47 protein-coding genes, 1 tRNA gene and 4 pseudogenes (1 of these 52 running past the window's edge) are annotated in these 57,671 nt (G+C 32.4%); 31 read left to right on the top strand and 21 right to left on the bottom strand.

Features of this window, described 5'->3' with window-relative positions:
- Positions 1–554: 554 nt before the first annotated feature.
- A pseudogene (locus tag BT156_RS22585) lies at positions 555–656 on the top strand (type II toxin-antitoxin system YafQ family toxin); the annotation flags it as partial.
- Between the two features lie 27 nt (positions 657–683).
- Here BT156_RS22585 and BT156_RS04870 read toward each other — a convergent pair.
- From BT156_RS04870 to BT156_RS04860, 3 genes are read right to left on the bottom strand one after another with little or no spacing between them, the layout of a single operon-like run.
- Entirely contained in the window at positions 684–1,445 is a 762-nt protein-coding gene (locus tag BT156_RS04870; protein ID WP_072407720.1) for a hypothetical protein, read from the bottom strand.
- Between the two features lie 41 nt (positions 1,446–1,486).
- Positions 1,487–2,362 carry a bile acid:sodium symporter family protein gene (locus BT156_RS04865; RefSeq protein WP_072407718.1) on the bottom strand — a complete coding sequence of 292 codons (876 nt, stop codon included), beginning with the start codon at positions 2,360–2,362 and terminating at the stop codon, positions 1,487–1,489.
- Positions 2,363–2,422: 60 nt separating this feature from the next.
- Positions 2,423–2,860, bottom strand: a complete 438-nt coding sequence (locus tag BT156_RS04860) for a hypothetical protein (RefSeq protein ID WP_139255409.1) — start codon at positions 2,858–2,860, stop codon at positions 2,423–2,425.
- A gap of 119 nt (positions 2,861–2,979) precedes the next feature.
- On the opposite strand from BT156_RS04860, the gene BT156_RS04855 reads away from it, so the two are divergent.
- Complete coding sequence (locus tag BT156_RS04855; RefSeq protein WP_072407713.1) at positions 2,980–3,360, top strand: helix-turn-helix domain-containing protein; 381 nt, start codon at positions 2,980–2,982, stop codon at positions 3,358–3,360.
- Positions 3,361–4,493: 1,133 nt separating this feature from the next.
- On the opposite strand, the gene BT156_RS22015 is transcribed toward BT156_RS04855, so the two are convergent.
- The 5 genes from BT156_RS22015 to BT156_RS04830 all read right to left on the bottom strand — a co-directional run bounded on the left by BT156_RS22015 (position 4,494) and on the right by BT156_RS04830 (position 11,522).
- On the bottom strand, positions 4,494–5,015 hold the full coding sequence (locus BT156_RS22015) for a CHAP domain-containing protein (RefSeq protein WP_170857268.1): 522 nt from the start codon (positions 5,013–5,015) through the stop codon (positions 4,494–4,496).
- A gap of 813 nt (positions 5,016–5,828) precedes the next feature.
- Positions 5,829–6,587: a LytR/AlgR family response regulator transcription factor gene (locus BT156_RS04845; RefSeq protein WP_072407709.1), complete on the bottom strand. Its 759-nt coding sequence runs from the start codon at positions 6,585–6,587 to the stop codon at positions 5,829–5,831.
- A complete protein-coding gene (locus tag BT156_RS04840; protein WP_170857267.1) occupies positions 6,587–8,512 on the bottom strand; it encodes an ATP-binding protein in 1,926 nt (641 codons plus the stop codon). The genes BT156_RS04845 and BT156_RS04840 overlap by 1 nt, the downstream gene beginning before the upstream one ends.
- A gap of 180 nt (positions 8,513–8,692) precedes the next feature.
- Entirely contained in the window at positions 8,693–9,544 is an 852-nt protein-coding gene (locus tag BT156_RS04835; protein WP_072407705.1) for a hypothetical protein, read from the bottom strand.
- Positions 9,545–9,611: 67 nt separating this feature from the next.
- Entirely contained in the window at positions 9,612–11,522 is a 1,911-nt protein-coding gene (locus BT156_RS04830) for a type IV secretory system conjugative DNA transfer family protein (protein ID WP_072407703.1), read from the bottom strand.
- A gap of 1,012 nt (positions 11,523–12,534) precedes the next feature.
- Here BT156_RS04830 and BT156_RS04820 point away from each other — a divergent pair.
- The 18 genes and pseudogenes from BT156_RS04820 (at position 12,535) to BT156_RS04740 (ending at position 27,814) form a co-directional block, all read left to right on the top strand.
- The gene (locus tag BT156_RS04820) at positions 12,535–13,143 is read left to right on the top strand and encodes a hypothetical protein (protein ID WP_072407699.1); all 609 of its coding nucleotides are present in this window, start codon (positions 12,535–12,537) and stop codon (positions 13,141–13,143) included.
- A 43-nt stretch (positions 13,144–13,186) separates the two neighbouring features.
- Positions 13,187–13,771, top strand: coding sequence for a hypothetical protein (locus BT156_RS04815; RefSeq protein ID WP_139255408.1), 585 nt, complete (start codon positions 13,187–13,189; stop codon positions 13,769–13,771).
- Positions 13,772–13,801: 30 nt separating this feature from the next.
- Entirely contained in the window at positions 13,802–14,236 is a 435-nt protein-coding gene (locus BT156_RS04810) for a hypothetical protein (RefSeq protein ID WP_072407695.1), read from the top strand.
- A 38-nt stretch (positions 14,237–14,274) separates the two neighbouring features.
- Entirely contained in the window at positions 14,275–14,529 is a 255-nt protein-coding gene (locus tag BT156_RS04805; protein WP_072407692.1) for a hypothetical protein, read from the top strand.
- A 30-nt stretch (positions 14,530–14,559) separates the two neighbouring features.
- A complete protein-coding gene (locus tag BT156_RS04800; protein ID WP_072407690.1) occupies positions 14,560–14,772 on the top strand; it encodes a hypothetical protein in 213 nt (70 codons plus the stop codon).
- Between the two features lie 275 nt (positions 14,773–15,047).
- Positions 15,048–15,647, top strand: coding sequence for a hypothetical protein (locus BT156_RS04790; RefSeq protein ID WP_072407686.1), 600 nt, complete (start codon positions 15,048–15,050; stop codon positions 15,645–15,647).
- Positions 15,648–15,972: 325 nt separating this feature from the next.
- Positions 15,973–16,209 carry a DNA adenine methylase gene (locus BT156_RS21855; RefSeq protein ID WP_139255407.1) on the top strand — a complete coding sequence of 79 codons (237 nt, stop codon included), beginning with the start codon at positions 15,973–15,975 and terminating at the stop codon, positions 16,207–16,209.
- Between the two features lie 63 nt (positions 16,210–16,272).
- Positions 16,273–16,422: pseudogene (locus BT156_RS21750) on the top strand (DNA adenine methylase); the annotation flags it as partial.
- 556 nt (positions 16,423–16,978) lie between these two features.
- Positions 16,979–17,746: pseudogene (locus tag BT156_RS22340) on the top strand (DNA cytosine methyltransferase); the annotation flags it as partial.
- A 24-nt stretch (positions 17,747–17,770) separates the two neighbouring features.
- Positions 17,771–17,923: pseudogene (locus BT156_RS21850) on the top strand (DNA cytosine methyltransferase); the annotation flags it as partial.
- A 656-nt stretch (positions 17,924–18,579) separates the two neighbouring features.
- Entirely contained in the window at positions 18,580–18,750 is a 171-nt protein-coding gene (locus tag BT156_RS22010; protein WP_170857265.1) for a hypothetical protein, read from the top strand.
- A gap of 75 nt (positions 18,751–18,825) precedes the next feature.
- On the top strand, positions 18,826–19,077 hold the full coding sequence (locus BT156_RS04770) for a hypothetical protein (RefSeq protein ID WP_162088006.1): 252 nt from the start codon (positions 18,826–18,828) through the stop codon (positions 19,075–19,077).
- Positions 19,078–19,803: 726 nt separating this feature from the next.
- Positions 19,804–20,271: a replication initiation protein gene (locus BT156_RS22580; RefSeq protein ID WP_072407680.1), complete on the top strand. Its 468-nt coding sequence runs from the start codon at positions 19,804–19,806 to the stop codon at positions 20,269–20,271.
- Complete coding sequence (locus BT156_RS22575) at positions 20,272–20,700, top strand: replication initiation protein (protein ID WP_083582285.1); 429 nt, start codon at positions 20,272–20,274, stop codon at positions 20,698–20,700.
- A gap of 1,008 nt (positions 20,701–21,708) precedes the next feature.
- A complete protein-coding gene (locus BT156_RS04755; protein WP_072407676.1) occupies positions 21,709–23,478 on the top strand; it encodes an amidohydrolase family protein in 1,770 nt (589 codons plus the stop codon).
- 26 nt (positions 23,479–23,504) lie between these two features.
- Positions 23,505–24,290 (top strand): hypothetical protein, encoded by a 786-nt coding sequence (locus BT156_RS04750; RefSeq protein ID WP_072407674.1) that lies wholly within the window; start codon positions 23,505–23,507, stop codon positions 24,288–24,290.
- A gap of 10 nt (positions 24,291–24,300) precedes the next feature.
- The gene (locus BT156_RS04745) at positions 24,301–26,760 is read left to right on the top strand and encodes a hypothetical protein (RefSeq protein WP_072407672.1); all 2,460 of its coding nucleotides are present in this window, start codon (positions 24,301–24,303) and stop codon (positions 26,758–26,760) included.
- 1 nt (position 26,761) lies between these two features.
- Positions 26,762–27,814: an MBL fold metallo-hydrolase gene (locus BT156_RS04740; RefSeq protein ID WP_170857264.1), complete on the top strand. Its 1,053-nt coding sequence runs from the start codon at positions 26,762–26,764 to the stop codon at positions 27,812–27,814.
- A gap of 163 nt (positions 27,815–27,977) precedes the next feature.
- Here the strand turns inward: BT156_RS04740 and BT156_RS22570 are convergent, their stop codons facing one another.
- The 5 genes from BT156_RS22570 to BT156_RS04715 all read right to left on the bottom strand — a co-directional run bounded on the left by BT156_RS22570 (position 27,978) and on the right by BT156_RS04715 (position 32,336).
- Positions 27,978–28,274, bottom strand: coding sequence for a helix-turn-helix domain-containing protein (locus tag BT156_RS22570; protein ID WP_083582284.1), 297 nt, complete (start codon positions 28,272–28,274; stop codon positions 27,978–27,980).
- Positions 28,275–28,349: 75 nt separating this feature from the next.
- The gene (locus tag BT156_RS04730) at positions 28,350–28,952 is read right to left on the bottom strand and encodes a hypothetical protein (RefSeq protein ID WP_072407668.1); all 603 of its coding nucleotides are present in this window, start codon (positions 28,950–28,952) and stop codon (positions 28,350–28,352) included.
- 80 nt (positions 28,953–29,032) lie between these two features.
- On the bottom strand, positions 29,033–29,851 hold the full coding sequence (locus BT156_RS04725) for a hypothetical protein (protein WP_072407667.1): 819 nt from the start codon (positions 29,849–29,851) through the stop codon (positions 29,033–29,035).
- 17 nt (positions 29,852–29,868) lie between these two features.
- The gene (locus tag BT156_RS04720) at positions 29,869–31,698 is read right to left on the bottom strand and encodes a hypothetical protein (RefSeq protein ID WP_072407665.1); all 1,830 of its coding nucleotides are present in this window, start codon (positions 31,696–31,698) and stop codon (positions 29,869–29,871) included.
- Positions 31,699–31,724: 26 nt separating this feature from the next.
- Positions 31,725–32,336 carry a hypothetical protein gene (locus BT156_RS04715; protein WP_139255405.1) on the bottom strand — a complete coding sequence of 204 codons (612 nt, stop codon included), beginning with the start codon at positions 32,334–32,336 and terminating at the stop codon, positions 31,725–31,727.
- A gap of 28 nt (positions 32,337–32,364) precedes the next feature.
- Here BT156_RS04715 and BT156_RS22465 point away from each other — a divergent pair, with 28 nt between their 5' ends.
- Positions 32,365–32,496, top strand: a complete 132-nt coding sequence (locus BT156_RS22465) for a hypothetical protein (RefSeq protein ID WP_262484297.1) — start codon at positions 32,365–32,367, stop codon at positions 32,494–32,496.
- Between the two features lie 140 nt (positions 32,497–32,636).
- Here BT156_RS22465 and BT156_RS04710 read toward each other — a convergent pair whose 3' ends face one another.
- Entirely contained in the window at positions 32,637–33,023 is a 387-nt protein-coding gene (locus tag BT156_RS04710; RefSeq protein ID WP_072407661.1) for a hypothetical protein, read from the bottom strand.
- Between the two features lie 146 nt (positions 33,024–33,169).
- On the bottom strand, positions 33,170–33,940 hold the full coding sequence (locus tag BT156_RS04705) for a SprT-like domain-containing protein (RefSeq protein ID WP_072407659.1): 771 nt from the start codon (positions 33,938–33,940) through the stop codon (positions 33,170–33,172).
- 361 nt (positions 33,941–34,301) lie between these two features.
- Between BT156_RS04705 and BT156_RS04700 the strand changes: the two genes are divergently transcribed.
- From BT156_RS04700 to BT156_RS04680, 5 genes are all read left to right on the top strand, one after another.
- A complete protein-coding gene (locus tag BT156_RS04700) occupies positions 34,302–34,559 on the top strand; it encodes a hypothetical protein (protein ID WP_139255404.1) in 258 nt (85 codons plus the stop codon).
- Positions 34,560–34,829: 270 nt separating this feature from the next.
- On the top strand, positions 34,830–35,339 hold the full coding sequence (locus BT156_RS04695; protein WP_139255403.1) for a hypothetical protein: 510 nt from the start codon (positions 34,830–34,832) through the stop codon (positions 35,337–35,339).
- A 237-nt stretch (positions 35,340–35,576) separates the two neighbouring features.
- Positions 35,577–38,969, top strand: a complete 3,393-nt coding sequence (locus BT156_RS04690; RefSeq protein ID WP_072407654.1) for a P-loop NTPase — start codon at positions 35,577–35,579, stop codon at positions 38,967–38,969.
- Positions 38,970–39,089: 120 nt separating this feature from the next.
- A complete protein-coding gene (locus tag BT156_RS04685; RefSeq protein ID WP_072407652.1) occupies positions 39,090–39,452 on the top strand; it encodes a hypothetical protein in 363 nt (120 codons plus the stop codon).
- A 497-nt stretch (positions 39,453–39,949) separates the two neighbouring features.
- A complete protein-coding gene (locus tag BT156_RS04680) occupies positions 39,950–43,861 on the top strand; it encodes a hypothetical protein (RefSeq protein WP_072407650.1) in 3,912 nt (1,303 codons plus the stop codon).
- 42 nt (positions 43,862–43,903) lie between these two features.
- Here BT156_RS04680 and BT156_RS21845 read toward each other — a convergent pair whose 3' ends face one another.
- The gene (locus BT156_RS21845; RefSeq protein WP_139255402.1) at positions 43,904–44,083 is read right to left on the bottom strand and encodes a hypothetical protein; all 180 of its coding nucleotides are present in this window, start codon (positions 44,081–44,083) and stop codon (positions 43,904–43,906) included.
- A 138-nt stretch (positions 44,084–44,221) separates the two neighbouring features.
- Between BT156_RS21845 and BT156_RS04675 the strand changes: the two genes are divergently transcribed.
- The 5 genes from BT156_RS04675 to BT156_RS04655 all read left to right on the top strand — a co-directional run bounded on the left by BT156_RS04675 (position 44,222) and on the right by BT156_RS04655 (position 52,648).
- Positions 44,222–46,363 carry an ATP-dependent endonuclease gene (locus BT156_RS04675; RefSeq protein ID WP_072407648.1) on the top strand — a complete coding sequence of 714 codons (2,142 nt, stop codon included), beginning with the start codon at positions 44,222–44,224 and terminating at the stop codon, positions 46,361–46,363.
- Positions 46,364–46,373: 10 nt separating this feature from the next.
- Positions 46,374–48,257, top strand: coding sequence for a UvrD-helicase domain-containing protein (locus tag BT156_RS04670; RefSeq protein ID WP_072407646.1), 1,884 nt, complete (start codon positions 46,374–46,376; stop codon positions 48,255–48,257).
- Positions 48,258–48,354: 97 nt separating this feature from the next.
- Positions 48,355–49,077: a GNAT family N-acetyltransferase gene (locus BT156_RS04665; RefSeq protein WP_072407644.1), complete on the top strand. Its 723-nt coding sequence runs from the start codon at positions 48,355–48,357 to the stop codon at positions 49,075–49,077.
- A 167-nt stretch (positions 49,078–49,244) separates the two neighbouring features.
- Positions 49,245–51,455, top strand: coding sequence for an ATP-binding protein (locus BT156_RS04660; protein WP_072407642.1), 2,211 nt, complete (start codon positions 49,245–49,247; stop codon positions 51,453–51,455).
- 2 nt (positions 51,456–51,457) lie between these two features.
- Positions 51,458–52,648, top strand: a complete 1,191-nt coding sequence (locus BT156_RS04655; RefSeq protein WP_072407640.1) for an HNH endonuclease — start codon at positions 51,458–51,460, stop codon at positions 52,646–52,648.
- 335 nt (positions 52,649–52,983) lie between these two features.
- Here BT156_RS04655 and BT156_RS04650 read toward each other — a convergent pair whose 3' ends face one another.
- The 5 genes from BT156_RS04650 to BT156_RS04630 form a co-directional block, all read right to left on the bottom strand.
- Entirely contained in the window at positions 52,984–53,988 is a 1,005-nt protein-coding gene (locus BT156_RS04650; RefSeq protein ID WP_072407638.1) for an NUMOD4 domain-containing protein, read from the bottom strand.
- A gap of 308 nt (positions 53,989–54,296) precedes the next feature.
- Positions 54,297–54,370: transfer RNA gene (locus BT156_RS04645), tRNA-Met, on the bottom strand.
- Between the two features lie 44 nt (positions 54,371–54,414).
- Positions 54,415–55,701, bottom strand: a complete 1,287-nt coding sequence (locus BT156_RS04640) for a TlpA family protein disulfide reductase (RefSeq protein WP_072407636.1) — start codon at positions 55,699–55,701, stop codon at positions 54,415–54,417.
- 60 nt (positions 55,702–55,761) lie between these two features.
- The gene (locus BT156_RS04635) at positions 55,762–55,974 is read right to left on the bottom strand and encodes a signal peptidase (RefSeq protein ID WP_072407634.1); all 213 of its coding nucleotides are present in this window, start codon (positions 55,972–55,974) and stop codon (positions 55,762–55,764) included.
- Between the two features lie 5 nt (positions 55,975–55,979).
- Positions 55,980–57,671, bottom strand: the 3' portion of a protein-coding gene (locus BT156_RS04630) for a T9SS type A sorting domain-containing protein (protein ID WP_083582283.1). Its footprint extends 279 nt past the window's final position; only the last 1,692 of its 1,971 coding nucleotides appear in the window; its start codon lies beyond the right edge, outside the window; the stop codon is at positions 55,980–55,982.

The following is a 57,671-nucleotide window of genomic DNA, read 5'->3' as shown; positions in this document are numbered from 1 at the left end:
CAGTATTGCCCCTTATTTACTGACAAACTAAGATGTTGAAAACAATTTCAACCGGTATCTTATTGGGTTAAAAAACCTTGCAATCCATCAAAATTTGATTATAAATACCATCATTATTTATCCTTTACAAATTACAAATGCTCGCAGACCAAATGATTTCGGTAAGTGATTTAAGATATAAAACCAAATCGGTTATTGATTCTCTACATACATGAGCCAAATATGTCCTGCTCAATAACAAACTTGAGGCGGTAATTCTTACCCCGACAGAATATGAATATTTTAAGCAATTGCAAAAAGCAGAAGAATGGCACTTGGATGTTGAAGAAGCTAAGAAAAACAGTCCTGTATTTGATAATGCAGAAGATTTATTGTCCGAACTTTTAGCCTAAATGAAATTTCAAAGGACTTCCAAATTCAAGAGACAGTTTAAAATGTATCAAACACAGCCAAAGGTTTTGGAAAAATTTTCAGAATGTATCTCACAATTATTGTCTTGAAACCTTTCTCCTAAACGAAAGAACCACAAGCTTCAATGAGCTTTTAAAAATTTTCGAGAACTTCATCTTTCTCCGGATATCCTATTAATCTATTATATAGAAGGTGATATTTGCTTTTTATCACAAATTGGGAGTCACTCTGATTTGTTTGGATAGCATCATGAGCTTATTTAATTCAAGTTTTCACTCAAAATAGGTAATCTTCCTTATGCTTTCCGAATATTTTTCTCCATTTTTGAATATAATTTTCCGTATCCAGTTTCCTGATGAATCATAGATGTATTCATAAGTAAATTCCTGATGTGATTTCTTTAGTCCATTCGGAAAAAATTCGATGGTGGTGTTTTCGTTAAGATCTGTTTGTGTCAGTACACTTCCGTTTTCATCATAGTTATATGTAAATTCATACTTACTGCTTTGTTCTCCGTTTTTATAATTGGTCTGCGTAAGCACATTGCTATGATCATCATATACAAAATCGGTTACCCTGCTTTCTCCTTTCTTTTCTCCGAAATATTTTACAAGAAGATCATCTTTCAGAATAGCTGTAAAAGATTTATTGGATTTTTTACTATTATCAGTAATGTCCGTACTTACAAAAACTGAATCGTTCCTGTATCTAAATGTCATTATGCTTTCGGTAACGAGTTCATTTTTATCAAAATTCCGAAACCATACTTTTTCCTGTTTGTTCTGTGAATCGTACGAAAAAATAGTGCTGGATTTTCTGTCTTTACTAATTTCTTCTTTCTTCAAAATTTTTCCTTTCGGGCTGAACTTCAAGGTAGTGGTTTCTCTATTTTTTTTCTTTTTGGCAACATAGTTTTCCTCAACGAATTTCACCTTTCCTTGCAAAACAAAGTCTTTCCAAGTTTGCGGCTGATTGAGTTGGGCGTGGAAATAAGTTATTGGAATGAGTAAAGTAAGAATGAGAAATGACTTCATAGATGTTGGTGTTTTTTAATTGTAAGAATTGCTGATGTTATTCAAGACCGTGTGGTATTCTGTTGCAGTTTTGAAATGATGAAACAAAATAGCAAGGCTGTCCAGAATGAAAACATGGCATATACAAGTGACACTTTTCCGAACTGTTCGTTGTGAAGTAAAGTTCCCGAAATCAGAAAAGCCATGGTGGTATTGTGAACCGCACTCTCTACGGAAAGACTAATTTCATTTTTAACTCCGAGTCTGAACAATTTTGCCATTAAAAAACCCGTTGAGAAGCAAACGATATTTAAAAGTAATGCGGACGGAAGTATTTCGATAATCTCACCATGGGTTATTCCTGCTTTGCCTTGTCCACCGAAAAACTTGAGTAGAAAAACAAATCCTAAAAGAATGATAAGAACAGGTTTGGCATATTTCCCAATTTTTTCGGCTAGATTCTGATTTTTTGTTCGTAACAGAATTCCTAAAGAAGCAGGAATTGCAGTCAATACAAAGATTTCAATCATGGTATCTTTAAAGGGAAGATGAAATTCTGTGGTACTTCCGTAATAGAGTTTCAGTGCAAAATTGACAAGTACAGGAATCGTAAAAATGGTAAGGATAGCATTTATAGTGGTAAGAATGATGGAAAGTGCCGTATTGCCTTTGAACAGGTAAGTAATAAAACCGGCTGTTGTACCTCCCGGACTTGCTGCCAAAATTACAATTCCAACTTTGATATAATTAGGAACATCAATAATACTACACAATGCAAAAGCTATTGCAGGCAACAAAATCATCTGTGATATTAATGCAACAATTAAAGGTTTTGGTGATGACAGTACGTTTGACGTGTCTTTCCAGTTTAGAGAAACACCAATACCAAACATAATCAGGAATAATACCGATGCGACCAAAATATCTATTAATTCCATAGTAAATAATGATTAAAAAAAGGATTGAACATTGTCCAACCCTTATTTGTGTCTTGAAAATTAGAATGAGCAATCTCTCGAACATCCGGATTTGAATCCTCCACTATCATTGGTTTTCAACCATTCTTTGGCACCATTAGAATTAATAATGAGTTTGCCTTGAATCCAATAATGAGTTCCTGTTAATGAGCCATACCATCCGACCACCATGGGTACTGTAAAAGCACCCGTGGTGGTATTCTGTCTTACATCCGAATAATCCACTTGGGAATACACATTTTTACCACCCCAAGTTGAGCAACAATTCATCAATCTGTTGGCTACAGTAAGTCCTACATCGTCAATATCTTTTTTAAGCTGAACTTCTTTGTTGAGATTTACAACAGAGCCTTCGCCACCGCCACCTCCTCCTGAAGCTCCGGGAAGTCTGGTTTGTGAATACAATGACATTGAGGTCAGTAAAAAGAATACCAATAGATTTTTTGTTTTGAACATCATATATAGTTTTTAAAGTTAGTTTGAAAAATTATAAGTACAAAAATGGCTACATCATTTTGATTTTGTAAGTTTGTATAGTTTTAATATATAACCTGCCATGTTATAATTTATAACCTGCTATGATTGGAAACAAAATAAAAAACATAAGAGAACTTAAAAATCTAACACAAGAATATGTGGCAGAGAAGCTTGATATCAGCCAAGCTGCCTATTCCAAAATAGAAAAAAGTTCAAAGTTACCAGATGAAAAATTACAGCAGATTGCTGAAGTTTTGGAAGTGAAACCTGAAGATATTAAAGAGTTTGACAGCCAGAAATATTTTAATAGTGTAGGCGATGTAGAAGGGAATTATAGCGGAAGTATTATTGTGGGATTAGGAAGAGAAGATGTGGATTTGATAAAAAAACTTTATGAAGATAAGATAGTACTGTTGGAAGAACTATTAAACCAACAGAAAAAGATAGTACAGAAATACGAATCAAAATACGGAGAGCTATAACAGCTCTCTTTTTGCTTTTTTATTCTTCGGAAGCTTCAGTATCTTAAAATTATTGCTTACTTAACCAGTATTTTTGAGTGACTTTAGTGACGCATTGATACATTTGGTTACATAGATCTTATTAAGCTTGTGAAATTAAATTGCTTCCTTTACGAATTAAGTAGGATGGTAAACAAGCAACCTGCCTGAGCAAATATTTGTCTTTTTGAAAGAAATATTAACCGCAAAATTTGACGGGCTATATTTTACATAAATGTCTTGAAAATGATCACATAATAGATATTATATCGTTCCTCTATTATATAGTCTTTTATTTATAATTGTAAACAATGAACACAAAGATTTATTATTATCTTATTGGGGGATTGGTATTGGGAATTATTTGACTGCTGTTATTTCAAAACAACATTTGAAATCTGAAAGATACTGTTGTCTTAACTACTAAAACTTGAGCTATAATAGCACCATGAGCTATTGTTGATATTTGAAATATTATATCCTCATGATCAGTAGATACATGAAACCAAAGTAGTCCTCTTGTTTATGTAAATAAAGAATATGGATTTCAACTTACATTACCGAAAGGTTGGGAAAAGTATAAAGTATTTGTTTATCCTGCTAGTAAAGAATTACAAGAGGCTTATAGCGGATTTATGTGAAGTATAAAGATAGCTATTCCAACTAGTGCATCTGGGCGATATGGAATTGAAGACCCTAATAAACCAATAAATAGTAATCCTAATACTTACATTAAATGATATGCTCAGCTGTTTAATATAGGCATTTGGACTCCAGAATGATACAAGAAAGAATACACAAGGTGTACTCCATACCCAGATCCTTCTTGTGATATTGAAATGTTATGATCAAATACTAAATATAATTTTACTTATTCTTGACCATGAGACATGCCTACTGATTTATACCCTATTCGATGAAGCAGTGATTATTTTCTCAAAATATTATCTACATTCAAATCCTTATAATGGGAAAAGGGAGTGTCCGAAAAGTCGGTAACACCTTCTGAGATTCGGATATTTATATACTGCTCCTGTATAGGGGTACGAATAAAATCAGCAAAAATTGAGGCTGTCCAAACTTTTCGGACAGCCTCTTATTTTTAAATATTAAGTTTACAATCTTAATAATCCTTCAACAGTATATCCATTAGGAGGTGTGATTATTTTAGTAGAAGAGTTGTACAATAAACCTCCACCTATGGCATGCTGCCAATGTGTGTCATAATTAGATGCATTAACTGATGGAATACCCGCATTTTGTTGGGCGACTTTTATCAAAGAAGTTCCAACCTCTATAATGATAGCAACGTGCCCATTGCCACCACCACCTTCCATACAAAGAATATCTCCAACTCGTGGTGTATTTCCTATAGGAATTTTTTGTAATCCTTTTACAGATGCAGTGTTATACCAATCTTTAGCATGACCTCCATTAGTTGTGTTAGGATTGATAATGTTTTTTCCATAGACTTGAGCATAATAACGACAACAAAACTCTGTACATTGTACATCCAGATCATATTTATTCAGTAAATTCGGATTAGATGCCTTTACAATAGTTCCATTGACCGTACCTAATGTTTCTCGTATTGTATAAGAAGTCTTGATGTTATACATTGGTATGGTATAAATCATGATAGGTTCAGAAAAATAACGCGTTCCTCCAGAACTTGATACAACAACAGGATAAAAGTGTACAACTCCTCGTGAGAATGTTGCGTTTACTGTAATTTCAATTGAACTTGGTCCACTAGAATAACTTACTTGTCCTGCAATACTTCCACATACTGATCCTACTTTTACATAGGCGATTCCACCAACACCAAATGTAGTGTTGTTCTGTTTTCTAATCTCGATTACAAATGTTGAACCCGTTTGAGATTTTATTCTTGCTTTTATTACTCCGCCACTAAAACTACTACACCCACTTGTTCCAGTGAGTGTTGTGCTAATAGAACTATTGGGTGTATAACTCCCAACAGTTGGTGATGAATAATAAGTAGTTGTTGTCGATGCTAAGGCAGATACTTTTGCCGAAGATAGTGCAGTGTCAGAAATTGAGTTAATGATCTCATCATCTTGATTACACGATGAAAATAGGATAAAAAGTAGACTTACTACTATGAAATTCAGGATTCTCATTTTTATTAATTTTTTTGGTTGATATTTTTGTTTATTCCTCCCATTTCTTTATCCACCGACAAAGTTTCTGGTGACATAGGATGAGTTTCCTACGCAATACATTGTTTTTCGAAAACAATCATTGATAGAATATATTATAGTGTATCCATTGGCATTGCATTTTCAAGAGATTTGTAATATTTCAAATCTACAAGAAAAAACCTGCGAAAAGCAGGTGTTAGAAGGCGTTTCCGATGAAAAAATGACGAAAAGTATAAAAAAATGAATCTATGTATATATAATAAGGACAAACGATATAAAAAACAATTACAGCAAATGGTTTTTTACCCTTTCAAGGTACTTTAAACCAATCGGAAGATATACCGATTGAGAGCCCTGCTCTTCTGATTTTCTGTTTTTAGGCGATGTAATACCATCAGAAGGAATGTAATTTTTGAGTCTTATTTCTTTTTTTGTGGTGGATATTTCGGCAATAAATTTCACATTCACAATATAAGATTCATGTATTTTTAAAAAATCCCCGTTTAAAAGTTTTTCCATTTCGCCTATATTTTTAGCATAGATATGCTTGGCTTTTGCTCCTGTTATATATAGTTCAGTGTAATTTTTGGAGGCTTCCAGATAGACCAAAGTATCAAATTCTATCAGCTCACGACCATAATTTGTTTTGATTGAAAGTCTCTTTCTCTTACTATTAAACTGCTTTTCAAATTCAGCCAACGCAATACTCATCTCACTCAAATCAATTGGTTTAGAAATAAAATATAATGCTTTTTTATTTAGGCTAAACTTGGCATATTCATCATGTCCACTGATTACGATAACAGGAGGGGTTTGTATATAATGAAGCCGTAAAGCATCCAAAAGATCAATTCCGCTTTTTTCCCCTTCCAGCTTCATATCCAAAAAAATAAGATCAGGTTTTTTCTCCAAAATTAAAGCAAGCCCCTGTTGGTAATCTACTGCACTTCCTATTTTTTTATACTTTTTATAGTTTCCTAAAATAGTAGTTATAAATTCTTCAACATCGGTTTCATTTTCAATAATAATATAATGGTATTTCATCAGTTGATTGTGTATTGGTAGTTTTTCGGAATTTTTACTTTTATGATTGTTCCTGTTTGCGGTATTTTATCTATAATTTCTAAAGACGCTTTCAGTGTATTTTTTTTGTTAAGTACAAAAAACAGCTTTTCATACGAACTTAATCCCAAACCTTTTTGCAACGGCTGGCTTATGTCTCTTCCTTTACCAGTATCTTCCACTGTAAAATAATGATAATCCGAATCCTCCTTTACATTGACAGTAATATTTCCCCCGTGAGGTTGGTTTTTTCGTATTCCATGATTGATGGCGTTGTTTACAAGGTTTACGAGCAATAATTTAGGGACTGCAATCTCAGTATTTTGGATTTGGTTTTGGATGGAATAGTCAAAAGGAATATTTATTTTTGACTGCTCAAATGATAATAAATTTTCAATTTGCTCAAGCTGGAGTTGAAAGTTTTCCGTAAGGGTGGTTGTTAGAGACGGCCTTATTATACGATGTAGCTTTGTCATGGTCTGATAAGCCTCTGACGATTCCGAATAAATTTCTAATCCTACTCTCTGTAAAATTCCTGCAATTTCATGAGGATTCAATTGGTTATTAATATTGGAAAGTTCTAGCTTTGAAATATCATATTCAAACTCCTCTATTTGTTTTTCCATTAGGTGTTGCTTCTGCTTCTGCCTTGCTCTAATCCATGCATAGCCTCCCACAGAAAGTAATGACATCAAGGCAATACCCATGAGTGCCATATTGGTATTATTCTTTTGCTTTTCTATTTGAAGTTGCTGTGTTTTGATTTGTGATTCTTTTTTGGAGGTCTCAAATTTTAAGTTTAATGCATTGGTGCTTTTTTGTATCGCCTCTGAGTTGATTGAATCAGAAATTCTCAGAAACTCGCCGAAATAACGAGTGCCATTTGGATTATTATTTTTAAGTAATTCCAGCCCAATGAGGTTTTCCAAAAGCAATTTTTTGCTATTTTTATCCTCAAACTGATTGAGTAATTGATATGATTTATTGAAATAAAAATCGGCTTGTTTCAAATTGCCGGTTTCTTTATACAAACTACCTATTGACAGGTAGTCACTTCCCAAAGAAGCTTTGTTATCAAGTCTCTCGTCAATACGAATAACCGTGTTTATATGATCAATAGCTTTCGAATAATTTTTATTTCTCTTCTCAATTTCACTTAAAACATTGAAGACAAAACTGGAGTCTATTGATGTTAGTTTTTTGAAGTCCAACCTGTTAATGTACTTTTCAGCCTCTTTACTTTTTTTTTGCTCAATCAGAAGAAGGGCAAGATTACAAGATAATTGAGCCTTATTGGCATCATCAGAATTCTGAACACTTAATTGATAATAATACTCTGCTTTATCAAACTGCTTAAGATTGTAGTAGCAAACCCCGATACTATTATACACAGGGAACCGCACTTTAAATTCTTTAACCTCAAGGATTTCAAACAGAATTCCCAATGCTTTTTCATAATTCCCAATCCTTATCAGTGAATTAGCATAAAAATTAAAAGAATTTAAAAAATACTTTTTTTCCAATTTATTTGTGTTAATGATTTGAATACTTTTTTCAAACTCATCTTTTGCACTATTTTGAGTCCCGTTGGATGATGCTATTACACCTCTAAAAAAATGGATATGAATAGCAGTAATAGGTAGTTTAGCGTATGAAATATTCTTTTCATAATAGGATAACTTTTTATCGGCATTTTCCATATCTCCTGTTATCAGACAGAGATATACTTCATTAAGCTTGAAGTAAATTACATAGTCCTGATTGTCTTTAAATCTGGTTTTTGCAAATTCTATTTCTTTTTTAGCTTCAGGTATATTAGATGCATTAATATAATGGTTGATAATTTCACGCTGTAAGAAAAAATAATCGGGTCTTTTTTTTAACTCGGTTTTTAAACTATCCAACATATTTTGTTTTTGAGAGAAAACAACTATGTTGAATAATAAGAATATAAATAAAAAATAAATTTTAATCATCTGTGAAAAATGGAAATTAGGATTTAAGACACTATAATTTCCAAAATTAGTACACTTTTAAACAAAATAACGAGTATTCTATTATATTGTTAGTGAATTTAATAATTTTTCTTAAAATAATCCTACTTTCTCCCCATCAAACAACCACCAATCCTCAAAAGCATTTTGCCCAATCTCCTCTAAGGATTTGAATAAAAAGTGGAATTTTGCTTCCGCAAAGCTATTATCTTCAAACAATCTCTTCATCGCCATTTGTTTATACACTTCCAGTTCGAAGATACAGAGAATACGGCTTCCATAATCCAACCCAAACATTCTGCTCGGTTGCCCTACTGACAATGCCCTCAAATGATGAAACAACGATTTGTGAACACGACTTGTATCGTCTCCGTTACACATTTCAATGGCATACAACTCTTTTCTGTTCGGTGTTTGAAGCATACAAAGTGCATCGGCAATCAAATAATCATTTTCAGAGACTTGGATGGAAGATTCCGCTCTATACCCTTTCTTCTTTCCCGTAGAAACCTTATCGAAATACGTTAAGAATAGGAGCATTTCACAACCCTCATTTTTGGAAATTCCTTCGTGCAAAGCGATTTGAACATTAATAGTGTTCATTCTATGGAAGTAATCCTTTTGATAAAATTGACCTTCATTTTTCGGAAACCTGACAACATCTTCTCTCAAATAATCTTTAACAATTTCAGCACCATGAGCCTTGAGAAAATGTACATTTTCGAGTTTCCCTATTGCAGGATGAACTCCGAATGCAATAGAACCCACCAACGGATCTTTCCGAAGTCTGAGTTCTGCAATTTGCTTGTTGAGATTCGCTCTGTCCGACATAATTCCGAGACCGAGCAATTGCCCTGCTGTAAGGTATTTGTAACGAGCCAAAGCTAAAAGAATTTTTTCCTGTGAAGGAGAAAGTGTTTGAAAGAATAATCTTTTGGTAACCATTTTTTTGAGTTTTTTAAAAATTAAAATACAGCATAAAAATGCCTTGTATTCTTATAAGAACTTGTGTTTACAGATGAAACTTAGGTTTAATACTTCCGCTGGACTCTGTGGAATTTTGAGGTACGGTTTCAGAATTTTCTGTTGCTGGCCGAATTGTAGCCTCGGAATCTGATGCAGGATTTATAGTTTCATGAGTGGTATTTTCTAAAGTCGATTTGGTTTTTGAAGAAATCAAAGTTGGCGAATGAACCGGATTTGGTGTAGATTCGTTCGATTGATTTTGACTTTTATTTTGAAACTGCATTTGTGTTGGAATAGTATTGACATTGATAATGTCTCTGTAAATTCCCGATTCGGACAACAAATAGGCTTTTAGTTTTTTCAGTTCTTCCTTGTTGCAAAAATATCTTTTCGGCTGTTTGATCAGAAAATCGGGGCTTTTAATTTTTACCGCAGAAAAATGATCATGTTTTAAATAGAATTCATAAGGTAACAGACTCTGCATCGCAGCATAAGAAACTCCAAAATCACCAGCCAATTCTTTAAGCGCAGGCAAACCGTTGATTCCCGCCAATTTAACAGCCGAGTTATTCAAAACTGAATTCTTTAATGATAATGGGATCTGACCGACACTTTGTGTTCCAACGATCAAACGCAGTTTGTACTTCCTGGCCTCAGAAAATATCGTTTGGATACTTCCGCTTTCTGTCGTGAAATTATGGAATTCATCAATTAAAAGATAACATGGCTTTCTTGAATGTTCGGATTCGAACGCCCTCTGAAATACGATGCTCAGAATGGTTGCCGAAACAAATCTTCCGAGTGCTCTGCTCGCATCTTCTCCCAATTTTCCTTTAGATAGGTTGAACAACATCACCTTTCCTTCTTGCATTCCTTTCTTTAGGTCGATATTGCTTTTTCCATTCATCATGTGGTAGAACATCATATTGTTTTGGAGATGTTGCAATCTCGTGTATATGGCCAGTTTGGTAGGAGCATACTTCTTACTGAGGAATGCCGTTTCAAAAAATTGACGGTAGACCTGAAACGAAGATTTCTTTCCCAATTCCACCCATTTTGCATTTTGGGTATCATCCATAAAGACCTGTAGGTCGGATAATCCGCATCCTCCTCTTTCAAGCAAAACAGAAAGGCAAGGTTTAAGCAAAGCCTCCATTTGGAGAGACATTCCTGCTTCGGGAATTAATTCTGAAAATGCTTTGGCAAATTGTTGGGACATTACGTCAATTAAGAAGGGTTCCGCGACACGCTGCCAAAATGGATTGATGCAGGGAATTTTTCTATTTTCCAACTGAGGATCAATATACCACACACGTTCAGGTTTCTGAAGATTGAGGCGGAATGCTAATAGGCTTTCAGATAGATCTCCATGAGGATCCAAAAGAATTATTGAGTGTTGCTGTTTCAATTGGGATTGATGCTGAATTTGGTAAGCAATTGCTTTCATAAATTCCGTTTTTCCTGAGCCTGTCCTACCACTAAGGAAACAATGCCTGTCTAAAGCGGAAACGGGAAATGGGACAGGCTTTGGAGCAAAAAATAATGGGTGTAGCGAAGGAAGACAAAATGAAAGAAGTTTCTGATAGTCGTGTTCATCATCGCCGGTAAAAAAAGATAAAAATTTCGGGTGTTTTAATAAAAGATTCCAATATTCCAAAGCAGGCGAAACGGATACTGTTCTTTCCAATTTTTCTTTGTTTACCGTTTTCTTGGTTCTCATTTCTTCAAATTCCTTGAAGGTCAGAAATCTTTTTTGAAGTTCTTTACGGTAATGAATCGAGCTTTTATCCAGTCGGGAGAGATTTTTATCGATTGCTTTTATTCGTTCTGAAAGCAAAGCATCCCGACCCGAAGGATGTCCGGCAAGTAAATAACTTCCTGCTAAAATATAAGGTTCTTGGGTTCTAATTTTCCACAGAAAAGAAGTTTTGTTCCAGAATTGAATGGTTGAATTCATGATAAAATAATTTTTGGGGTTGAGTTTCGGTTTGAATTTTCAGATTAAATTTTTAAAGAATTCAGGTATGAATTTTAAAAAATTAAGTTGTATCGCTTAACAAATTGCCTGATCCGGAAGAAGAAATAAAACAGAATACGGATGCATTTGTTTTTTTGGAATTAAAACTTGGCTTAAAAAAGCATGGTTTTGTAAAGGAAATAAAGAGCAGGATTCTTGGCTTTTGATTGAATTTCCTGGAATGGATTGTTAAAATATATCGGAACTGTTTCTCATAAAAGTGATGGTGCTACTTATGGATTTTTTATGCGAAGTCAAGTTCTTTCGATTAAGGTGTGTCGAGTGTCGATAAAATGTCAATATACTTTAGAATACCTTATTGAGAACCTTTTAGACTACCTTTTTGGCAACCTCCAAAGAAAAGCAGAAATCGCCCTGTTTATCGAGCTTTTAACTGCAATTTCTATGCCATAATATCTCCCTTTTTCCACTTTCCCTAATTACCATCTTCCTATCTATAAAAAGTAAAAATGTAAAGTCAAACTACATCAACTTCTCTTGCAAGTCAACCAAAAATCCATACAAGCACCATCGCCGGCAAAACATACCAAATCAATTAAAACAAAAATGTAAAGACTAAAGAAAACAAAATCTAAAACAAAAAAAATGTAACACCTATCAATCTACCAAAAAAATCAAAATCCTAAAACAAAACGAAAAACAAACAACCGAAAATCTAAAACAATGTAAAACAAACTATCAATTCAAAATTTATCAAAATCTATCAAAACACAAAAAATTAACAAAACCTATTCAAAATCAAAACTCAAAAACAGTCAACTGAAAAAAATTCTTAACACAAAAAATCTCTAAAACAAAATGAAACAATCCAAATCAACAAACTAACCATCAACAAATTAAAACCCCTTATAACAAAGAATGAAAAAATCAACAACGTAACAATCAACTAGTGACACAAAAATTAACAACAATCAAGAAAAACAAAAACAAAATGGGAACAAGAAACCTAACCGTGGTGGTTCACAATCAAGAAGTGAAAGTAGCCTGTTATGGACAATTCGATGGCTATCCGGATTCACTCGGTCTCAAGCTGTTACAATTCTTTAGCAATCCTGAGAACACCGAAAATCTGAAAGAAATCCTACCCAAAGTACGTCTTTGGAATAAAAAAGACCAAAAACGACAAGACGAATTTCTGGAATCTATCAGCTGTACCAACGGAATTCTCAACGAAAAGCAGAAGGATGCGTTCAAAAAACGCTACCCTTTCCGCTACCGTGAACGCTACGGAAAACTAATCGAAGGACAAATCTTGGAAGTATTGTTGGAGTTTCGTCATCTTGACGAAATCGCAACTACTGATGCTTACGATTTTGCCTCCGACAGTTTATTCTGCGAATGGGCTTATGTGATTGATTATGATAAAAATACTTTTGAAGTTTACAAAGGTCTCAACACTTCCTGTATTTCAGAAGAAGATCGTTTCTACAGTATTTATGACGGAGAAAACGATTATTATCCTGTCAAAATCATTGCCTCATTTCCTTTGGATGATCTTCCTGATGAAAACGAATTTCTTTTTCAATGCTCAACGCAATAAGCAGTAAGTATTATGGTCTAACCTCTAAAATCTATTAAAAACAATGAACAAAAACGAAAACCGCCTCTTGGTACAATGCTTTATGAAAATGCTCCAGCAAAGAATCGAAGGAGATCGTGTGGAAAACATCAGTTCCGTATTCGGCAGTATCTTAAGTAAAGATGAACTTCAAAAAATCTTTAAGTGGATGTACCCAGATAGAGCACCTGAATCGTATGATTTTGAAACGATGGACAAACAAGATTTGCTTGAAGCCATCGCTGATGATATTCATATTCTGTCTTACTTCATCGAAAGATGGAACAAAGAACCGGAAGAGAAAATCACTCCACAGAAAGTCTATGAAGTACTTTGTCAGTTGCAGATCGAAACACATTATTTAATGACCAAGATTTTGGCGGACTGGGATGAGTACGACCACAGCAACTTTAAGGCATTGTGCCGAAAGGCGGGAACTCCTCAACCCTTGTATGCCGTATTTGAATCTTCTGTAAAGGAAGAAGATAAATACATCACGCTTCCGCTTTCCCAATATTACCCAACCCATTGGGAAGCTCAGGAGAAAATAGCACTACTGATGAGTGAAGAAGATTTTCCCGAAACTCAGCTCCAAATCCTAAGCCTGTAACTTTTTATCCAATTATTTTATAAAACAAAAATGAAACAATCAATATTAGAATCTTATGATAATCTGGATAAAGCCAGAGACAGGGCGTTATGGCTGGAATTTGAGCATAGGAATGTTAATAAGCAATTTGTGGTGTTTGATGGACCGGAGGAAGGCAACTATGCCGTTGCAGACAAGCAAACCGCCGAAGAAATGGAAATCACACATCAGTACTATTCACTTCCCGAAAATTACCAACATTGGACGTTTGGCGATCTGAAAGGAATTGTAGGTGACCCGGAAATCTTGTCCCATTGGGAGGAGATCATTGGTAAATTTCAAGTGATGGAGGGCGAACTGCTCAAATTCATTCTGAAATATCAGATTCCATTGGAAAAAATCATCCGTCACGAACTTGGTTGCAGAGGATTTGACGACAATAATTGGGTTGGATTTCAGGAATCCGAAAAATACTGGATGAAGTAGAAACTTTTATCAATTGTCATTCATTATTAATCAATCTTATGAAAATAGACCCTGAAAAAGTTCCGGTGATGAAAAATTATTGCAAAACCTGTCCATTTAAACCAAATAAAAAGGGAGAATGGCAGGATGTAAAATTAGCCAATGATGTCATTGCAAGAACTTTACTTCAAGCCCATCAAATCTGCCACGGAACGGAAGGTGAAGACAGAAAGCCAACCCACCGTTGCAAAGGAGCTTTCGAGCATAATCTCGAAATCTACAAAAGAATGGGACTTGATGATTTAGTAGAATAAAAATCTAAAAAAAACATTACCTAAAACAAAATGGAAAACAAAAAAACAGTAAAGCAAATCATGATTATTAATGCTGAAATGCATCAAAACTATCTTGAATCTTTTCCAGAAGAACCTATGGAATTTGTAGACTTTTTGAATTTCGGGCTTGGAACACTCTTTAATGAAGATAAAAAAATTGAACAAATCATTCCGAATGAAAATACCACTCAGTTTGTCATCATTTATACGATAACAATATGAACAGGCAGGATCATAGTGTATTTGTTCTTACCGTTTTTATCATCGTACACAAAACAAGTTGTATAGATATCGTTCATTTTCAGCCGAAATCCTTTTATCAAAGTTACCGAAAGGCTGATCAAGTGAGACAATCTCTTATCCAAAGCGGAAAGCTATCTGAAGACGGTTCTTCCGTTGAAGGAGAGCGCTTTATGGTGCTACATATGAATTAAAAAGAAACAAGACTCTAAAACAAAATCTTTAAACAAAATGTCTAACAATTAAAATCCAATAGTATGAACGAAAACAAAACGGCACTCTTGAAAATATTCTCAGCAGTGCTAAAGGACAGAGTAAAATCTGAACCTCAGTATCAATCGATCAGTACGGAAATGGTCAAACATTTTTCCCGAAAAGAATTGATCGAAATTATTACCCACAACTTCGAGGGCGAAGTTCCATCGGAATTCAACCTCGTGGAAATGGAGAATAATGAACTTTTACAGCTTATCGGAGATGATTTCAAAATTATCTCGTATGTGATGAGCCGATGGAGCAAGGAAGTGTCACAACTTCCAACCTTGCAAGAGTGGATGCATTCCAAAGTCCATCCTGCTCTTGAAAAGGAAACAGAAGAAAACTTGGAATCAAACTCAGAAGTGATCCTATCAGAAAATCCGGAGCATACTCCAACGACTGAATTTGTTTCTGAAAAACAAGATTCTGCTTCTGAAAATTCCGACAAACCAATTTCGGAATCTACGAAACCTTCGGATGTATCATCTGAAGGTAAGAAATTGGAAGAAAAACAGAATTTCAAGTCTGATTCTAAACCTGCTTCAGAAAAACCGCATTTCGGTAAGAAGCAGGAAGATAAGAGACCTGAAAAAAAGTAAGTAAAACCTTTGGTATTCAAAGGTTGGGAATGGTTTCCGTTCCAAAAATGAACTCATGGAAATAGCCCAAGTTTTTTACTCGGGCTATTTTATTTTCTTAAGCAACACTCCCCTGCAATAGATACATTTACTTTATTTACAAAAAGTGAAAATGAACAATTTCTCTGAAAATAAAATAACAATAAAAAATAAAACTCCCCTGCTTAAAGCAAAAATGAAAACCCCGATTACGTATTACGGTGGGAAACAGAATTTAGTCAAAAAACTTCTTTGATTGACGCCTCCCCATAGAATCTATGTAGAACCTTATTTTTGAGGCGGCGCACTGTTTCGGGCTAAAGAGCCTTCTCCTTCGGAAATTATCAATGACACCAATATGAATGTCGTTAATTTCTACGAAGTTTTGAAGAAAAACTACAAAGCATTACACGAAAAAATCGAAGCTACCCTTCACAGTAGAGAAACCTATAAAAAAGCACTTTTCATTTATGAAACTCCCCGGCTTTTTGCAGACAGTCCCGTCATAAGAGCACGAGCATTTTACGTCTCATGCAATCAATGATTTTGCAGTCGTATAGGTAGCTTTTGATATTCGAAGGACAACAAATGCCCTACAACATTTCAGAATAAAATACAAAATTTTAAAGAAGAAATGAGTAACCGTCTTTCTTACACGCAAATTGAACAGAATCAGGCGGATAAGGTCATCCAGTCGAGAGATCATGAAGATACCTTCTTTTACTGCGACCCTCCTTATATCGGAACGAACCAATGACATTACGGAGGTTATCACGAAGATGATTTTATCAGAGATCTGACGGTATTATCTCAAATCAAATGAAAATTTTTACTAAGTAATTTTCCATCTAAAATACTCGACAGGTTTGTAAAGGAGCATCAATGGTATGTAAAAAACTTTGACCAACCTTTGTCAGCTTCTCACAATAGCAAAAAAGCTCTGAACAAAAGGAAAACGGAAGTGTTGGTGGCGAATTATCCGATATAAAATGTAACAATATATCAATGTAACAGTTTAACAATATAGCGAATGTATTAATTATCTAATCACTAAATCTCTTAATTTCTAAATCTTTTAGTTGCTTAAAACAAAAATGAAATGAACATCTGAAAACCAAAATACAACCATCAAAGAAAAAATGTCGTGATGCGCAAAATCAAACCAAGAATGAAACAAAGGGTCTTCAAAAATGAAGAAATTCCCATTCACAAAATCAGAAAAGATTACGAAAAATTTAAAATATGACCGAAACTTAAAATATGATTACCCACCAGTTCATAATCTGAAAGTATTCTGAACTTTTGTAGGCGGTGGCGGTTCTACGATGGGATATAAGCTCGCAGGTTTTCAACATTTGGGCGGTGTAGAAATAGATGGGAGAATGGCCAAGATCTACCAAGCCAATCACTCCCCCAAATATTACTACCACGAAGACATCAGGGATTTTAATCTACGTTCTAATCTTCCCAAAGAATTGTTTAATTTGGATATTCTGGATGGTTCTCCACCTTGCAGTACCTTTTCGATGTCCTGAAAACGTGAGGAATATCGGGGAAAGGAAAAAGTATTTAAAGAGTGACAGAAAAAACAGATTTTGGATGAACTTGTGTTTATATTCTGTGATACGGTAGAAAAATTGAATCCCAAAGTTGTTGTAATGGAAAATGTTCCGGGACTCGTTGCCGGAAGAGCCAAAAAATATGCGATTGAAGTCTTTGAAAGATTAGAAAATTTAGGATATCAAATACAGGTTTTCAGACTCAATTCAGCAACGATGGGTGTTCCGCAAGCTCGTGAACGTATTTTCTTTATTGCAAGAAGGAAAAGTTTAGAACTCCCGGACTTAGTTTTAAATTTTAACGAGCCACCTGTTTATTTCGGAGAAATTGTTGATAGAAACTCAACTTCTCATCCCCATCTCCGACCTTCCATTGTCGAAAGACGGCAGTATGTAGAGTTTGGAGACCAAAATCTGAAATTTGCGGATGCCAAATACAGGAACCTCAACACTTACAATGCTTTTTTCAGCACTTATATATTATATGATAACATTGTTGCTCCTACTTTAACTTCGAGTTGAACTGCCGTTTATTACAATGAAGTTCGCAATCTCAATGATACAGAATACATCCGTATGAGCAGTTTTCCAAGTGATTTTGATTTCTGTGGAACTTCCGTCCGCTATGTTTGTGGGATGAGTGTTCCGCCTCTGATGACCGCAAAGATTGCTCTTGAGATTAAAAAGCAATGGTTTTAATAATATAACACAGCTTTCAGCAATGTAACAATATATCAATTTACCAATGCATCAATTAAAAACACGCTATATTTATAACATAATCAAAGCATTGTTAAACTGTTTCATTATTAGATTATTACATCAATTCAGACTCCTCCGCTCTGCTTTAATAAGGTTTTATGAAGGTTCGTACATCCTTTGTAAATGCTTAATTCATCAAGAGAACCAGTTGATTCCTCGTCTTTGCAAAATGCTGTACAATGTGTTGATAAGGGTTTACACACTCCTCTGCCCTGCTTTTACAATGCCTTGGCAAAGCAAAACTCAAGTTTGTTAAAACATGAACAAACCTTATACAATGAATGTCAAGGGATTGTTAAGGTAAAGACCTTGAAAAAGTGTTTTCAATGCTTATAAATCCGTAAGGGTTTTAAAAACGTCTTTAAAACCTTTGACAATCCATCTTCCAACGTTTTATAAAGTTTTGCAAATCCTGTAACAAAGGCTTTACAAGCATTGATGCCGTTGTAATAAAGCATTAGAAAAGCAAGTATTGCACTGACTTTAGACTGCGTGATAACCAAAAGTTATCGGTCAATTATCAATACAAAATCATTTATCATTAATAACATCTTATGGAAATTTCAAAAGCAGAGGCAGAGAGAATGTTGGGTGTGAGTTCAACTACATTGTACAACCGGGCAAACAAGTTGAATATCAAATTCATTAACAAAGTAGATTCCAAAGGAAAGAGCAGTTATCTGAACCGGGACGATCTGAAAAAAATGGCAGATGCAATGGGTAAACCTTTAGAATCTACCACCGAATCGGTAACGAACGACTGACAACCAACGACTGACAACCATCAACCAAACAGAGCAGAGGAGTGAGTGGCAACGGAAATCAAACAGGAAAATTTTATGTTGCAGCTCAAAGTTAAGGAGCAGGAAGAAGTAATCAAATCAAACTATGAAGTCATCAATATCTACAAAGAAAACAATCTCCAGCTGCAAAACAATCAACAGGAAGCTAAAAATCAGATCCAGGAAATGTATGGTCAATTATTGGGTGTCTCCAACAAAGCAACGACTTACTTTATTATTGCCATTGCGGTAACTATTATTTTAGTTTTGTTTGTGGTTCTTGTTGCAACAGGAAATCTGAAATTTTAGAGCAGAGGAGTCTACCACCCTGAAAATGTAGCCCCCCGAAATTATAAATTTTAGATTTTAAATGGAAAAACTTTAGTTACCCTAAAAATGTAGCTATTCGTGAAATTTAAAACTAAAGATTATCAATAGACTTTAGACACTGAATCTCTTTATCAAAGCCAATTCAAACACCGAAAAAAACCTTTGTTAAACCTGAAACAATCTTTTGAATATACCCTGAAAATGTAGCTTATTTTACAGATTAAAAATAAGAAATGATTCAATAAATTGTATTTAAACTCTTGCTTTCAGCCGTTATTGATAAAAAAATCTAAAAATTAACAACAACTAAGCTTTTATTTTATCTCTGTTTAAGATGTTATATCACTTACGTTCTTATATTGTTTATAGGCTTTGAGATTGGCTACTGCAAAGGCTTTACGAAGCATTGGGTATCAGATTTAGGGCAAAGGATACCAAAAACAGGGCGGAATATAACAAATTCAGGGTAAAAAGTACCGGAATTAAGGCACTACAGCTGCATAAACAAGGTGGAATGGCTACTTATTCAAGGATTCTGTGAAGTATAACAAATTTAGGGTTTAACGGAAAAATATATTGAAATATAACATTTAAAAATTACAGTAGCTTGTAAAGGTAGCTTTTAAATAATGTACGAATAATAAATCAAAAACTAATTGTAAAATACATTCTACATACTACATTTTACTTTGTACAATCAAAGAAATGACCCAACTTACCGTAAAAAAATCCCATGAGCTCGTCACTGCAAGATATTCTTTTAATCTGATGGAAATGAGGCTATTTACCTTGATCATCAGTATGATCCAGGACAAGGACGAAGATTTTAAAACCTACAATATTCCGATTAAAAATATTATCCAAACTTTCGGGATCAAAAACAAGAATATTTATGCGGAGATTAATTCGCTGACCACTTCAATGCTCAAAAAGATTATTACCATTCCTGTAAAAGAGGAAGGTAAAGACAAAGAAATTAAAACGGCTCTGGTTTCGTCATTTAAATATTCCGTTGACGGCAGAGGAGTCTTGGAAGCGAGTTTTCATCCGGTTCTTAAACCTTATCTTCTGCAATTGAAATCGAAATTTCTCTTGTACGACCTAAAAAATATTCTGAAAATTTCTTCCGGTCACAGCATCCGTTTTTATGAGCTTTTAAAGAGCTACGAATGAATCGGAAAAAGAATTTTTGAAGTTCAGGAACTGAAAGAAATTCTTTGTGTAGAAGATAAATATGCAAAGTATGCCAACTTCAAAAAGAGGGTTTTGCTTAAGGCTCAGGAAGATATTGAAAAACATACCGACATCCGTTTTACTTTTGAGGAGATCTCTGAATTTTCCAGAAGTGTGGAAAAATTGGTTTTCACGATACACAAAAATAAAAAGACGGTCATTGAAAGTGATAATACCAATAATGACACGGAAAATGAGAATGAAAGCGGTAAGGAAAATAAATGGCACGATGAAATCAAGTCTTTCGGCGTGTCTCAATCGGTTTTGGAAAATCAAATTTTAGCCGAATTTGAAGAAGAGTTTGTCAAACAAACTTTGAAATTCTGCAAAGATTATTTTAAAACCACATCCGTAAAACAAAAAAGTTGATTTTTTCTAAAGGCTCTGCAAAACGGATATTACAAACAAGAAATTGAAAGTCTCTCGGAAAAAAAGCAAAAGAAAAAAAATGTTGGACAGCTAGAATCTAAACAAACCGAACTGGAAAAACAAAAAAATCTTGCGAAAAAGCAGAGAGTAGAGGAGTTAAGAGCTCAGTTTTTAACACCCGAACTGATTGAAGAAATTATACAGGAACAGAAAGAAACCAATCTTTTCATGTACAATGTTATCAATAAATCTTATCAGCAGGGGATTGTAAATCCTTTTCTGGAAGGGTTGATTGATAAAAAATTGTTGAAGGAGTTTGGGGAGGGGTAGGTTTTGAACAAATGGCGGTTTATGATGGTTTATCTTGGTTTATTACGGGACTCCTATATCGACACAAACTCCCCCAAATAAGCCATTGTACGATATTTAGAACCAATATTCATAGGACTTAAAACCTTTATCCACAAGGATGTACGGGCTCAAGTTCCGTCTATTTTACTATATGACAATCAATGACTTAGCTCTCTTTTTAAGAGGACTTTTTTATGCCCGGAAATCTTGGGTACAACATTTCTCGGTTTTAAATGGTTTAAAATGATATAACTTAGTGTTATCGGAATAATCGAAAATATTATAATCTATAGAAATAAGCAGAATCATAATGCTGATTTCAGAAATTTTATAAACGGACTTTTGATAGACTTCTTTTTCAATTTCATCTATAAGAATTTTTTGAGGGTAATTCTTTTTAAATGGCTTTGTGTAATTTATTTGTTTTTACAATAATTTATAAGAGAAGATTTTCATTAGAATTTTTTTTCATAAGTTTTGTTGGGGTTCATATAATTTAGTGGGTGAAAATATACTTTTATTCTGAAAAAATTGTACATTAGCTATAAACTAAAAACCATTTTATTATGAAATCCACCTCTACCTACTTGCTTCTTTCAAAGCAAATTATTTACCGTTCCGTTACTTATTGTTCATCATCTGTAAAAATATACGGTAATGGAAAAGAAATCTTCTGACAAAAAGCCGCCCATCATTAATTGCCATGCGCACATTTTCACTTCTGATTATGTTCCTCCTTATTTAGCCAAAACTTTTCTTCCTGAACCATTTTACAGACTTCTCAACATAAGTAAAATGGTAGTTTTGGTAAAGTGGTGGTTCAACAATGAAAATAGTCCTTACAAATGGCCATATCAACGCTGGTATATTATATTAAAGCAGACTCTTTATAAAATCAGAATTGCATTGGTAAGATATACTATATTGGCAATTCTAAAATTTTTCATCGGGCTTTTTATTTTCTCGCTGATGTTTTATGAATTGTACCGCTATTTCATTAAAGACTGGATGATATCCAACGATTTGTCAACAAAATATGCCGATACCGCAACAAGTTGGATTCAGGAGTCTTTTTTAGGAGTAATAGCAGAAAACTGGTGGCTTAAAAGCCTATTGCTTATTGTCCTATTCATATTTTTTCCTTCTGGAAGAAATCTACTTTTATTTATCTTGAGAAAATTCTCCAAACTCATGGGAATGTTGCCAGGGAAGCAAACCAAAGAGCTGGCAAAACGATATATGAATATTGTTCACTTTGCACGATATCAAGATCAGTTCAGAATCTTCTCAAGATTACGCAGACAATATCCCGATAATTCAGCAATCATTGTATTACCTATGGACATGGAATTTATGGGAGCAGGGAAGCCTTTGAAAAGCTATGCAGAGCAAATGAAAGAATTGCTTAAAATAAAACAATGTCATCCTGAAAAAATTTATCCGTTTGTTTTTGTTGATCCCCGTCGTACAAAGGTTGGATCACAAAATTTATTTGATTACAGCATCCTGAAAGATAAAGTGATTCTAGAACCCTGCTTTATTAAAACTTACATAGAAGAACATAAATTTAGTGGTTTTAAAATTTATCCCGCCTTAGGATATTATCCCTTTGATGAAAGATTATTACCATTATGGAAGTATGCTGCTGATAATGACATCCCTATAATGACACATTGCATTATAGGGTCAATCTTTTATAGGGGAAGCAAAGAGAAAAGCTGGGATGAACATCCTGTTTTTGAACAATATGAAGGCAATCAGGATGATGATCCGAAAAATGAAAAATATTTTAAACCCTTACTTTTACCACAGATAAATGCACAAGATGTTCAGGAAATCTTTACTCATCCCATGAATTATGCCTGCCTACTGAAAAAAGAATGGCTTGCAAAATTAGTTGGAAAATCAAAAGATAAAAATATTCGTGAACTTTTTGGATACAACGAAGATAAAGAAACTATTGAGAACGACCTGAGTCATTTAAAAATATGCTTCGCTCATTTCGGAGGAGATGAAGAATGGGTGAAATTTATGGAAAAAGACCGGGACAATTGGGCACATCAGATTAATGTTTATCCTGACAGAGGTATAGATTTTCTCAGTGCAAACGGTAAAGCATCCCGAATAAAAGTAGAACAGCTATGGAAATACACCGACTGGTATTCCCTGATCTGCAGTATGATGTTACAGCATGATAATGTCTATGCAGATATCAGCTATATTTTACACAGTGATGCAAATATACTGCCTCTTCTACGTCAAACCCTCAAAAACCCTAAGCTAAAAGAGCGGGTACTTTTTGGCACAGACTTTTATATGGTACGAAAGCATAAAACCGATAAGCAGATGCTTGCCGATATGATGGGAGGTCTATCAACAGAAGAATTTGATCAGATTGCACGCATTAATCCACTTAATTTTTTATAAAATATTAACCTTAAAATCACAAAATTATGGCTATTCAATTTTTTTCCGACGACATTCTTTACAGAAGTCCTCTTGTTGAAACACCTCCTTCTTCTGTTTTAGGAGATATAGATCATTCATCCTCCGTAAGCGGAGTGGAACTAAGATTACTTCCCCCTTACATTAAAGATAACAAAACGGAGCCTTTTCTTTTCTTCCCCGGCAGAGCAAGCCTTTATTGCCTTGTTATTGTAGTGGGAGACGCAGGAAATCAAATGATCGGAGGCATAGACCTTCAGGGGTTTCCGCGAATAGGCGATCATGAATATTTACCAATCAATAAAACTATTTATTATTGGCAATCTTCTGCTACCTCATCGAAATCACCAAATCAGATCCATGTATTCTGCTCTGTGGTAAAATCTAAAAAAGGACTTCGTGAAGCTGGAGAAATCATGTCACAGATTAAAGATGATTCAGATTATAAATCTATTGCCGGACAAATAGCTTCCATGGCTTCAAAAGCTACTCCTGTAACAGCAGCTTTAGACCTTATCACCAGCATTGCCAAAGTAGCAGGTAAATACCTTAAAAATGTGGAAGACAAGCCAATCGGAAGTATTATTAACAGCTATACCACATTGCATGGAGATTTTGACAAATTGGGAATCAACAAACACAAATATACTACTACCAATGTTGATTTTGAATTTGAACTTACCGTAAGAGATAAAAAGAGAGAGCAGGAAATTAAATCTTCTGTACTTGGATCTTCTGTACCAAAAAATCAGGCTTCTGAAGTAGTTGATGTTGAAATGACACCTATAAAATGAATGTAAAGTCATGGATAATGAAAATACAAAACTTCCCAAGGCTAAAAATATTACATGGGAGTGGCCTGTAAAATTATACATAAGCAATAGTTTAGACCTGGAATTTCAAAATTCTAGGTCATTAAAAACTTTAAGTTATTATGATATTGTCAAACCTGAAAAAAGCCATCTGCAAAATTTTTTTTTCTCTAACATTCTGCTTTTTAAAGGGTATAAAGAAGCTTTAATTTTTTTTGAAGGTTCTCCTCAAACTCAAATTACCAATACAGATATTATCATTATCATTGAGGAAAAAAATTTTCTGGGTAAAAATAAAGAGCTAATTCCATTGAGCCAATTTGCAAAATTATGGACCAAGAGAACGGAAGCCGGAGGTCTTTATTTTATTCATTCTGACCTTAAAATCCCGGAATGGTATGATGGGTTTATGACAGAGCTTTCTCAGAATAAAGGAGTTGTAGAAGCTATTGAAGCCTCTGATGCAGAGATTCTGCAATCCTATATATCTCCTAATCTTAATACCAAAACAAAACTTTCCGATTATCTTACAAAAATAGGAAAACGGACTGGCTCACCTTCATTTCCGCGCAATGAGAAATTCAAAATTAATATTCCCGGATTTGGATCAAAAACAATGCATTCCCGAGAGCTTTCTGCTTTCATAAAAAAAAACAGTAGTAATTTTTCTTATGATCTTGAGGGGGAATTGGCTAATTCTATTACGGATATTTCCTATTCTGTTAACAACGTCAATGCAGAGCTTGAATCCGCTAAACTTATAGAAGTTGTACCCGAAGATAAAGGAGAGTATCAAACAAAACCAAGTGGACCAAGATATCTAAGAGCTTCCGTATATAACAAGAAAGATAAATCATTTGCAAATAAGTATTTATTACCGCAAACTTCTTATCAACTGTGGGTAAATATTGGATATAAGGATATCTCTCATGGTTGGACAATTGCAGATCAGAAAATTGAAGTTGAGAAAATATTTGAGGATAAAAAATTAAAAAAAATCAATATTGATCTTGTTATTTCTTTCAAAAATAGTAAAGAATTACATCGTAAGAGCATTACCTTACCCCGTGAAGGAGAAAGCTCAATTGCTAAAATAGATTTTACAACAAGTACAAAAAAAGCAATATTAGAGGCTAAAATAGGAGCCTACTATAAGGGCAAAAAAATTCATGAAGTCCTATACCGCATTCCAGTTGGACAATCAAATAATTCCAGCTTTCAAAATGGACCTGAGTTAAAGACATCAGTAATTTTAAAGAATTTAGACAACCTTTCCCAACAAAGTCTGTTCAGTGCAAGTATTACCATAGAAAAAAATGGCAAAAAAAATTCCTTAACCACTTTTCAAAAGCGAAAATCTGAAAACCTTACCTATACCAATAGCCTGAAAGTAATAATAGATAGAATTAAAGAGCTTATTGAAAGAGGAGCTTTAATGAATAACCCAGCTGCTCTGGAAGACCCTGATAACATTACATTATTCATTCAGCTTGCCAATAATGGGTATTTGCTATATCAGCAATTTTTAAAAGAAATTAAATTAGACGGCCCTTTACAATTACTGAGCAATAGAGAAGAATACATACCTATTGATTTTGCTTATACTTTAAAACCTCCTACACGTGACGCATCTCTATGTACCCATGCAAAAGAAGCATTGGAAAAAGGCAAATGTTGCGGATGCTTAAAAACACAGGATGAGGAATATAATACGATTTGTCCGTTTGGTTTTTGGGGATTGAGTCAGGTTATAGAAAGACACCAGTTTCCTAAAGATCTGAACAAAGAAGGCTCAGATTTCATTCTCCGTTTTGAACCCGATGATTCAAGACCCTCCATTGATATTTTAAAAAAAATGATGTATGCAAGTACAGAACGGGTTGATGCCGCAGTTCCAGGCAGTTATGATAAAATGAAAAATACATTGAATCATAAGGCTCATGAAACTCCTGTCGAAATTAAAAGCTGGATAGACTGGGAAAATACAATTCCGGTAACAGATCCCGACACCTTAATTCTGATAGTGCACGTTGAAAATGATGATATTGCTGCGGTAGATGCTCTGGAAATTGCAAGCGGAGATTTTTTACCCATGACCCATTTTGACGAAAGGTATCTTAATACAAATAATTACAAATCCCAACCTCCATTTGTTATCCTTATAGGATGTGAAACTGTAAATACCAATGCCTATTTATTTGATACCGTAAGTTTTATCATTAGAAAAGGAGCTGCCATGGTACTATCAAACTTTACAAAAATAACAGGTGAAGCAGCAACAGTAATAGTCAGTGAACTTGTTGAAATCCTGCGAAGTGAAGCCGGAAAAAGTAAACGATTCGGAGAAATTGTACTTCGTCTCAGACAAAGGCTTCTTGCAAAAGGAATGATGATGGCTCTTACTCTGCTCGCACATGGTGACGCAGACTGGAAAATTAAAATCGCTAAATAATATGTATAATATTCATTTACTTCCCGCATTATTCGGTGATGCTATCCTGATAGAATATGGTACACCGAAAGAACCTCATTATATCCTCATTGACGGAGGTCCGTACTACGGATATGAAAAAATGATTGCAGGCTTAAAGAAGGTTGCTCCCAAAATGAAAGAAATTGAATTGCTAATAATCACTCACATTGATATTGATCATATTGACGGAATCGTAACTTTCCTTAATAGTTCACCACTCCCCTATAAGGTAAAAGAAGTATGGTTTAACGGCTTTGAGCAGCTTAATAAAAAAGATATTATGGAAAGTCTTCTTGGAGTTTTACAAGGAGAATATTTAAGCCATCTTATTATTAAGAATAAACTGTCTCACAACAGTGTCTTTTCAGGAAATGCAATAGCTGTGAGAGATACTGCGCAGCTCCCTCAAATTACACTTGCAGGAGGTTTTGAAATAACTTTATTAGCTCCTTCTGTAAAAGCGTTAAGGGAGTTGTGCCTTGATTGGAAAAAAGAGCTCAAAAAAATCAATGAAAAAGGAACTATTGAAAAACAACTGAAAAACGATACCAGATATGATGAACCGGTATCTCTCCCTGCAAATATACTCGGAGGCGGAGCTGATAAAAGTGTAGCCAATAACAGCTCTATAGCTTTTATCGGAAAATATAAAGACAAATCATGCCTTTTTGCAGGAGATTCTCCTTCAGCAGCACTGTTGTCAGGAATAAAACTTCTGAAATCTCAATCGGATAAGCTGAAACTGGATGCCTGGAAACTGGCTCATCACGGAAGCAAGCGAAGTACTGATAAAAGTATCATTAATGAAATTAAAGCAAAACATATTTTGGTTTCAACCAATGGAGACAGATATCATTTACCGCATGAGGAATGCATAAGATCCGTCATTGAAGGGAATGCTCCATGCAATATTTACTTCAATTATACGTCAGAATATAATTCGTTGTGGAGAACTGAAGAAATTCAGGAAGAAATGAAATTCAAATCGCACTATCCAACAACAACCGATAGCGGAATTTCAGTAGAATTATAACCCTAAGTGTAAGTATTTAAACATTACATAAGCACAATTTTATTCGAGATGCTTTGAAAGAAAATTTTGGGCTCAACAAAATAAAAGATACTGTGGCTTTATAAAATTTGATTATTGAATTGTAATCGTTAGCATCTCCAAAATTTGGTATAGTAAAGGGACTTTAAAACGTATCCTCCGCATTTGACTTTAGATATTCCATAATAGAATCATAATCGTACAATATTTTTTTACTTGTGAGATTGCAATAACGTAACTTGCCCTCGTTCTTTAGCTTCAGAATAGTAGTCGAAGATTTAATTCCCAGCAAGGTTTTAGCTTCCTTAAGAGTAAGCCACTTTTTGGGAGTTGTTTTTTCTGACAATAAGGGCTTGAGTTGTTTTATGATTTCAAAAAGACTTAGAGTATCAATTTGAATAATCTGGATAGGCTTATTAGGGTCGTTAAAATTAAAATTCATCGCTTTGTTTTTTAAGGTAATTGATACTGCTTTTTTATTAATCGGTATTTTCTAATTAAATATTTACAGAATGATTTATTTAGCAATCTGCTTTCTAAATATTGCATCAGCTGGATTTTTCAAAAAGTCTATTATGAATTGGCGTTGATCTACAACATATTCCTTGTTATGGGCTCGGTGATAGAGATTTAAACCTACGATATCTGTCATAATCAATTGTTTTTCCAGCAACCAGTCTGATGGAATAAGAGAGGCTTGGACTAAAGCCGTAAAAGACTCTCCAGCGAAATCAAAGCCTGCTTTTTGGGTTATATGAACATAGTCGTGGAAACAACGATATAAAACATTGACTGCTTCATTTCCGAACATCGAATTATCTGACGATCCGGTCCAAATTCTGATAACCCGTTCCTTCTCAAAACGTTCTATGTATCGATTTAAAGTACCTTTAATATCTTTCGGATTGAAATCGTCTTCAGTAACGAATTCAAAGTGTACATGATCCTTCTGATCATTATACCACGAGACAAGCCAGTCATTGAGCCTTTGTGAGAATGGTTCATCAGAAGGCATAGTAGAAAAATTTCTAATCAATTCTTCTTTTCTCTGCTTATTATATTTTGCAAACTCAAGGTCTAAAAATATGTTTATGTCATTTTTATTTAATAAATTTTCCATGATGTTTTTATTTCATGATTGTAGATTATTTAAAATAGAGGCAGTAATATTTCAACCGCCTCTGTGAAAGTTGAATTAGGTTATAACGAATTCCACTCAATCGGTTTATGGTAGCTAAAATTCCCAAACAACGTATTGTAATAATATTGTGGCGTTATGGTTTTCTTTTTGTCCACCGAAGCTGGAATCAGAACGGAAATTTGGGTCACCTTACCTAGAGCGGTGTCGGAAAGACCAAATTTATTTTTCAGCTTTTCCGTATCAGTTTGTGCTTTATTTTCTGCATCTTTTTTGTCTTTCGGGAAGTCTGAATCCCAATTAGCCAGACTGCTGGATTGTATCAAATCGCTGATGAAGAGAACCTTAATATCAGAATATCTACCATTTAATTTCTCAAACTCTGCAATAAGCTCAATGATTTCTGTTTGTGAAGACTTTTGCTTCGGCATTTCATCAAAGAGTTTTTTACACATCTTATTAATCATTGTCGATTTTTGTTCGTCATTTTCGGATTCTATTGCAGACTCCTCAAGCATTTTAGCACTTTTGCTTTGATAGCCCGAAGATGCTTTCTCTGTTACTTGCCACTCAATTTTAAAATTATTGGTGACCGAATTTGAAGTCGAATTAGAATACAGTAACATTAAATCGAATTTAGAGGTCATTCCTTTCTCTAAAAATCGGGATACAAACTTCCGTTCCTGAGCAATTTCAGATGAAGAAGGATTCATCGACATTGAAAGATCCTGGACGACAACGATGACGGATTTTTCCTGTTGGGAATTGTTTTCCTGCTTTTTGTTGCAGGATAAAAGCAGAAAACAGAAAACTGCAACTAAAAATTTGGTTTTTACTAAGTCGGTTTTAATTCTGATGAAGAATTGATTGAATTTTTTCATTGTGATAATTTTAAATATTAGGAAGTATGATTTTGATAATTGTGGGAAGAGCGGTTTTTACCATTAAGTGGTAATAAAGTTTCCTCGAAATTTTTTGACTGATGGATGGTGGTATGCGGAGACAGGTTATTATCCGTCAAGCGGTGTAGATACTCCAATTCAAAATACAGTCTTATAATACGGTGGCTTTTAGCACGGAATAATCCCAGTTCTGTTTTAGTGGTATCAAAAAGCTCCTGCAAATGTGTTATGCTGTTTGTTGTTTTCTCTAGTTTTCTTCTTAAGAAAAGCGATGTACCCAAGATGAATCCGATAGCATTCAATAAACTGGAACATAAAAGCGTAATCGCCATAGTACAACAAATTGTGATGATCTGTAGAAGTGTAGGTTCGTCATTTGCGACAAATAGTTTGTCTTTTAGACGCTTTAATTGTTGTTCATTATCTTTCATTTCCTGTGTTGAAGCGGTGGAAACATCATCTTGCAGAGCGGTATTTTTTGTTGCACTTACATATTCCTTTTTAAGCAAAACATACTTTTGGGTCAGTTGCTCGTTGTAGGACATTTCAAGGAATAAATTGGATACCGAAATACAATACAAAAACGAGAGCACGAAAACCGTAAACATCAGCCTGTTGACTGCCATTTTCTTTATTCGGAATAATTGACCGTTACTTTTAAAGTATTTCAAAACCGGATTGATAAGCAGAATGGAAATATTCTTAGAGAATAATAGGAAAGCCATACCCATTAGCCAAAACTCCCAACTGTCGCGATCTACATGAAAAATAAAACTTACCGCAGTAGCCATAATAATGGTTTCAGGAATTACCGCCAGTAAATTGATTCCATTGATGATAAAAACCTCCTTTTTTTCTACGGTAGCCAACACTGAATTTTCTTTTATGGGCGGAATATGAATCGATTGAGAGGTTTCATTTTCGAGCACTATATCCTCTTCAGGCGTTTCTTCATCATTATAAATTTCTCCGAATCGATAACCATAAGTCATTTGTTTTTCTAAATGATTTGATAACAACGTAAATTCATCAACAGGTTTAGTAAATTCTATTTTACGGGCGAAGTTGGCTAGCTTCTCAGCAATTTTTTCAATTTTCTTTTGAGATGGTGCTACATCATTTGGGGTACTTTTTGCGTCAAAAGAAGAAGTGGCGTTCGTGTTACTTTCAGTACTCACACCCACGTTCACATTCAAATCAAATTCAGGAGCATCAGGATAGTGAGGTGCTTCAAGTTCTTTCGGTAAGGAACCCAATTCCTCTAAAGCCTTCTTAGAATTTTCAATACTCAATTCTTTTAATCGCACGTGTTCTGCGTGTGCTAGATGAATAGCCGTCCCTTTCATCTCTACCATTTTTAAATGATCGGTAGCTTTTAAAGCTTCTGAGTGTAATTTTTTTGATGCAATATCCGATTGGGTGGTATGAATATCACTTGCTAAAAGATCAGAATGATTTTGATGAAGTTGGTGTAATCTTAATTTTTCCTCAGCCAATTCTTTCTGCTCCACAACTGCCATTATTTCATTGCTTTTATCTTCAAGTAAAACAAAGTTTAAATAGCGTTTGAGGTCAGTTTTAAAGTTTTTGCATTGAGCCAGGTGTTTGTTTTTAATGGCGTTCAGTTCAGAGATAAACCTTGCGATAGAACTATCTTTAAATTCAAAAATTGAAATTTTTTGAGGAATTTTAGTCAAGGCTAACTTCCGTAAATCTTCTGTTTCTGAATTTATTAAGCGCTGTAGGAAATCTTTAGATCGAGCCAGCTCATCTCTTTTTCTGAAAGTGGGAAGAAGCGAAGCCAAGAATTGTTTTAACTTTTGCATGATGTATAATTTTTATGTTAATTTTTTTAATCCAGATATTGAAGTCCCGATTTAAGAGAGGCAATCTCCTGAAGTAATCTCTGAGCAGTTTCTGAGCGTTGTTCTTCAGAATTACCTTCTTCAAAAAGCTCATCAGTCGATGTTGGATTTTGAAATAATTGGACATATTCTTTTTGTTTTTTTTGAATTGCCTGTTGAATTTCCAGCCTAATTTGTTCCAGTTGAAACTCGGGGTGGCTCATGGTTCTGTTCCGAAGGATCATATAATTGATGAGTAGTAATGTTTGGGACAATACGAAGGGTATTATAAAGCATATCGACTGGAATTGTTGTAGAGATTTCTTCTGCTCCAATTCTAAATGGCCTATAACTTGGATCATTGCGGAAAACATGGAGATACTGCTCTCGGAATTATTGATGGTATTGATCTCTGGCTGAAGATAATAGAACGTCATAAGTTGAACCACTGCAACGTAAGAAAGCACTAAATAAAAAATGATATAGGTTAGTATTACAACTAACTTTCCCTGATGCTGTGACTGGAATTGGAACAGCATTTTATTGACCAGTATTAGCAGAAAGCTGATCAGCAGGAAAATACCGAAGCTAACCATGCCGTTATCAAGATAATTGTTCATAAGTAATCCGATAGAACCACCAAATAAAATGGCAATGGTGAGAGATGTGGTAGCCAAGAGAGTGACATTGCGACTGTCGGTTAAAGAAGAAGCCGGAGTTCCTTCTTTACCTGCGATGAAGTACATCACTCCCTTGGTAGACTCGTCTGAATGTGGATAAACAGGTGTCATGATTTGATATTTTATTTTTAATGACTATTTTAGAAGACCCCCCCCCAATAATTTAGAAAACAAGAGGAATATGACTTGGGGGCTGTTGCAATGGAACATACAGTTTAACTGTTGGTCAGAAATTGCAGTTTAAGAAACGGGAAGTGTATAGTTTATACCATTCACAGAATAATTTACGTAACTCTGAAAGATATTTTTGCCGAACTTTAAGAATGAAGCAATAATTTGTTCCAGCTCATCTGAGGTAATCGAATAATCGGAACTTTGAATTTTTACGATCAGTATTTCTTCTTCAATAGCTTGATAATGCTTTGACATTGAGAGATTGGTAACCGTATCAGAAATACAATCCATAGTTGCTGGGATTCTGTTGATCACATAATACAGCCATTGCTCAAAAACCTCAGATTCAACAACCTTTCCATCTGCATTCCGTGTAGAAAAGAGCAATGTTATTGGAAAATTGGCAAGAGATGCTGTCTTTTTACCGAAGAGATTTTGTATAAATTTTTTCATAGCTTTTATATATTTGAGGTTATTTTGTTGTTGAAGAATAAGCCGTCTCTTAATTAGAGAGCATTGAGACGGCTTATAAACCTACGGCAACGGTAGTAGATTGAATAATAGTTGCAGAAGCGTAGGTTTGTGATGTGTTGTAATTGCTATTTTAAGATCGTATCACAGGGAACGCAGTTGATTTGTAAATTTGGCTTCCCCCATACCTTGTTTTTACAATTTGGACATTCGTATTTTATTTTTAGTTTCAGGTTTTTTGAGTGTTCATCACTAAAATTTCTATCTCTTCCAAAAAGGTTCTTATTTATTGTAAAAGGCGTTTTAAGGGATTCAGGAGCATCTAGGGTTAATTTTTCAAATGCCCCTCCGTTAAGTACATAATGGCTTACTCTTCTTCCTGTTTGCCTTCCTCCTGGTTCGCCTGTAGTAGAACAAATAAGTCCTACACGTTCCATAATCTCTGCAAATTCTTTATCATGGTAAGCGGCTCTTTTTCGTTTTTTGACCCCTAAAGTATATTGATAATGATGGCACATCTCATGTACAAGAGTTCCCATTACTTCTATAAAAGGGCGGTTCAGATATTCAGGAGTCAGATTAATAAGTGAAAGAAGATTATCTTCTTCGTCTTTATATTTATCAAAGGCATAATATCCATAAGACACTCTTTTGTAGTTATCATTTAAAGACAGCATTACAGGACTTAACAATTGCCCAAAAGCAGGATAGAATAATTCTTTGTTATAGAAATCATACGCATCTTGTAATGCTTTAAACTGTAATAGAGTAGGTTTTGAAAAATCGCCTATTATTTCAGCATCATATTTTAAAGTTTCAACCGCTCTAGTTTTATTTCGTACGATACAAATTTCATTTTTTTGAAGATCTGTAACAGGGGAAAAATTTTGTGTCTTCATATCTCTATAATTTTTTTGTTTTTTAAAAACCTATTTGCTGTTGTTTTCCGTGACAAATGTAAGGCAAAAAAAACAATACAATCAATTGATAAACAGTTAGTTAGATGTGAAAATTCAAGGAAAATTTGAAGAAAAAACACCCTGTTTTGGAAAATCTGAGGAAAATTGTTTTGTAAAGTATTGAGGCAAAATGAAGTGAAAATTTAACGGTTTTTCTCTTAAAAAGTAATTTTATGTTAATATGGATGAGCAAATTTTAACACATTATAACAAACTTTAACATTTAAAGTCTGAGTTTTCCCGTTTAAACTTGAAAAACGGATGTAAAAATTCTTTGAATTTTATTGACAAACCCATAAAAATGATTAGAATCATCATAAAATCACTATTTTATTTATGCGTTATCATGAATATGTCTAAAACTCCTTTAAATAAACTTGCTCTTGATAATGAGATTAAGCATTGTGCTATTACCAAGCCTTATGAAGCTCTGCAAAGTGATTTTGCTAAGAAAATTATAAATCATGTAGCCTCAAACAGTAAATTTAAAGAACAGCATATCAGAGAGCTTGCTGATAAACTGGATGATGAATCACAAACACTAACACCCGAAGAATGAAAAGATTTTCTTGAATTTATGAAGGAACATACCGTTCTTTTTGATAAAATCATCAAAAGATATCAGTGAAAATTTCCTGTATGGATACAATCTGCCAAAGACCCAAACACATTGGATATTAAGCGTGAAGATCATGTATTATACTTGGATGGCACTTATTTGTCTTTGAAAAAAATCAAGAATTATGTAAAATCCCGCATTAAAGGACAAAATGATATGTGATCGCTTGAAAAAATGGATCAAACTCTTAATAAAGAGGCTATTGAACGTATGTATGACTATGTTAAACCTCACGATGAAAAGAAAATAGATTTATATAACAAATTTGCAAAACTTAACTACAGTAGTAGAGTTAATAAAAATGGTATTACCATTCATAATATCAATGGAGTAGCATTTGTTTCTATGGACAACCCTACTATAAAACCTCAGTTTATGATGAAAGATTTGAATAACGATCCTGAAGATTATACGAAAGGAAAATCGTTTGCCAATCTTAATAAAAACCCAATCTATGCAGAGATTTTGAAGAAGTCGGATGCCAAAGAGTTTAACTCGCTGGAAGAAAGCAATCTCTTTCAATTTAAGTTGATGCAGACTATTGCCAAGCAGTTGGGATGGGATGTGTGGATTGATGCTGATTTTGTGGATCGTCCCCAAAATGAGGACAAGGTCAAGGATATATTGGCTTGTCTCCATGCTCTGACGGGTGTGGAAATGTGGATTCCGTATAAGATCGATGAAAGAGGACTCTCTTCCATCATGCATTGCCAACTATGAGACTGGTCTGTTATTTTCCGTCCTGACATCGATGATGAAGATGATAATGATGAAGATACTCCCATATCATTGTTTTTGGAAGTAGATCCTTCATTAGACAAAGTCAATCAGTAAACAAGTGATAAAAAAAATATTTTTGAGGATAAATAATGTATTACATTATGTCTAGGGATTTTTAATCCTTTTTTTAGAAACGGTAAATTGAGTATATTTAGAAGTTAAAACATACGATGGTATATGCAAAAAAGTTTTGAAGATATCGAAAAGCTCGTGAAAGGTATTTCGTCAAGCGATGCAGGATCAGTTGCCCATTTTATGGAAAATAAGTTGGATCTGCTCAAGTTATGCTATGGGAAATCAGACGAAGATACTCGGAAGATTGTTAGAAACTTAATTGGCTATCTTCCCTTAAAACAGTTTTTAGTAGGAACACCATCTTCGAAAAATGTTGCCTATGGAGTAAGAGCAATTCGACTACACCGTAAAAATGGATTGCCTACAGAAAATTCTCAACAAGCTATAGATCTATACAATTTTTATTTTGACGGGTATAAGAAATTATTCAACTGCTTTGATGAGAAGATTTTAACAAAGGTATTAAAGGAAGATGAAGCATTTTTGAATGATGTACTTTCGGATAAGGAAGGAGATTATTATGTTTCAGCAGAAAGATTAACAATAGAAGGAATAAAAATTATTGATAAAGCGTTTATTGAAAAAGTAAAAACAAGGAAACACTTTACTGAGACTAAATTTTATGGTGCAACACAAAATAATGATTGCCAATGGTATGGAATTATAAACGAATATGATATCATAAGAAATGGCTATGATGATTTAAAGAAGGTTATCACAAATAGCTTTATTGAAGAAAAAGATGAGAAAGTAACCGCAGTAATCTGTGGTTCAGCCGGTTCAGGAAAATCGACAACTCTCAGAAGAATTGCTGTTGATCTTCACGATGAACCAATCCATATTGTTTGGGTGGAAGATGTTAATATTGAAGCATTTATAGAAAAGGGATTTCCTGCAATTAAAAATATAGTAGAGAAAAATGAAACTCAAAAGTTTCTGATTATCATTGAAGATTGGTATCGAATATTTAAAAAGGAAAATAAAAAAACTGGAATAGACATTCTTAAAAAAGCAAAAAGCATTAATAATATAAGAATTGTTATCGGAGACAGAACAATTGATGAATCATATAAAAACCATCGAAATAACGGCTTTGAATTGCATTTATCTTCGGATGAAAACGTAGAAATCATTGAAAAAATTGTTGAAAAGTATCCCGACTGGAAACTAGCTTCAGAAAGATTATTAGGTGAAAATAAAGACTATAAATCTTCTCTTTTCTTACTGCTTTTTATTTTGGCTCGTATAGACCAAAAAGAATTTAAAAACGAAACACTAGATCTTTCTGAGCCACAGCAGGTATTTCAGAGAGTTATTGAGAGTGATCTGAGATTTATTAAAAAGAAACATGTTGGGCTTGCTAAAGCTCTATACTATTGGGGATGTATATATGGGGAACATAAAATACTTATTTCTTATGAAACATTCCTGAAAATTGCAGATCACTATAATAAAAAAGACAATACACAAATTTTTAATAAATTTCGTAGATGGAATGTCAGCAATGCTATACTTGACAGATTGAAATCTTACATCAATAAAAATCATAGTAGGCAAGATTTTAATGCACATGATCTCATCCGGTTTCATCATGATATCTTTGCAGATTTAGGATTCAAAAATATTCTTATTGAAGAATGGCAGGAGTTTGATATTAAACTTGATTTCTTGAAAGTGATTATTGAACAAGGAGATGATTACTCTGCATCTAACTATTTTTCGACACTCTTAAGAGAAGAAAAAAATATTTTTGTAGACGAAAGTGAAATCATAGATTGTATTAAAATTTTAATCAATAAAGGTAATGTAAAGCCTCATTATATGTATCAATTAGGAGAACTTGACCTAGACGATAATACTATGATTGAATTGGGACAATTATTTTGGAAGAATAAAATATTTTCAAGATTCTCAACATTCTTTTGGAAGAAATATTTTCGACAAATTAAAAATGAATTGTTAATATCTGGAAATCTACATAAAATTCTGAATAGTTCAAATTTAGAAGACTATAGTTCAGATTTCATTTCGTGTATAATGGGCTATTTTGTGAATAGGGAGAAAGTCAATTCATTTATAGAAGGTATCTTACATGAAAAAGAAACATTCATTTCGTATGAAATTATTGATATTTGTTTACAATATGCTAATAATGACTCTAGGCAATATTTCCTAATAAAGTCTTTATCTGAAAATAATTGGGGTTTGATTAATAAATTATTTAATCATTACTTATGTGATAACAGTGATGAAATTACTAAATATTATTTTATTAAGAAGCTCTTACAAAAGGATCACTTGGAAAACATTGAAGAGCATAATTTAATTTCCTTAATATCTTCAGAATATAAAGCAACATTTTGTAACAAAATTTTGGAATATGACTATAAAAAAATAGGAAGCCATTTGATTGAAAAAAGTTTCCAATTTGCTTCAAGTCAAAAGAAACGAGTTTTTTCCAATTGGGCATTAAGTAGCGATAATTGGTGTGGATTTACTAATGAATTTATCTGCAATTGTCTATCATATACAACAAATATAAAGCAATATTATTTTGCTAAATTTTTACTCGGTAATAATAATTGGAAAAATGCAAGTAACGCTTTGGTTATTAAATCTTTATTAGTTGCAGACAGTCTTTCCTTGAATGCTAGTTTTAGCAAAGCTTTTTTTAATGATGAGGACACCTATAAAAGAATAGATTATTATCTTTTTAAAAAGTGTTTTTCCTTCGCAACTCATTCTGCAAAACAGAACTTGTCAAATCAAATTTTTCAAAATTATCGTTGGAAAACGATTGATAAACTTATTATTTATGAGTGTTTAGAGTATTGTAAGGATGATGACATAAAAAAATATTATTACAATGAAATTCTAAATGATGAAGAATTGAATTTGAATCATAAGATAATTTACAATTGCTTAGTTTATTTCTCTCATTATCAAGAAATAAGCAATGAATTGAATAAGTTGATAACAACTATTATTAATAGATACCATAAAATTAAAAATTATAAAACAATATCAGATGAAAATATTTATTTAAAAAGTCACTTTAACCCTGCTAATTATGGCTTTTTAAAACAAAAAATCAGCAGTTTTTCAAATTATATTAATTTATTGAAGGTCAATTTTTATCAACATCCTTTGTGGAGAGAAGAAACAAAAAAGATTATTATAAACTGGAAAATCACACAAAAAAATATTGTTTTCCATACTTTACTTGCTTATCGTAATCATCCTAATAAAGTCCATAATATTTGTTTAGAAATATTAGAAGAAGGAAGTAAGCAGGTTAAACAATTAACTCTAGAAGGTTCGGGTTATATAAAACTTTTAAGAATAGCTTTGGGACACCCTAATTTAAAAGATCTTTCTAAGAAAACGGCTATTGAAATATATAAAGGATATAATGAAAAAAACATCCCTGATTCATTCAAAAAATTAATAGTACAAATCGTAGAAAACGGCATCTATCCCGAATGGAAAATCTAACTTCATGAAATTGGATTGACTTTTACAAACAATTCATTATAAATGAGTTATGTTATAATTATAAATTTATAGCATGGCTATACCGACAGCCTTCTTGTCGGAAAACAAAACAAAATTATAATGAAAATTAAAGTCGAAGTCGAAGACATTGAAGTCAAGAAAATTTTGTCTGATATTATGAACATGGGATGCACTCCTATTATAAAGTATCAGCCAGAGAAACCCTTTGAAGAGCTATCTACTGAAGATGTTAAAGAAATGATTGTAATTGTTCCTTCAGAAAAAGAAAGTATCGATGAAAAAGGAAGTAACTGTGTTAAAGTTGGGGATATTGATATTGAAAAGAGCAATGAAAACTGGCTTTCTTGTAAAAACAAGGAGCAATATATTATTGTAGCTCCAGAAATTCTCAATAATCTCTTATTTCTTAAGCTGTATTCTGAAGGATACGGAATTATCACAGATGAGGATTTTTCTTCGTAAGTACTTTCAACACATTAAATTGGTATGGCATTCCATATCAATTTTTCATGAATAAAGATTCCCCAACTGTTCCAAAATCTAGAACAATTATTTCCAAAAAACTTTAAAATTAAAAAACTATAAAATCACACCTCCGACAAGAAAAATACTTTTACCTTGCACAAGTTGCATTGTGCAAAGGATAAAAATATGGCTTTCTAACTGTGGTTTAAAGCTTTTTTCAATGTTTTTGTAATGTAAAGTTTATTATTTTTTGATTGCAGGTATATCTTATATTGAACCTGTTCAAACTTTTATTTTCCCCCAAGAACTAGATAGGAAAAGCCAGTAATATAGATTTATTGACAAAAATCTCAATTTCTATAGAAAGTTAGTCCCAAAAACTATGCTCCTAAATTCGTAATCTGTGAGATCTAATACGGTTTAACGTATTAGATTAATTCGTAAATGGTTTATTTTTGTAAATAGCATCAAAGTTTTACTTATACACCAACACTATGAACACCCAATACAAAGCACCAACATTAAATAAGATTACTGAAGAATTAGAAATTTTGCTAAAAAAAAGAACTGGAGGTTCCATCAACTTCAGAGGTGTTCATTACCAAATTCTTTATGCATCCTATTTATTACTTAAAGAACTTAACCACCCTTCTGAAAGGAAATCAATCAGAATGGAAGGAATTGAAGATATTGATTTAAGTACATCTCAAAATATTCTAATGGATAATGAGTATATTCAGATCAAATCATCCATAAATAAAATGGATGCAGGCGATTTCTGGAACTTAGGAGTATTACAAAATTTTGCAGAAACCTACGAATTAAATCCTATCAGTAAGTTTAAGCTAGTATATAATATGGAAATCTCAAAAGGAAACCTTCATTCACTTATACATAAAAAGGAACTTTCCGATTTTTGGATGGCAAAATTGAAAACACTAAAATATAGTGTAAATTATCAGGATTTTTTACAAAGTATATCTTATGAGCATAAGACTTCAACAGAATTATTTAATGACATTCTTATCTTATTATTTAAAAATTGGGGAATAAATAAAGGAACTGAATTTCAATTTTTAAGATCATTATTTTATAATGTTTTCGTATGGTCAAAGGATAGAATAATAGTGACAAACATTGATATCAATAAGCTTTTTCAAGACGTAAAAGATTCTTATTCGAAAGCACCTGTAAATAAAGCTTTTCAAAATAATTGGATTACAAAAGTATCATATTCAGCGATAGAAAGCCACAACTCAGATGACTTTTATGATGGGAAGGCTGCAAGACCTATCCATATCAGTTTAGGATTACCCGTAAAAAGAAAAATTTGGCAAAAAACAATTTGTGATAATATACTCAGTTCGGATGTTACTGTAATCAAATCATCAAGTGGGCAAGGAAAATCTACTTTAGCATGGCAAACAGGTTTAGACTTAAAAGAAAAAAATAATTACTCTATATATGAGTTACGCAACTGTAACAGTTTCAATGAAGCTAACTCAATAACGGAGTTTTTGGAATCCAGAATACTGATTGGAGAAAAGCCTCTTTTAGTAATTGATGGTTTAAATACTTTAGTCGAAGCATGGTTTGAAATAGTATCAAGGACAAGAGATCTTCCTATTAAGTATCTTATTACAACTAGACAGGAAGATTGGTTTAGATTCGGTGCAGATATTTCACAAGTTAATTTAATGACGGTTGATATTTCACTTTCTATGACTGAAGCTAAAGAAATTTTTGAGGAATTCAAAAGAAAACGAAAAATACACCCAGATATACAAAAATGGCAGCCAGTATGGGAACAGATTCATCCTAAAGGATTATTGATTGAATACACATACTTACTTACAAGAGGTCAAATGATCCAGGAAAGACTCTCTACTCAATTAAAATATTTAGCTAATTCTCGATCATCAGGGGCAAAATTAGAAATCTTACGTATGATTTCTCTTGCAGATTGTTTAAATATTAAATTAAAAACCATAAACTTAATTAATTACATAAAATCTGAAATCGGTTTTGAACAGGATCGAGGTGAATTGCTCAATGAATTAGAAAAAGAATATTTTTTAAATTTTGGAGGCAACTATGTAGAAGGACTTCATCCTGTTCGGTCTTTTCACCTGACAGACTTATTACATAAAAATTTACCCGTAGAAGAATCTCTTAAAAATTTATTCAAAATAATTACAGATGATTATAAACAAGACTTCTTTAGCAACATACATATCCTATTAACTAATCAAGACAAAAATTCGTTTTACCAAGCTTTAGCAGAAATAATCTCTGAAGATTCGTTTGAAAACATCGTTATTGCATTAGATGGAATTATGCATGCTGAGCCAAAACAATATTGGTTAGAGAATAAATTAAAGTTTGACGATGCATATAAGGTAGGTGGTATAGAATTATTTACTATAACCTCCACCCCTTTTACCGAGCTTAACACTCTAAATGAAATGGCAGAAATATTAGGGGATAAAGGTGGCAATTTCAAATACCTTTCTGAATTAAAAAGCGAATTGCCAAAATATCAATTTGATAATTCGGATGTAATAATTTTTGCAAAAGCACTAAACAAGAGTTTACAGAAACGCTCATTATCACTTGATTCTTACAAGGGACTGGGATTTTTGGTAAAGTGGTATAATTTCTTAAAAATCCCTTTTAATCTTTCGTTAATCAAAGAAAATATCAGTATAGATGAGTTAATAAAAATGGATTTTCAAGAGGCAAAAGAATTTATGTCATTCTTACAGCTCAGAAACCCATTAGTTTACAAACAATTCGTTATAGAAAATAAAGATCCGATTTTTAGCTATCTCAAGGTCAATACAGATTCTGTAAGTATAGAGGAACAAAATAATCAATTACAGATTAAATATCTTCTATTCGACAAAGATGCAAAACACGCAAACAATCTGAGTATGTCTAGAATTGACGATATATACATTTTTTTACCGTTTTACGAAAAATATTGTACTGAAGGTTTGATGCTTCCTTTTCCATCTCAAGAAATGATTTCAATAGTTAAACAGGATTCGATGAAACAAATTAGCCCTGAAATAATTGGCAACTCATTTGAAGTTCATCTGAATCAAATCTGGTATGCTGAAATCCAAAAAATGTATCAAGAATCTTCTGCTTATAGTTGGCAAGAAGGTATATTGAACATCCGAAAAATATCTATTGAATGGACAAAAAATGTGATTAGAATAATTGATGCTCTTCTAGAAGGAAATCAGAATAAAATAAAAAAGAATGTAACTTCTTTAGATCAAAGCAGAAGTATTCTTAATAACTCTATAATACTTAAGAAAAAATATCCGACTTTTAAAAGATACAATGAGGCAAAACCTGGTATTGAAGGTGAAAAAGAGATAAACAGCTGGATTTCTTCACTTACAAATATCAACAATCAAATATTTAATATTCTCTTACCAAAAGTCGAACATGATAGAAATCTTGCGTTAATAAACTTCAAAGCCATTTATTTTAGTCTTAATGATATGCAAAATGCTTTCAGGGCAATAGAGAAAAAGACCATAGCATATTTTGATTCAGAAAATATATGCCTAGAAGAGAATAAACATTATGAAAGATTATATGCTTCTATCTTATACTACTTATCACAAATTCCATTAGAAAATAAAATACCGGTTCCAGTTGGTCGAAAAGCTGTTGAAGAATGGTGGCTCAATGCTAAGAATATAAAATTGGATAACCTCAATAATTCATTAGCACTTATAGAAGCATCTTCAAATTTTAAATTTGTTTATCCTGACCAAATAGAAGAAACAGACACTCTTACTTATTTAACAATTGGAATAATGAATTTTGATTTTTCAGACACACAAAATGTTGAAAATTTATTATTTGCATTAGGTATTTTGAGAGATATTGATTACCATTTTATCACAATCATCAGTATTAATAACAATATAGCACGGAATGGTTTTAGATTGAAAAAAGACCTAATTTCCGCCTATGATAATATGATTGATGGAACAGAAGATATAGATATGGAAAATTTAGCTCCTTTACCCGTTACAATTAACGAAAAGACTATAAGGAGTTTGCAAGGAGTTATTTTGCCTGAACTATCTGTAAATAAAGATCTCGATAAAAAATTTGAAATTTTAATTGACCTTTGGAAACTGTCTGAATACAGAAAATTTTTGAATAAGGACTCTAATATTGAAATGGAATGGTTAAAAACACTTCAACTGGATTTAATTATAAAAACAAACATGAATAGTGTTGTAGCTCCATCAGTAGGCTTTCTTGATTTCGTTCATAAGGGATTAGAACCAAATTTCCTTTACACAAAAGAAGATATTACAAAAGAAATCTATGAACAAATAGCCCAAAATGTATTAATTGAAAACAATGATCTTTAAAAAAATATTTTGTACAATCAGCATTGTATCTTATTGCTATTTTTAATGGTAAATTTGAGCTATGAATAAACTTATCGCTAAATTTGCCGATAAAACAATTGAAGAAATAAAGCTAATTATACCTAATCCATATCGGGCAGTAGGAGAAAATTTATCTTTTATTTTGTTAAATAATTTCTCTGCTAAAATAAAATCAAAATTTTGAATAGATAATTTTTTCATTTTAGTTAAATGCTTTTCTTATAAATCATTTACATCTTCTCGGATCAATAAAATACATAGATCAATTTTTACGGATTCCCACAATGAAATTATATTGTAATTTAGTATTTTTGATAATCTACTAAATCACAACCTTGAATGAAAATTAACTTTATACAAATCCAAAATTTCAGAAAATTACAGTCGTGTAGAATTGATTTTTCAGAGAAAGAAACAATTTTTGTGGGAGCAAATAATAGTGGCAAGACAACTGCTATGGATGCTCTAATGATTTTTCTCAAAACAAAAAGCTTTAAAACTCAAGATTTCACTCTATGCAACTGGAAAAATTTAAATCAGATAGGAGAAAATTGGCTTAAACATGCTGAACTCAATGATGAAGATAAATCAGTAAAAGTATTAGAATCATATTTGCCTGTATTGGATTTGTGGATTTATGTTGACGATTCAGAGCTTCATTATGTTAGCCATATAATACCAACTTTAGATTGGAAAGGAGGTTTATTAGGAATTAGATTAAGATATGAGCCTAAAGATATGGATGGGCTAATCCAAGAATTTATTACTTCATATAATAAATCAAATCAATTATTGACTGAAAAAAAGAAAAACTTTAAACTTTGGCCTAAAACTTTTTGGGATTTTTGTGAACGAAAATTAAGTACTCATTTTACTCTCAAAACCTATTTGCTTGATCCTGATAAACCAAATGAAAAACAAGACTTATCAGAAAATAATACTGCATTAGAAGGAGATGTTTTGAAAAATATTGTAAGAATTGATATTATTAATGCCCAACGAGGCTTTAGTGATCCAAATTCAGAGGGTACAGAAATTAATACCCGAAATTTATCATCTCAGTTGAGAACTTATTATGATAAGCATCTCAATCCAACATTAGAACCTAGTGAAAAAGATATTGATGCATTGGAATCAATCAATAAAGCCCAAGATGATTTTGATAAAAACTTAAAAGAAAGCTTTAAAACTTCTCTTTCAGAACTTGAAGGGTTGAATTATCCGGGATTTGGCAATCCGCAAATCCAATTATCTACGAAAGTTAACACTTCAGATGGTCTCCAACATGACTCTGCGGTAAAATATTATCTTGACGAGGAATTGTCTTTACCTGAAAAATATAATGGACTAGGTTATCAAAATTTAATTTCAATTATTTTCAAATTAATAAGATTCAGAGATGAATGGATGAAGGTCGGAAAGAACTCTATTATCGAAGATGCAGTTATTGAACCATTACACTTAGTCTTAATAGAAGAGCCTGAAGCTCACTTACACGCTCAAGTGCAGCAAGTATTTATTAAAAAGGCCTATAATGTTTTAAGGAACAATGACAATTTAGGAAATGTGAAAGATTTCACTACTCAATTGGTTATTAGTACCCATTCCAGTTATATTGCCCATCAAAAGTTTGAAAGTTTAAGGTATTTTAAACGAAATAATTCTTTAGTCTTACCTACCTCGGAAGTCATTAGTTTAAAATCGGTTTTTGGTAAAACGGAAAATGAAACTGAAAAATTTGTAATTAGGTATTTAAACACAACACATAATGATATTTTCTTTGCAGACGCTGTTATCTTAGTAGAAGGACCGGCGGAAAGAATTCTTATCCCTCATTTTATTAGAAATCATCATAAGGAACTGGATAATTGTTACATAACAATTTTAGAAATTGGTGGAAGTCATGCACATAGGTTAAAACCTCTAATTGAAACATTAGGTTTAATTTGTTTAATCATTACAGATGTTGATTCTACCGATAATGGAACTAAATGCCAACCGGAGTTAGGAAAAAATCTTAAAACAAATAACGATACTTTAAAAAAATGGCATCCAAAAAAAGAACTCTTAGATGATTTATTAAACTTAAAGCCCGATGAAAAGGTGAAAAAAGATTTACCGATTAGAGTTGCCTATCAAAAAGCAATAGAGTTGGAAGCTGGAGGAAAAAAGAGTATAACTTATCCGTATACATTTGAAGATGCATTGGTAATTGAGAATAAAGAGAGTTTTAAGGCGATAACAGGATCTACAGGTCTTTTGAAGAAAATGGTAGAAGTTTCAAAAAAAGAGAATTTAAAAGAATCGGCAGAAGAAGCCTACAAAATTATAACCAATAAGCAAGCTAAAAAAGCAGAGTTTGCTTTAGACGTGTTATATTTTGAAGATCCTGAGAAAATAAATACACCTTCATATATCAAGGAAGGATTAGATTGGGTCGAAGAGCAATTAAAGAACAGTAAACAAGGATTAACCAATTAAATTAAATCTAATGATTCAATATAATAATGATATTGATGGATCTGTTGATGATGAAATTTTTGAAAGCTTTAATCCATCGTTACCAAAAAGCTTTTTTCTTTTCGCTGGTGCTGGTTCTGGAAAAACTAGAACACTTGTAAATGTTCTTTCTCGATTTAAACAAGAGTATGGTCAGAATTTTAAACTTAGAAATAAAAAAGTGGCAACAATTACCTATACCAATGCTGCTGCCGATGAAATTACCCATAGATTAGAATATAGTTCGATTTTTAGTGTAGGCACTATTCATAGTTTCTGTTGGGAGCTGATAAAAAATTTTACGTTTGATATAAAAAACTGGATTAAAGATAATTTGACCTCCGAAATATCAGATCTGGAAGAACAACAATCAAGGAGTAGAGATTTAAATAATAAGACATCTGTAAGCAGAGCTCAAAGAATAGAATCTAAAAAGGACAGACTTTCTTCATTACAAAATATTCAGAAGTTTGTATATAATCCAAATGGTGATAATATTACTAAAGACTCTTTGAATCATAGTGAGGTAATCTCTATTACTGCTGATTTTATTAAATCAAAGGATTTGTTCAAACAAATCTTACTAAATAGATTCCCTATTATACTTATAGACGAAAGCCAGGACACTAAAAAAGAATTAATAGAGGCTTTGTTTGAACTTCAAAATCATAATGACGGAAAAGTCACATTAGGATTGTTTGGAGACACCATGCAAAGGATTTATTCGGAAGGAAAAGAAAATTTGGGAGTTGGATTACCGGATAGTTGGACTAAACCTGCAAAAAAAATGAACCATCGTTCAAAATCAAGAATCATTGATTTGATAAATAAAATAAGGAAAGACATAGATGGGCAGGAACAAGTTCCACGAAGTGAAAACTCTGGCGGAGTTGTGAAATTTTTTGCAATTTCCCGTTCAAAAGAGAAATCAGAAATTGAAGACGAAATACGTCAGAAAATGAAAGGATATACTAATGATGACAAGTGGTTTGGTGATCATTCAGACGTTATGACCTTAACATTAGAACATCATATGGCTGCAAAAAGAATGGGATTTTCTACTTTTTTTGCTCCATTGTATAAGGTTGACAGACTTAAAACCGGATTATTAGATGGAACTTCAACTTCTGTTAACTTGTTTTCCAGAATAATTTTATCATTATATAATGCCCATATTAAAAAAAATAAATTTGAGATAGCCAATATAATAAAGCAACATTCGGGATTAATTAACAAACAGACATTGTTTAAAGAATCCAATAAATTAGAAGTTCTACATTCTGTAAATAACAAGGTTAATGAACTTTTATCTCTTTGGAATGATGAAAATCATCCAACTTTATTAGAAATATTGAAAAAAATAAATGAAACTAATCTGTTTAAAATTTCCTCAACTCTAAAGTTAGCTTTAAGTAGAGTTGGCATTCAATCTGACAAAAATGAACAAGAGGAAGAAACTGACGAAGATGATGAAGTTTTGATTGCTTGGGAAGAAGCGTTAAAAGCAAATTTCTCTGAAATTATAAAGTATAATTCATACATCAATGAAGAATCTAAATTTGGAACACATCAAGGTGTTAAAGGTTTAGAATTTGACCGTGTGATGGTTATTATTGATGATGATGAGTCAAGAGGTTTTATGTTTAGTTATGATAAATTGTTTGGAATAAAGCCGCTAACAAGTAATGATAAAAAAAATATGGACGAAGGCAAAGAAACTGGAATAGATAGAACAATGCGATTGTTTTATGTAGCTTGTAGCAGAGCTAAAGAAAGCTTAGCATTAGTTTCTTATACTGATATTCCTGAAGAATTAAAAAAGAATGTGATTGATTATGGATGGTTTACCGAAGATGAAGTAGAATTAATAAAGTAAATTGGGACTTACTCATTAAAGATTAGACATAAATATTCTTCATTTTGATGCTCATGGCTGTGGTGCAAAGAATGTCTGCCAAATAAAAACTAAAATAATGAAAGACATCAAAGTATCTTTTACATCAACCGAACAGGATGTATGTGAAATAAGGAGTTGGATAGATTATCCTGACTCAAGTATGGGTACTGTTTATAGTTGTTATAAAAATAATTCTTTAATTATTGCAACACTCGACAATAAAGTAATTGCCTATTATGCTCTCATTGTAAATGAAATATCCATGTTTATATCTTTAGCCGAGGTCAAGAAAGAGTTTAGAAATAAAGGTGTAGGAAAAATAATCCTTAATGAAATAGAGAAACAATTTTATAATACTCAATACAAGGCACTCTATTTATATTGTTCTCCTCAAGAATCACAATTTTATTGGAAAAAAATCGGGTTTGAATGCTTTCCTGAAAACTCAAGGAAAAATAGAAGTGAAAAAACCTATATGTATAAAATAATTAACCCTATTCTTGAAAACACTGACCATAATCAAATGATTAAGACCAATGAACAGGAATATTTGGAAGTCTGGAATGATAAGAGTTCTTTCTTTGAAGATACTTCTGCAAATTGGGTATGGAAACTTGAATTTATTGATAGCAATTCACGGGGTTTAAAATTTCCTTTCCTATTCTTTGGGGATAATCATTGGAAAATAAGATGGTCAAAAGGTGATAAGATAATTAAAGAGTGTGATTATAAGTATTTTGACAGAAAAAATGAAATCTATGAGTGTATGTTTATTGATAGAATGCCTGATTTTTCTTGATTATCATAACTATACAGTAAATCATTAAGTGTACAACAAGTCAATGAATCTCTTTGTAAGACTTATTATTGTATCGCAGTTTTGAAATGCATTTGCAGGAAAACAGGACAGATATTCCTCATATAAAGAAAAGATATATTTAACATAAAAATCTATAAATCAGAATAATGAGTTTCAAATTAATAGCAATAAGACCAATATACAGCAAGGAAAATATCTTTCTAAAAAATCTAAGTACAGATTGTTTTTATAAATTCAATAACAATTATGATTTTAAAATTGAGAACACGGATAATGTAATTATAAATAAAAATAATGATGATATTCAAAATTTATATGATCAATCTATCAAACACAAAAACGGAGAAACTAAAGAATTAAGTATTAATATTTCTGCAATTGTAGGAAAAAATGGAAGCGGAAAAAGTAGCTTAATGGAGCTTTTGTATGTAACTTTTTATAAAATTTCAAGGGAAACCAAAATTATAGATTTTGAAAAAGAAGAGCAAGAAAAAAGTGACAGAGCAGAATTACAAGACGTAAAATTATCTCAAAAATTAGAACTCGTTGCACAAATTATCAGAAACGAAAAAAACGTTATTCAGCATATAGACAATAGAGAAAAAGAACTCGAATTTCAGTACCGAAATACTATTTTTGAACTAAACGATAGATTAAAAAAAGATGTCGCAGAAAGTGAATACGATAAGAATATAAAAAATATTCGAATAGAAATATATTACGAGATAGATGATAATTTATTTTTGTTAAAATTAGATGATAATATAATTGAATTATTTCCAGTAAAAGATGGAATAATAAATATTTTGGAGAAAACTTTAATTAAAAATAAAGATGAATTCAAAGGTATTTCAGAGAAAATATTTTACAACCTTACTGTTAACTACTCTTTATATGGATTAAATTCCAATGATTCGGGGTTTTGGATTGAAAAACTATTCCATAAAAATGACTCATACCAAACTCCTATTGTCCTTAATCCGTTTAGAGATAAAGGAATTATTGATATTAATTCTGAAAATTACTTAGTTCGTTCAAGACTATTAGCACTTATTTTAGCAAAAGACGTCAATAACAAAGAAATTGCTCAGGAAAAAGAAATTAAGAGAATTAAACTGGGTTTTATTGATAAAAAACTTCCAGATACACTAGTTTATTGGGAGCATTTTAAATATCATTTTTTTCCAAAGCTTCACACTTATTTTTTCACGGAACCTATAGAAGGTAAAAGTATAGATTTGGAAAAAATCGACTTTTCTTTAAAACCTGATAAAATTTACACAAAAACATTAGAATATATTTTAAAGAAAATTGTTAACATCGTTGAAAGATATCCAACCTTTAAAAAGTATATTGCTACTAAAGATAATGAGTTTGTTAATTCAGAGCTTGAAAATGATCTAATTATAGACTTATTCCAAGATAGAAGTCATATTTCACTTAAAATAAAGCAAGCATTAAATTTTTATGAATATCAAAAATATGTTGATGACAATATATTAGAAAAAGAAAAAACAATTCCAATATCAAGCCTTGAAGACGAGGTAAACTCCTATCATGAATTAAATGATTTTGTAGATTTAATAGAATACATTCCACCATCATTTTTCAAAATAGAACTATATTTTGATGAAGAAAATGATGATAATAACTTTTCTAATTTAAGCTCTGGTGAAAAACAAAAAATCTATAGTTTAAACTCTATTGTATATCATCTTAGGAATCTTTTATCAGTAAATAAAAATCCAAATAAAGATGATCTTATTGTATATAATAACTTCAACATTATATTGGACGAAATCGAATTATATTATCATCCCGAATTACAAAGAACTTTTATTTATGATTTATTAGAATATATCAAAAAAATCGACTTTGAGAACAGATATTTTGATTGTATACCAAATATTAATATAATTTTTATTACTCACTCTCCCTTTATACTTTCAGATATTCCAAAACAGAATATATTATTTTTAGATATTAATAAAACGACTCAAAAATCTCAACCGCAGATATACGAAGAAGATAATACTTTTGCAGGTAACATACATGAAATGTTAACCAATGGTTTTTTTCTGGAAAGCACCAAGGGAGAATTTGCAATTTCTAAAATAAATGAGTTTTTAGCATTCTACAAAAGAAAGGAAGAATTAAGCAAAGTTGATTTTTTTAATCAAAGGGAATACTTTAAAAGAATTATATTATCAATTGGTGAAGAGTATATTAGAAATATTTTACAAAATCAATTTGAGGAATTAGACAAAAAGTTTAATCCAAAATATTTAATCGAAAAGCATCAAGAATTAAAAAACCAATTAGATAAAATTGAAGAGCAATTGAATAAAGATTCTTAGTCATGAGAAAAGTAAAATACCCACATAAGAATAAAGCTGAGAAAGAGAGCTTCAATAATACTTATTATAATCTCATAAAAGATAAAATTGATGAGTCCAAAATCAATCCTCTTCTTAAAAAAATTGATAAAACTTATAGTTTAGAAAAAATTATAATAAGTGATTTTTCTACCTTAATAGACATTCAAGATGTTATAAAAAAATCAACTCATAGAAAAAAAATTGAAAAATTTTTTATTGTAAAGCAGAATGGAAAGGTAAAATCAATTTATGAAAATTGTCAACCTTTAATTTCTGGTTTTTTCATGAATAATAATATTGATTTGAAATCTTGCCATTATTGTAATATTGATCATGTAAATACTGTTGAAGAACATTATCAATTCAATTCTAAAGAAGAGTTTATCTCTAAAGCTCCTAAAGAAGTATTAATAATGATTGATGAAATTTCAGAGAATACAGCAGAAGAGATAATGAGAAAAAGATACTCAAACAACATTATAAATGAGTTAAAGTTAGTATTAGGACCAAGGGTTTATCCCAAATTATTCAACTGGTGGAATTCTGCAAGTATTGCTAATTCTTCAAGTATCGATTTAAAAAATATTGTAATTAAAAAAAATCATTTTACATTAGATCATGTTTTACCAAAAAGTGAATTTCCCTTTTTTTCCTTGAGTATCTATAATTTAGTTCCTTCTTGTTCTTCTTGTAACTCTAAGTTTAAGCATATGAAAGAGTTTACAATAAATAAAGCTCTTGCAAAAATTTGCCCAACTTCTGATGAGTTTATTCCAGATGATTTAATAAAATTTAAGATGAATTTTGATGTCAATGATCCTGATTTTGAAAGTAAGATCAAAAAAATTAAGCAAATTGATGATGTTGAAATAAGAGTTGAAAATATACAATCTTTAGATGGTATAAATGAATTTTTAGAAATATTCAAAATAAAACCAAGATATGAGTTTCATAAAAGCATCTCATTCAATTTAATAAAAAAAAGAAAACAATATCCTGATTCTCAGCTAGACGAAATTGAAAAAATTTTTCAGGAAAATGGAATATTAATAGACAGAGAAACATTTAAAAAACAGATTTTTGGTTCAATTATTTTTGATAAAGAAGATACAAACGAAACTTTTGAAAAATACAAAAAAGATATTGCTAAACAACTAGGGTTAATACCATGACTGCTTAGAAATGATATGCAATTTCCTCATAATGAGTTTTTTATAACTATTGTTTTGAAATATAAATTTAAAAACGAATTGAGTTTTCTCCTTGTAAATTATGTGTGAATAAAAAAGAGTTAAAGAACTTTCTTATACATAGCCCTCACAAATCTAGATAAATGAAAGCTTTTACTTGTCTGGTTCACCTACCTCAAAAAAAGTATAAATATGACGTAATGAAAGTTTTGCCAGATCAATATTCCACAATGGCTCACTTTGATTAACAACAGCTAGGGTTCTGTCACTCATATCAAATTCTTCTACAAAACAATAATAAAGATACTTGTTAAGCCTTAATTAATGCGTTTGCCATTATAATACAAATTAGTCTGTAAAGAATACGATTGCTCAGAATAGAAGTCCATTAAAAGCGATATAATGCGTTCCTTTAAAAAAAGCTTGGTTTTGGTTTGTGTCGTCCAGGTGTTCAACCGTTTTATCCTTCCTCTATTCGAAATGTGAAACTGATCCTCCGCACCGGGAATAGGTTTCCATACCTCGCCCGGAAGATCTTTTAGTGACAAGTTCATACAGGCAGGTGGATTATTTTCATCAATTGCAGGTTGTCCTAATTTTTTCCAAAGAGATATATTAAGTATTTTATCCGATTTATTTTCGACAATTGGTGTAAAATCCTCTTTTGAAGGAACATAATCTTGTAAGAACCACCGAAACTCCCCTGCAGTCAGCCTTTCTTTTTCTATTGCAGCCAAAACATATGTACGGTTAATACCAAGACTACCTGCTGCAGCGTCCATACTTTCATAAGAAGCAACAAAACTGCCTTCAACCGTATACTGATTTACAGCTCGGTCAAAATTTCTTTTTTTGCCCCTTCCTAGTTTCATTGTTTTATAATGCAAGTCGCTCACGGATAGTTTTTCCAAGTTATCGGCATGTACATGGAACTGGTTATTATCTTTGAATGATATAAGAAGTGATCTATCATCCATATCAAATTTTTCAACAAAGTGATAATAAACCAAACGAGGTATGGATTTTCCATATTCCTTGCCTTCTAAAGACAGCGAACCTCGGACGCTGTAAAAATCGGTTTTTAAATACTTGTTAAAGTATTTGAAGACACGCGGTTTCTTAATAGAATCCTTTAATCTCCATTTCCCTCCATATGAGTTTACAATACAGCGTTCAAGGCTCTTTATTCTTCCGTAATTGGAAATAGCATAGTTCTCAAAACCTTCAATAAGTTTCCATTCTTCGTTGGGCAGATCCTTTAAAGAAGTATTCGAAAGAACATCTTTTAGATACTGGTCCTCTATATCAGTAGGTAATTTCATGAGTCAATAAAATTTTAATATCAAATGGTATTTATTGAATATAATAAAAATATAAAACTTCTGGAGAAAGAAAAGAAATATCAATAACTAAACTAAGGCTCAATTTTTAAGAAAACCTCTAAAAGCTAATAAAAAACGTATAATCTATCGGGTACAACAGTTCTAAATATTTTTTAACAGACCGAATCGATTCATTTAAAACCATTTAAAACCGCAAAATGTTGTACCTATGTTGTACCCAAGTTCAAGGCACAAAAAAACTCTCTTAAAAAAGAGAGCTAAAACACTGATTACCAGCTTATTATTTGTAGCGAAGACGGGAATTGAACCCGTGACCTCAGGGTTATGAATCCTGCGCTCTAACCAACTGAGCTACCTCGCCGTTTTGGTGGTGCAAATATAGAAAATATTTACTTACCACCAAAATTATTTTATCTTAAAATATTCCAAAACATCACCTACGTGATCTGGTTTACTGATTATCTTATTGTTAGCATCTAAAATAAAATAAGTCGGAGTTGCATGAACATTGTAAGTATCTACATAACTACTGTTCCATCCCTTTAATTCAGAATCATTGATCCATGGAAATACACTTATTTTTTTGCTGTATGAATCTTTATCTGTATCCAGAGAAAGCCCAACAATCTGAATATTCTTAGCTTTTAAATCGTTGTATTTTTCCAATAATTTTGGAAGTTCACTTTCACAGTGTGAACAGGTAGACGACCAGAAAACAATCACCTTCTTGTCAGCTTTTACATCATACAATGACTTTGCTGTTGTATTCAAAGGAGATTGGAATTTATTATTTGGGAAAGTTGCTCCAATCTCTACATTAGTATTCGATTTAATTGTTGAAGCCAACCTGTCATTGATCGTACATTTAAGATTTTTAGCAAGACCTAGGTATTTATCTTTGAATTCATTCATATCATATACATCAAATATGTCAATCAATTCAGATAAAACGGTCTGTCCACGCGGTGTTTCTACCTTTAAAGTATCTAAAAGTTTGTCTACGGAAGCGCCAACATTCGTGTTCCCTCCGGTATTCAGGTAAGCAACAAGTATAGGTCTTAATAATGATGATGTTTCAAGAAGATCGTTAGATTTATCCAGGAAGTTAGCAATGTCTTCCTGAGTAACCTTTTTAGAGTTATCAGCAGATAAAAACTTGCTATAATTAGTATTATAGTAATAAATAAAAGGATGCTGAGCTTGATCAACAGAATTAAGGCCTCCAGAAAGTCTGCTTATTTCAGTTTTTAAAGCTTTCCCGAAATCAGTATTGTCTTTATAATACTCTTTAATTTGAGTTAAAGCAGGTAAAATCAATTCCTTCTTCTGAGATCCTTCCTGTAATTTACTCATTAAATCATTAGATTCATCCTGATAAACAATATTCTTAACCTTATTATCTTGAGTCTCTAATTTTATACTTACGTTTTTATTTTCTGAGATAAAACTAATCGAATTATTAGTAGTGGGAAAATAGATCTTCATCATACCCGAATAATTTTTTGGGTATTTAAAAGTCCATACATTATTTTTAACCTGCTCTTTAGAGGCAATAATATCTTTCGATCCGTTTAAAGTATATAGAATAGCGTCTTGTTCTTTAAAATCTGCAGGCGTCTGTACAGTAACAGTGAACTGAGCCTGTAAAGAAAATGCAGATAATACTGCTGATAGTATGTAAATCTTTTTCATAATGTAAAAATAAAAAAACTCTCCGACTAATCAGAGAGTTTAAAATATTTTAATAAAATTTTATATTTTTTGGCTTTTATATTTTTTTGTATAAAATGCGATGAACATGATTGCAACAGCTCCTAAAGCGTAAACATACATGTCAATTGGTGAAGATACACCCGGACCAACTCCTTGTACAGTCGGGTCATCTACAACGATTGTCTTCTGCGCATTCCCCATAAATGCAATTAAAAGAAAAAAAGTACCTACTAGTTTATTTATAGTTTTCATATATTTTATTTTAAGATTTTGGTATTAACAGTTTCTCCCTTATCTGAAACAATTTTTACAACGTAAGAATTTTTAATAGAGTTATCTAATTCAATTACAAAATCTGTAGAAGTATTTACTGCTTTTTTAGAGATTACCAGTTTACCACTCATATCATAAACTTCAATATCTGCTTTTTTCCAGTTTGGATCAAATCTAACAATATAGTTAGTAATTTCCGGGTTATAAACAACCATTGTTCTTGAAGACTTAACAGGATTTTGAGTTGCTAAAACATCACGTTTAGGCTCACCATAGAATAAGTCATAAGGTAAAGTATTGGTAGTAACAGGGATTGTTTCACCTTGTTTAGCCTGCATTACATTTCCATTTGGAGCTTTGTAATAGAAACCTATACCTGTTGAAAGCTGATGTGTTCCATTAGAAACTAATTCAGCATTTTCTCTGATCTCAAATTTATAAGATTTAATTTGAGCACTATAGTTCATCAAGCTAACGTTTTTACCTGTAAAGTCGTTTTCATTAGCTTCGTTAATATATAACCAATAGTTAGAGCTGTAGTTAGGATCAATACCACCAGTTGTAGCTTCTTCAAAAGTACCTAATAGATTAGCAGTACTTGCTGTATATTGAGTCTTTTGAGCTGAAGTATGTCCTGTAGTACCATTTGGATAAACAACATAATATGTTCTGTCCAGTTCTTTTCCGTTAATATCAAGAGCAATAACTCCTAATTGTTTAACAGTTCCTGTTGATCCATTTTTAGCAGCAGTAACACTATAAGGAGTAGCTGATGCTCTACCATGATAATTAAATCTTCTTAAATTACCAAAGTTAAGGGCAGTATTACCTGTATTAACATTATCAGTAAGCTTAATAGTAAATGCACCGAAAGGTCTCACCACTAAAGATGAAGCATCTCCAGTTGGAACACCAGAAAGAAAAGTTACTACTTTATAAGTAGCAGCTGTACTACCGGTTCCTGTATACTGAACTCCAGTTGCTTCTGTTCTTACACCATAAATATTATTCAGAGTTACACCATCACCACCAGCCTCAGCAATTCCGATGTTAGTTAGATCTAAATTAGTAAGGTATGGGTTAGCAAATTGGTACATATTTTTCCCATAATTACCCTGCCATTTACCTGCAGATTCATTAAATTCATCACCTACATAAGTATTATATGCTTCATTATAACTATTATGCCCTTGTCCAAAAGTCCCAAAATTCACACTTGCACCCGCATTACTCAATGTAACAGGTGTATTAGCAAATGTACCATCATCAGAAACAGGACGACCTTTGATTGTTCTGGTAGTCGTAAGATCTAAACCTTGTCCGCCTATCATATAATAAGCTGTTGAAGGAGCAGCCTGACCGAATGTATAGTTAATATCTCCAAAATTCACTGCTTTTACATCAGTGTTATGCCAGTATAAAACATCATTTTTAGAACCTCTTATAGTGCTAAATGTTTTACCGACCTCTGTTCCTAAAGAACCAATAGACTTGTTAAAAAACGGAAGCCCCATTTGCTGGTAATCCCCATGTTTTACTTGTCTCATCTCTTCGTCAACAATACCTGTAATATTACCTTGTGGAACACCAGTAATATATAACTGTCCGTAGGTATAAACAGGAGCGGTAACACCTCCATCATTAGCATTCGCTAACGTGTAGTTATTGGGCTCATT

This window comes from Chryseobacterium limigenitum (genome assembly GCF_900114875.1).
In the GTDB taxonomy this organism is placed as follows: Bacteria; Bacteroidota; Bacteroidia; order Flavobacteriales; family Weeksellaceae; genus Chryseobacterium; species Chryseobacterium limigenitum.
This window is presented reverse-complemented; position numbering and strand designations above follow the sequence as displayed.

Bases quoted from the DNA above. Each gene is read 5' to 3' on its own strand.
- BT156_RS04810 (WP_072407695.1), top strand. From the start codon at position 13,802: ATGAAACAATCAATATTAGAATCTTATGATAATCTGGATAAAGCCAGA.
- BT156_RS04650 (WP_072407638.1), bottom strand. From the start codon at position 53,988: ATGAAATTACCTACTGATATAGAGGACCAGTATCTAAAAGATGTTCTT.
- BT156_RS04745 (WP_072407672.1), top strand. From the start codon at position 24,301: ATGGATAATGAAAATACAAAACTTCCCAAGGCTAAAAATATTACATGG.
- BT156_RS04640 (WP_072407636.1), bottom strand. From the start codon at position 55,701: ATGAAAAAGATTTACATACTATCAGCAGTATTATCTGCATTTTCTTTA.
- BT156_RS04710 (WP_072407661.1), bottom strand. From the start codon at position 33,023: ATGAAAAAATTTATACAAAATCTCTTCGGTAAAAAGACAGCATCTCTT.
- BT156_RS04695 (WP_139255403.1), top strand. From the start codon at position 34,830: ATGTATGACTATGTTAAACCTCACGATGAAAAGAAAATAGATTTATAT.
- BT156_RS04865 (WP_072407718.1), bottom strand. From the start codon at position 2,362: ATGGAATTAATAGATATTTTGGTCGCATCGGTATTATTCCTGATTATG.
- BT156_RS04800 (WP_072407690.1), top strand. From the start codon at position 14,560: ATGGAAAACAAAAAAACAGTAAAGCAAATCATGATTATTAATGCTGAA.
- BT156_RS04655 (WP_072407640.1), top strand. From the start codon at position 51,458: ATGAGAAAAGTAAAATACCCACATAAGAATAAAGCTGAGAAAGAGAGC.
- BT156_RS04680 (WP_072407650.1), top strand. From the start codon at position 39,950: ATGAACACCCAATACAAAGCACCAACATTAAATAAGATTACTGAAGAA.
- BT156_RS04750 (WP_072407674.1), top strand. From the start codon at position 23,505: ATGGCTATTCAATTTTTTTCCGACGACATTCTTTACAGAAGTCCTCTT.
- BT156_RS04820 (WP_072407699.1), top strand. From the start codon at position 12,535: ATGGGAACAAGAAACCTAACCGTGGTGGTTCACAATCAAGAAGTGAAA.
- BT156_RS04845 (WP_072407709.1), bottom strand. From the start codon at position 6,587: ATGAAATACCATTATATTATTATTGAAAATGAAACCGATGTTGAAGAA.
- BT156_RS04660 (WP_072407642.1), top strand. From the start codon at position 49,245: ATGAGTTTCAAATTAATAGCAATAAGACCAATATACAGCAAGGAAAAT.
- BT156_RS04870 (WP_072407720.1), bottom strand. From the start codon at position 1,445: ATGAAGTCATTTCTCATTCTTACTTTACTCATTCCAATAACTTATTTC.
- BT156_RS04690 (WP_072407654.1), top strand. From the start codon at position 35,577: ATGCAAAAAAGTTTTGAAGATATCGAAAAGCTCGTGAAAGGTATTTCG.
- BT156_RS22015 (WP_170857268.1), bottom strand. From the start codon at position 5,015: ATGATTTATACCATACCAATGTATAACATCAAGACTTCTTATACAATA.
- BT156_RS04670 (WP_072407646.1), top strand. From the start codon at position 46,374: ATGATTCAATATAATAATGATATTGATGGATCTGTTGATGATGAAATT.
- BT156_RS04835 (WP_072407705.1), bottom strand. From the start codon at position 9,544: ATGGTTACCAAAAGATTATTCTTTCAAACACTTTCTCCTTCACAGGAA.
- BT156_RS04685 (WP_072407652.1), top strand. From the start codon at position 39,090: ATGAAAATTAAAGTCGAAGTCGAAGACATTGAAGTCAAGAAAATTTTG.
- BT156_RS04715 (WP_139255405.1), bottom strand. From the start codon at position 32,336: ATGAACAATTATCTTGATAACGGCATGGTTAGCTTCGGTATTTTCCTG.
- BT156_RS04705 (WP_072407659.1), bottom strand. From the start codon at position 33,940: ATGAAGACACAAAATTTTTCCCCTGTTACAGATCTTCAAAAAAATGAA.
- BT156_RS04805 (WP_072407692.1), top strand. From the start codon at position 14,275: ATGAAAATAGACCCTGAAAAAGTTCCGGTGATGAAAAATTATTGCAAA.
- BT156_RS04830 (WP_072407703.1), bottom strand. From the start codon at position 11,522: ATGAATTCAACCATTCAATTCTGGAACAAAACTTCTTTTCTGTGGAAA.
- BT156_RS04720 (WP_072407665.1), bottom strand. From the start codon at position 31,698: ATGCAAAAGTTAAAACAATTCTTGGCTTCGCTTCTTCCCACTTTCAGA.
- BT156_RS04730 (WP_072407668.1), bottom strand. From the start codon at position 28,952: ATGGAAAATTTATTAAATAAAAATGACATAAACATATTTTTAGACCTT.
- BT156_RS22465 (WP_262484297.1), top strand. From the start codon at position 32,365: ATGGCAATGGTGAGAGATGTGGTAGCCAAGAGAGTGACATTGCGACTG.
- BT156_RS04635 (WP_072407634.1), bottom strand. From the start codon at position 55,974: ATGAAAACTATAAATAAACTAGTAGGTACTTTTTTTCTTTTAATTGCA.
- BT156_RS04770 (WP_162088006.1), top strand. From the start codon at position 18,826: ATGTTGCAGCTCAAAGTTAAGGAGCAGGAAGAAGTAATCAAATCAAAC.
- BT156_RS04860 (WP_139255409.1), bottom strand. From the start codon at position 2,860: ATGATGTTCAAAACAAAAAATCTATTGGTATTCTTTTTACTGACCTCA.
- BT156_RS04855 (WP_072407713.1), top strand. From the start codon at position 2,980: ATGATTGGAAACAAAATAAAAAACATAAGAGAACTTAAAAATCTAACA.
- BT156_RS04700 (WP_139255404.1), top strand. From the start codon at position 34,302: ATGATTAGAATCATCATAAAATCACTATTTTATTTATGCGTTATCATG.
- BT156_RS04675 (WP_072407648.1), top strand. From the start codon at position 44,222: ATGAAAATTAACTTTATACAAATCCAAAATTTCAGAAAATTACAGTCG.
- BT156_RS04755 (WP_072407676.1), top strand. From the start codon at position 21,709: ATGGAAAAGAAATCTTCTGACAAAAAGCCGCCCATCATTAATTGCCAT.
- BT156_RS22570 (WP_083582284.1), bottom strand. From the start codon at position 28,274: ATGAATTTTAATTTTAACGACCCTAATAAGCCTATCCAGATTATTCAA.
- BT156_RS04665 (WP_072407644.1), top strand. From the start codon at position 48,355: ATGAAAGACATCAAAGTATCTTTTACATCAACCGAACAGGATGTATGT.
- BT156_RS04840 (WP_170857267.1), bottom strand. From the start codon at position 8,512: ATGTTGGATAGTTTAAAAACCGAGTTAAAAAAAAGACCCGATTATTTT.
- BT156_RS04815 (WP_139255408.1), top strand. From the start codon at position 13,187: ATGAACAAAAACGAAAACCGCCTCTTGGTACAATGCTTTATGAAAATG.
- BT156_RS04725 (WP_072407667.1), bottom strand. From the start codon at position 29,851: ATGAAAAAATTCAATCAATTCTTCATCAGAATTAAAACCGACTTAGTA.
- BT156_RS04740 (WP_170857264.1), top strand. From the start codon at position 26,762: ATGTATAATATTCATTTACTTCCCGCATTATTCGGTGATGCTATCCTG.
- BT156_RS04790 (WP_072407686.1), top strand. From the start codon at position 15,048: ATGAACGAAAACAAAACGGCACTCTTGAAAATATTCTCAGCAGTGCTA.
- BT156_RS22580 (WP_072407680.1), top strand. From the start codon at position 19,804: ATGACCCAACTTACCGTAAAAAAATCCCATGAGCTCGTCACTGCAAGA.
- BT156_RS21845 (WP_139255402.1), bottom strand. From the start codon at position 44,083: ATGAAAAAATTATCTATTCAAAATTTTGATTTTATTTTAGCAGAGAAA.